The organism is Streptomyces sp. NBC_00075 (assembly GCF_045041225.1).
Lineage (GTDB): Bacteria > Actinomycetota > Actinomycetes > Streptomycetales > Streptomycetaceae > Streptomyces > Streptomyces adonidis.
Map to the genome: position 1 here is coordinate 5,633,287 of NZ_CP108243.1, position 56,022 is coordinate 5,689,308.

General features: G+C 69.9%; 55 protein-coding genes and 4 tRNA genes (2 of these 59 cut by a window edge). 26 read left to right on the top strand and 33 right to left on the bottom strand.

Features of this window, described 5'->3' with window-relative positions; all coding sequences use genetic code 11:
• From OG787_RS24430 to OG787_RS24445, 4 genes are all read left to right on the top strand, one after another.
• Window positions 1-472: the 3' portion of an ABC transporter permease gene (locus OG787_RS24430; RefSeq protein ID WP_405536368.1), read on the top strand. The gene continues 446 nt to the left of window position 1, outside the view; the window shows 472 of its 918 coding nt (coding positions 447-918); the start codon falls outside the window, past its left edge; the stop codon is at window positions 470-472.
• Window positions 469-1,380, top strand: a complete 912-nt coding sequence (locus OG787_RS24435; RefSeq protein WP_235476881.1) for an ABC transporter ATP-binding protein — start codon at window positions 469-471, stop codon at window positions 1,378-1,380. The genes OG787_RS24430 and OG787_RS24435 overlap by 4 nt, the downstream gene beginning before the upstream one ends.
• An 11-nt stretch (window positions 1,381-1,391) precedes the next feature.
• Window positions 1,392-2,111 (top strand): ABC transporter permease subunit, encoded by a 720-nt coding sequence (locus OG787_RS24440; RefSeq protein WP_405536369.1) that lies wholly within the window; start codon window positions 1,392-1,394, stop codon window positions 2,109-2,111.
• 90 nt (window positions 2,112-2,201) lie between these two features.
• Window positions 2,202-2,429 carry a hypothetical protein gene (locus OG787_RS24445; RefSeq protein ID WP_235476883.1) on the top strand — a complete coding sequence of 76 codons (228 nt, stop codon included), beginning with the start codon at window positions 2,202-2,204 and terminating at the stop codon, window positions 2,427-2,429.
• 330 nt (window positions 2,430-2,759) lie between these two features.
• On the opposite strand, the gene OG787_RS24450 is transcribed toward OG787_RS24445, so the two are convergent.
• From OG787_RS24450 to OG787_RS24490, 9 genes are all read right to left on the bottom strand, one after another.
• On the bottom strand, window positions 2,760-3,572 hold the full coding sequence (locus OG787_RS24450) for an HAD family hydrolase (protein WP_369029081.1): 813 nt from the start codon (window positions 3,570-3,572) through the stop codon (window positions 2,760-2,762).
• Window positions 3,569-4,846 carry a serine--tRNA ligase gene (serS, locus tag OG787_RS24455; RefSeq protein WP_369029080.1) on the bottom strand — a complete coding sequence of 426 codons (1,278 nt, stop codon included), beginning with the start codon at window positions 4,844-4,846 and terminating at the stop codon, window positions 3,569-3,571. The genes OG787_RS24450 and serS overlap by 4 nt, the downstream gene beginning before the upstream one ends.
• Before the next feature lie 537 nt (window positions 4,847-5,383).
• Window positions 5,384-6,316, bottom strand: a complete 933-nt coding sequence (gene pheA, locus OG787_RS24460) for a prephenate dehydratase (protein ID WP_405536370.1) — start codon at window positions 6,314-6,316, stop codon at window positions 5,384-5,386.
• Window positions 6,317-6,367: 51 nt separating this feature from the next.
• The gene (gene efeB / locus OG787_RS24465) at window positions 6,368-7,675 is read right to left on the bottom strand and encodes an iron uptake transporter deferrochelatase/peroxidase subunit (RefSeq protein WP_405536371.1); all 1,308 of its coding nucleotides are present in this window, start codon (window positions 7,673-7,675) and stop codon (window positions 6,368-6,370) included.
• An 8-nt stretch (window positions 7,676-7,683) separates the two neighbouring features.
• On the bottom strand, window positions 7,684-9,657 hold the full coding sequence (locus OG787_RS24470; protein ID WP_405536372.1) for a copper resistance CopC/CopD family protein: 1,974 nt from the start codon (window positions 9,655-9,657) through the stop codon (window positions 7,684-7,686).
• A gap of 19 nt (window positions 9,658-9,676) precedes the next feature.
• A complete protein-coding gene (locus OG787_RS24475; protein WP_405536373.1) occupies window positions 9,677-10,141 on the bottom strand; it encodes a copper chaperone PCu(A)C in 465 nt (154 codons plus the stop codon).
• Window positions 10,138-10,794, bottom strand: coding sequence for an SCO family protein (locus tag OG787_RS24480; RefSeq protein ID WP_405536374.1), 657 nt, complete (start codon window positions 10,792-10,794; stop codon window positions 10,138-10,140). The genes OG787_RS24475 and OG787_RS24480 overlap by 4 nt, the downstream gene beginning before the upstream one ends.
• A gap of 90 nt (window positions 10,795-10,884) precedes the next feature.
• On the bottom strand, window positions 10,885-11,628 hold the full coding sequence (locus OG787_RS24485; protein ID WP_405536375.1) for a YcnI family protein: 744 nt from the start codon (window positions 11,626-11,628) through the stop codon (window positions 10,885-10,887).
• A gap of 197 nt (window positions 11,629-11,825) precedes the next feature.
• The gene (locus OG787_RS24490; protein ID WP_405536376.1) at window positions 11,826-12,683 is read right to left on the bottom strand and encodes a hypothetical protein; all 858 of its coding nucleotides are present in this window, start codon (window positions 12,681-12,683) and stop codon (window positions 11,826-11,828) included.
• A 251-nt stretch (window positions 12,684-12,934) separates the two neighbouring features.
• Here OG787_RS24490 and OG787_RS24495 point away from each other — a divergent pair, with 251 nt between their 5' ends.
• From OG787_RS24495 to OG787_RS24505, 3 genes are all read left to right on the top strand, one after another.
• A complete protein-coding gene (locus tag OG787_RS24495; protein ID WP_369029072.1) occupies window positions 12,935-13,438 on the top strand; it encodes an ATP-binding protein in 504 nt (167 codons plus the stop codon).
• A gap of 90 nt (window positions 13,439-13,528) precedes the next feature.
• Window positions 13,529-14,470, top strand: a complete 942-nt coding sequence (locus OG787_RS24500; RefSeq protein WP_405536377.1) for an intradiol ring-cleavage dioxygenase — start codon at window positions 13,529-13,531, stop codon at window positions 14,468-14,470.
• A gap of 9 nt (window positions 14,471-14,479) precedes the next feature.
• The gene (locus tag OG787_RS24505; protein ID WP_369029070.1) at window positions 14,480-15,298 is read left to right on the top strand and encodes a triphosphoribosyl-dephospho-CoA synthase; all 819 of its coding nucleotides are present in this window, start codon (window positions 14,480-14,482) and stop codon (window positions 15,296-15,298) included.
• Window positions 15,299-15,372: 74 nt separating this feature from the next.
• Here the strand turns inward: OG787_RS24505 and OG787_RS24510 are convergent, their stop codons facing one another.
• Together OG787_RS24510 and OG787_RS24515 are read right to left on the bottom strand one after the other, a co-directional pair.
• Window positions 15,373-16,836 carry an aminopeptidase P family protein gene (locus OG787_RS24510; RefSeq protein WP_405536378.1) on the bottom strand — a complete coding sequence of 488 codons (1,464 nt, stop codon included), beginning with the start codon at window positions 16,834-16,836 and terminating at the stop codon, window positions 15,373-15,375.
• Between the two features lie 81 nt (window positions 16,837-16,917).
• A complete protein-coding gene (locus tag OG787_RS24515; protein WP_369029265.1) occupies window positions 16,918-18,450 on the bottom strand; it encodes a PP2C family protein-serine/threonine phosphatase in 1,533 nt (510 codons plus the stop codon).
• 494 nt (window positions 18,451-18,944) lie between these two features.
• Between OG787_RS24515 and OG787_RS24520 the strand changes: the two genes are divergently transcribed.
• Together OG787_RS24520 and OG787_RS24525 are read left to right on the top strand one after the other, a co-directional pair.
• On the top strand, window positions 18,945-19,619 hold the full coding sequence (locus OG787_RS24520) for a bifunctional DNA primase/polymerase (protein ID WP_369029068.1): 675 nt from the start codon (window positions 18,945-18,947) through the stop codon (window positions 19,617-19,619).
• 56 nt (window positions 19,620-19,675) lie between these two features.
• A complete protein-coding gene (locus OG787_RS24525) occupies window positions 19,676-20,239 on the top strand; it encodes a hypothetical protein (protein WP_405536379.1) in 564 nt (187 codons plus the stop codon).
• 209 nt (window positions 20,240-20,448) lie between these two features.
• Here the strand turns inward: OG787_RS24525 and OG787_RS24530 are convergent, their stop codons facing one another.
• The 3 genes from OG787_RS24530 to OG787_RS24540 all read right to left on the bottom strand — a co-directional run bounded on the left by OG787_RS24530 (window position 20,449) and on the right by OG787_RS24540 (window position 23,216).
• On the bottom strand, window positions 20,449-21,414 hold the full coding sequence (locus OG787_RS24530) for a DUF5926 family protein (protein WP_405536380.1): 966 nt from the start codon (window positions 21,412-21,414) through the stop codon (window positions 20,449-20,451).
• A gap of 156 nt (window positions 21,415-21,570) precedes the next feature.
• Window positions 21,571-22,209 carry an ATP-binding protein gene (locus tag OG787_RS24535; protein WP_369029065.1) on the bottom strand — a complete coding sequence of 213 codons (639 nt, stop codon included), beginning with the start codon at window positions 22,207-22,209 and terminating at the stop codon, window positions 21,571-21,573.
• 197 nt (window positions 22,210-22,406) lie between these two features.
• On the bottom strand, window positions 22,407-23,216 hold the full coding sequence (locus OG787_RS24540) for a glycerophosphodiester phosphodiesterase (protein WP_405536381.1): 810 nt from the start codon (window positions 23,214-23,216) through the stop codon (window positions 22,407-22,409).
• A gap of 308 nt (window positions 23,217-23,524) precedes the next feature.
• Here OG787_RS24540 and OG787_RS24545 point away from each other — a divergent pair, with 308 nt between their 5' ends.
• On the top strand, window positions 23,525-25,012 hold the full coding sequence (locus OG787_RS24545) for a S1C family serine protease (protein ID WP_369029063.1): 1,488 nt from the start codon (window positions 23,525-23,527) through the stop codon (window positions 25,010-25,012).
• Between the two features lie 65 nt (window positions 25,013-25,077).
• Window positions 25,078-25,164, top strand: a tRNA-Ser gene (locus OG787_RS24550).
• Between the two features lie 143 nt (window positions 25,165-25,307).
• Here the strand turns inward: OG787_RS24550 and OG787_RS24555 are convergent.
• The 15 genes from OG787_RS24555 to OG787_RS24625 form a co-directional block, all read right to left on the bottom strand.
• Window positions 25,308-26,717 (bottom strand): tyrosine-type recombinase/integrase, encoded by a 1,410-nt coding sequence (locus OG787_RS24555; protein WP_405536382.1) that lies wholly within the window; start codon window positions 26,715-26,717, stop codon window positions 25,308-25,310.
• Window positions 26,718-26,779: 62 nt separating this feature from the next.
• Entirely contained in the window at window positions 26,780-26,971 is a 192-nt protein-coding gene (locus OG787_RS24560; protein WP_405536383.1) for a helix-turn-helix transcriptional regulator, read from the bottom strand.
• A gap of 299 nt (window positions 26,972-27,270) precedes the next feature.
• Entirely contained in the window at window positions 27,271-28,818 is a 1,548-nt protein-coding gene (locus tag OG787_RS24565; RefSeq protein ID WP_405536384.1) for a YfjI family protein, read from the bottom strand.
• Entirely contained in the window at window positions 28,815-29,810 is a 996-nt protein-coding gene (locus OG787_RS24570) for a DNA primase (RefSeq protein ID WP_405536385.1), read from the bottom strand. The genes OG787_RS24565 and OG787_RS24570 overlap by 4 nt, the downstream gene beginning before the upstream one ends.
• Window positions 29,807-30,103, bottom strand: coding sequence for a hypothetical protein (locus tag OG787_RS24575; protein WP_405536386.1), 297 nt, complete (start codon window positions 30,101-30,103; stop codon window positions 29,807-29,809). The genes OG787_RS24570 and OG787_RS24575 overlap by 4 nt, the downstream gene beginning before the upstream one ends.
• Window positions 30,104-30,189: 86 nt before the next feature.
• Window positions 30,190-30,501, bottom strand: a complete 312-nt coding sequence (locus OG787_RS24580) for a hypothetical protein (protein ID WP_405536387.1) — start codon at window positions 30,499-30,501, stop codon at window positions 30,190-30,192.
• Between the two features lie 167 nt (window positions 30,502-30,668).
• Window positions 30,669-32,714 (bottom strand): plasmid transfer protein TraB, encoded by a 2,046-nt coding sequence (gene traB / locus OG787_RS24585; protein ID WP_405536388.1) that lies wholly within the window; start codon window positions 32,712-32,714, stop codon window positions 30,669-30,671.
• A 12-nt stretch (window positions 32,715-32,726) separates the two neighbouring features.
• A complete protein-coding gene (traA, locus tag OG787_RS24590) occupies window positions 32,727-33,323 on the bottom strand; it encodes a plasmid transfer protein TraA (RefSeq protein WP_405536389.1) in 597 nt (198 codons plus the stop codon).
• A 17-nt stretch (window positions 33,324-33,340) separates the two neighbouring features.
• A complete protein-coding gene (locus OG787_RS24595) occupies window positions 33,341-33,733 on the bottom strand; it encodes a hypothetical protein (protein WP_405536390.1) in 393 nt (130 codons plus the stop codon).
• A gap of 146 nt (window positions 33,734-33,879) precedes the next feature.
• A complete protein-coding gene (locus tag OG787_RS24600; RefSeq protein WP_405536391.1) occupies window positions 33,880-34,122 on the bottom strand; it encodes a hypothetical protein in 243 nt (80 codons plus the stop codon).
• Window positions 34,123-34,147: 25 nt separating this feature from the next.
• Complete coding sequence (locus tag OG787_RS24605; protein WP_405536392.1) at window positions 34,148-34,528, bottom strand: RRQRL motif-containing zinc-binding protein; 381 nt, start codon at window positions 34,526-34,528, stop codon at window positions 34,148-34,150.
• Window positions 34,528-35,580 (bottom strand): DUF2637 domain-containing protein, encoded by a 1,053-nt coding sequence (locus OG787_RS24610; protein ID WP_405536393.1) that lies wholly within the window; start codon window positions 35,578-35,580, stop codon window positions 34,528-34,530. Before OG787_RS24610 ends, OG787_RS24605 begins: the two co-directional genes overlap by 1 nt.
• Window positions 35,573-35,917, bottom strand: coding sequence for a hypothetical protein (locus tag OG787_RS24615; RefSeq protein ID WP_405536394.1), 345 nt, complete (start codon window positions 35,915-35,917; stop codon window positions 35,573-35,575). The genes OG787_RS24610 and OG787_RS24615 overlap by 8 nt, the downstream gene beginning before the upstream one ends.
• Window positions 35,914-36,225, bottom strand: coding sequence for a hypothetical protein (locus OG787_RS24620; RefSeq protein ID WP_405536395.1), 312 nt, complete (start codon window positions 36,223-36,225; stop codon window positions 35,914-35,916). Before OG787_RS24620 ends, OG787_RS24615 begins: the two co-directional genes overlap by 4 nt.
• Before the next feature lie 657 nt (window positions 36,226-36,882).
• Window positions 36,883-37,596, bottom strand: a complete 714-nt coding sequence (locus tag OG787_RS24625; protein WP_405536396.1) for a GntR family transcriptional regulator — start codon at window positions 37,594-37,596, stop codon at window positions 36,883-36,885.
• Between the two features lie 59 nt (window positions 37,597-37,655).
• Between OG787_RS24625 and OG787_RS24630 the strand changes: the two genes are divergently transcribed.
• From OG787_RS24630 to OG787_RS24655, 6 genes are all read left to right on the top strand, one after another.
• Entirely contained in the window at window positions 37,656-38,474 is an 819-nt protein-coding gene (locus OG787_RS24630; RefSeq protein WP_405536397.1) for a class I SAM-dependent methyltransferase, read from the top strand.
• Between the two features lie 652 nt (window positions 38,475-39,126).
• The gene (locus tag OG787_RS24635) at window positions 39,127-39,348 is read left to right on the top strand and encodes a hypothetical protein (RefSeq protein WP_405536398.1); all 222 of its coding nucleotides are present in this window, start codon (window positions 39,127-39,129) and stop codon (window positions 39,346-39,348) included.
• A 133-nt stretch (window positions 39,349-39,481) separates the two neighbouring features.
• Window positions 39,482-39,571: transfer RNA gene (locus tag OG787_RS24640), tRNA-Ser, on the top strand.
• A gap of 217 nt (window positions 39,572-39,788) precedes the next feature.
• On the top strand, window positions 39,789-40,100 hold the full coding sequence (locus OG787_RS24645) for a hypothetical protein (protein ID WP_405536399.1): 312 nt from the start codon (window positions 39,789-39,791) through the stop codon (window positions 40,098-40,100).
• A 15-nt stretch (window positions 40,101-40,115) separates the two neighbouring features.
• Window positions 40,116-40,679 (top strand): hypothetical protein, encoded by a 564-nt coding sequence (locus OG787_RS24650; protein ID WP_405536400.1) that lies wholly within the window; start codon window positions 40,116-40,118, stop codon window positions 40,677-40,679.
• A gap of 8 nt (window positions 40,680-40,687) precedes the next feature.
• Complete coding sequence (locus OG787_RS24655) at window positions 40,688-41,572, top strand: hypothetical protein (RefSeq protein ID WP_405536401.1); 885 nt, start codon at window positions 40,688-40,690, stop codon at window positions 41,570-41,572.
• 82 nt (window positions 41,573-41,654) lie between these two features.
• On the opposite strand, the gene OG787_RS24660 is transcribed toward OG787_RS24655, so the two are convergent.
• A complete protein-coding gene (locus OG787_RS24660; protein ID WP_405536402.1) occupies window positions 41,655-42,521 on the bottom strand; it encodes a bifunctional DNA primase/polymerase in 867 nt (288 codons plus the stop codon).
• Window positions 42,522-42,934: 413 nt separating this feature from the next.
• On the opposite strand from OG787_RS24660, the gene OG787_RS24665 reads away from it, so the two are divergent.
• From OG787_RS24665 to OG787_RS24690, 6 genes are all read left to right on the top strand, one after another.
• Entirely contained in the window at window positions 42,935-43,240 is a 306-nt protein-coding gene (locus OG787_RS24665; RefSeq protein ID WP_235476904.1) for a hypothetical protein, read from the top strand.
• 184 nt (window positions 43,241-43,424) lie between these two features.
• A complete protein-coding gene (locus tag OG787_RS24670) occupies window positions 43,425-44,396 on the top strand; it encodes a bifunctional MaoC family dehydratase N-terminal/OB-fold nucleic acid binding domain-containing protein (RefSeq protein ID WP_405536403.1) in 972 nt (323 codons plus the stop codon).
• A complete protein-coding gene (locus tag OG787_RS24675; RefSeq protein WP_405536404.1) occupies window positions 44,393-44,791 on the top strand; it encodes an acyl dehydratase in 399 nt (132 codons plus the stop codon). Before OG787_RS24670 ends, OG787_RS24675 begins: the two co-directional genes overlap by 4 nt.
• Window positions 44,788-45,954: a lipid-transfer protein gene (locus tag OG787_RS24680; RefSeq protein WP_405536405.1), complete on the top strand. Its 1,167-nt coding sequence runs from the start codon at window positions 44,788-44,790 to the stop codon at window positions 45,952-45,954. The genes OG787_RS24675 and OG787_RS24680 overlap by 4 nt, the downstream gene beginning before the upstream one ends.
• 225 nt (window positions 45,955-46,179) lie before the next feature.
• A complete protein-coding gene (locus OG787_RS24685; RefSeq protein WP_369029055.1) occupies window positions 46,180-46,752 on the top strand; it encodes a SigE family RNA polymerase sigma factor in 573 nt (190 codons plus the stop codon).
• A 166-nt stretch (window positions 46,753-46,918) separates the two neighbouring features.
• Window positions 46,919-48,595 carry a long-chain fatty acid--CoA ligase gene (locus OG787_RS24690; protein WP_405536406.1) on the top strand — a complete coding sequence of 559 codons (1,677 nt, stop codon included), beginning with the start codon at window positions 46,919-46,921 and terminating at the stop codon, window positions 48,593-48,595.
• A gap of 70 nt (window positions 48,596-48,665) precedes the next feature.
• On the opposite strand, the gene OG787_RS24695 is transcribed toward OG787_RS24690, so the two are convergent.
• Window positions 48,666-53,249 carry a PAS domain-containing protein gene (locus tag OG787_RS24695; protein ID WP_405536407.1) on the bottom strand — a complete coding sequence of 1,528 codons (4,584 nt, stop codon included), beginning with the start codon at window positions 53,247-53,249 and terminating at the stop codon, window positions 48,666-48,668.
• 257 nt (window positions 53,250-53,506) lie between these two features.
• Window positions 53,507-53,998: an SSI family serine proteinase inhibitor gene (locus OG787_RS24700; RefSeq protein WP_405536408.1), complete on the bottom strand. Its 492-nt coding sequence runs from the start codon at window positions 53,996-53,998 to the stop codon at window positions 53,507-53,509.
• A 194-nt stretch (window positions 53,999-54,192) separates the two neighbouring features.
• Here OG787_RS24700 and OG787_RS24705 point away from each other — a divergent pair.
• From OG787_RS24705 to OG787_RS24715, 3 genes are all read left to right on the top strand, one after another.
• Window positions 54,193-54,283 (top strand) — tRNA-Ser (locus OG787_RS24705).
• A 196-nt stretch (window positions 54,284-54,479) separates the two neighbouring features.
• Window positions 54,480-54,552 (top strand) — tRNA-Arg (locus tag OG787_RS24710).
• 329 nt (window positions 54,553-54,881) lie between these two features.
• Window positions 54,882-55,703: a hypothetical protein gene (locus OG787_RS24715; RefSeq protein WP_405536409.1), complete on the top strand. Its 822-nt coding sequence runs from the start codon at window positions 54,882-54,884 to the stop codon at window positions 55,701-55,703.
• Window positions 55,704-55,766: 63 nt separating this feature from the next.
• Here OG787_RS24715 and xerC read toward each other — a convergent pair whose 3' ends face one another.
• On the bottom strand, window positions 55,767-56,022 hold the final stretch of the coding sequence (xerC, locus tag OG787_RS24720) for a tyrosine recombinase XerC (protein WP_405536410.1). The gene runs 971 nt beyond the window's last position; 256 of the gene's 1,227 nt are visible here — the last part of the coding sequence; its start codon lies beyond the right edge, outside the window — the gene reads right to left on this strand; the stop codon is at window positions 55,767-55,769.

Here is a 56,022-nt window from a genome sequence, read left to right on the forward strand (position 1 = left end):
CCTGTTCCTCATCACCGCGGTGCCGCTGGTCGTGCTCTACGTGGGCGCCCTGCTGGCCAAGCTCGACTTCACCGACCAGACCAAGGGATTCCTCCAGGGGCTCGTCTCCGTGGCACTGCTCTCGCTGCTCTTCGCCGGTATCGGCCTCGTCATCTCGGCCGTCACCCCGCGCCGCGGCTTCGGCATCGCGGCCGTCATCGCCGTACTGACCATCTCCTACGGGGCGGTCTCCACGCTCCAGGCCATCGCCGACGCACAGGGCAGCAGCGGTGCCGTCCCCTGGATCGGCCTCTTCTCGCCCATCACGCTCATCGACGGGGTGCAGACGGCCTTCCTGGGCGCGACGTCCGCCTACCCCGGAGGGGTAGGCCCCAGCACCGGCGAAGGTGTGATCTTCCTCCTCGCCGTCCTGGGCCTGATCGCCGGCTGCTACGGCCTTCTGATGCGCCGCTACCGAAAGGTCGGACTGTGACCACGCTCAACATCGACCACGTCTCGCGCTGGTTCGGCAACGTGGTGGCGGTCAACGACATCACCATGACGATCGGCCCCGGCGTCACCGGCCTCCTCGGCCCCAACGGCGCCGGAAAGTCCACCCTCATCAACATGATGGGCGGCTTCCTGGCCCCCTCCACCGGCACCGTCACCCTCGACGGACAGCCCGTGTGGCGCAACGAGCAGATCTACAAGCACATCGGCATCGTCCCCGAGCGTGAGGCGATGTACGACTTCCTCACCGGCCGCGAGTTCGTCGTCGCCAACGCCGAACTGCACGGCCTCGGTGCCAAGGCGGCCCAAAGGGCGCTCGCCACGGTCGAGATGGAGTACGCGCAGGACCGCAAGATCTCCACGTACTCCAAGGGCATGCGCCAGCGCGTGAAGATGGCCAGCGCGCTCGTCCACGACCCCTCGCTGCTCCTGCTCGACGAGCCCTTCAACGGCATGGACCCGCGTCAGCGCATGCAGCTCATGGATCTGCTGCGCCGCATGGGCGCCGAGGGCCGCACGGTCCTGTTCTCCTCGCACATCCTCGAAGAGGTCGAGCAACTGGCGGCCCACATCGAGGTCGTCGTGGCCGGACGGCACGCGGCCAGCGGCGACTTCCGCCGTATCCGCCGCCTCATGACCGACCGACCGCACCGCTACCTCGTACGCTCCAGCGACGACCGCGCCCTCGCTGCCGCGCTGATCGCCGACCCGTCGACCTCCGGCATCGAGGTGGACCTCGCGGAGGGCGCCCTGCGCATCCAGGCCGTCGACTTCGGCCGCTTCACCGCCCTGCTGCCCCGCGTCGCCCGGGACCACGGCATCCGGCTGCTCACGGTCTCGCCGTCCGACGAGTCCCTCGAATCCGTGTTCTCGTATCTCGTCGCCGCGTAGGAGGCCGACTCATGTACGACCCCACAGTCGCCCGGCTCACCTACCGGGCCCTGCTCGGCCGCCGCCGGGCCCTCATCCTCGGCGCGCTGCCCCTGCTGTTGATCATCATCGCCGTCGCCGTACGCGGCCTCGTCGGCGCCGACGACCAGACCGCGGCGGACGTCCTGGGCGGGCTCGCGCTCGCCACGATGGTGCCGATCATCGGCGTCATCGCGGGCACCGGCGCGATCGGCCCGGAGATCGACGACGGCTCCGTCATCTACCTGCTCGCCAAGCCGCTCAAGCGGCCCACGATCATCTACACCAAGCTGATCGTCGCCATCGGCGTCACCATGGCGTTCTCGGCTGTGCCCACCTTCATCGCCGGCCTGATCCTCAACGGCAACGGCCAGCAGGTCGCCGTCGCCTACACGGTCGCCGCGCTCGTCGCCTCCATCGCCTACGCGGCGCTCTTCCTGCTGCTCGGCACGGTCTCCCGGCACGCCGTGGTCTTCGGCCTCGTCTACGCCCTCGTCTGGGAGGCCCTGTTCGGCTCGCTGGTGCCCGGGGCGCGCACGCTGAGCGTCCAGCAGTGGGCGCTGGCCGTCGGCCACAAGGTCACCGACGGCGACCTGGTCACCTCGGACGTCGGCCTGACCACGGCGACGGTCCTGCTGATCGTGGTCACCGTCCTCGCCACCTGGTACGCCGGCCAGAAGCTGCGCACCCTCACGCCGACCGGCGACGAGTAGAACGGCCCCGGGCGCGCGTCGGTCTTGACAGAGACTTCACGCGTGTCCGGGCACACTGGACAAACGGGAAGCAGGGCGAGGAGGACGGGGATGGCAGGGAAGACAGCACGGGGTGGGTCCGGGGACGACTGGGACGCGCTGGTTCTCGACGAGGACTTCATACGCTCCGCCGACACCGCCGAACCGTCCGCCCGCGCCCGGATGCTGGCCGCCCGGTGGCGGAAAGAGGCGCCCGAACCGCAGCCCTGGCGGTCGGACGAACCCCCGGCCGGCTGGTTCTTCAGCAAGTCCCGTCGCCGCAGGTGGCGCCGGAAGTAGAGCGGAAGTAGAGCGGCCCGCCCGTCCCGGAACCGTTCACCAGTTTTATTCGGTGGCGTCCGACTCGCCGTACGGGCACAGTAGTTCTGTCCAGTACGCCGGATCTGTCCGAGTCGGAGATCTGGTGTCTGGAGATGGGTACTGGGAGCGGAGCCGCGCGACGCCGATGCACGGCGGTCGCTGCGGCTTCCTTCAGGGCAGCCCGCGGCGGGCTCCGGAGCGTCACTATCTCCGCGCGGGCCCGTTCAACAGGGGGCGCTGCCCGGGGCGGCCACTTCGAGCGCGCGAATCACTCGCGCGGGCCGCCCTCCCAGCCCCCCCGATACCCACTTACGCCAGCAACCGCTCCAGCACCACCGCGATGCCGTCCTCGTCGTTCGACGACGTCACCTCGTCCGCCACCGCCCGCAGTTGGCCGTGGGCGTTCGCCATCGCCACCCCGTGTGCCGCCCAGGCGAACATCGGGATGTCGTTGGGCATGTCACCGAAGGCGATCGTGTCCGCGGACCTCAGGCCGAGCCGACGGGCCGCCAGGGACAGCCCCTTCGCCTTGGACAGGCCCAGGGGGAGGAGTTCGACTATGTCCTCGCCCGCCATGGTGACCGTGACGAAACCGCCCGCCGTCCGGGTCGCGACCTCGGTCAACTGGTCGGCGGACAGGGTCGGATGCTGGATGTAGATCTTGCTCAGCGGCTCGGCCCACAGCTCCGACGGGTCCGTCAGCGGAACGAAGGGCAGCGCGCCCACGCCCGAGTAGCCCGCCCCGACCAGCACGTCTCCGTCGAGGCCAGCCCGGCTCGCCGCCAGGAACAGCGGCCCGGTCTCCGCCTCGATCTTCGCCAGCGCGAGCGAGGCCAGCTGCCGGTCCAGGGTGATCGACGTCAGCAGACGGTGCGCCCCGGCGTCGTACACCTGCGAACCCTGGCCGCAGACCGCGAGTCCCTCGTAGCCCAGTTCGTCGAGGATGTGCCGCGTCCAGCGCACCCCGCGGCCGGTGACGACGATGTGCGCGCCGCCCCGCGCGGCGACCGCGGCGAGTGCCTCACGGGTGCGCGCCGAGACCGAACCATCGGAGCGCAGGAGCGTTCCGTCGAGGTCGGTCGCGACGAGCGGATAAGGGAACGAGCCTGCGGCGGCGGTCACTTGGCGACCGGCTCCAGCAGCTCCCGACCACCCAGATACGGGCGCAGCACCTCGGGCACACGCACCGAGCCGTCGGCCAACTGGTGGTTCTCCAGGATCGCCACGATCGTGCGCGGTACGGCGCACAGCGTGCCGTTGAGCGTCGCGAGCGGCTGGACCTTCTTGCCGTCACGCATCCGCACGGACAGGCGCCGGGCCTGGAAGCCGTCGCAGTTGGAGGCCGAGGTCAGCTCGCGGTACTTGCCCTGGGTCGGGATCCACGCCTCGCAGTCGAACTTGCGCGAGGCGGAGGCGCCCAGGTCGCCCGAGGCCACGTCGATGACCTGGAAGGGCAGTTCGAGGCCGGTCAGCCACTGCTTCTCCCAGTCCAGGAGCCGCTGGTGCTCGTTCTCCGCGTCCGCCGGGTCGACGTACGAGAACATCTCGACCTTGTCGAACTGGTGCACGCGGAAGATGCCTCGCGTGTCCTTGCCGTACGTGCCGGCCTCACGGCGGAAGCACGGCGAGAAGCCGGCGTAGCGCAGCGGGAGCTTGTCGGCGTCGAGGATCTCGTCCATGTGGTACGCGGCGAGGGGGACCTCGGAGGTGCCGACCAGGTAGTAGTCGTCCTTCTCCAGGTGGTACACGTTCTCCGCGGCCTGGCCGAGGAAGCCGGTGCCCTCCATCGCGCGCGGGCGGACCAGCGCCGGGGTCAGCATCGGGACGAAACCGGCCTCGGTGGCCTGGGCGATCGCCGCGTTGACCAGGGCCAGCTCCAGGAGTGCGCCGACGCCGGTGAGGTAGTAGAAGCGCGAGCCGGACACTTTGGCGCCGCGCTCGACGTCGATGGCGCCCAGCGCCTCGCCCAGCTCCAGGTGGTCCTTGGGCTCGAAGCCCTCGGCGCCGAAGTCGCGGATCGTGCCGTGCGTCTCCAGGACGACGAAGTCCTCCTCGCCGCCGACCGGGACGTCCGGGTGGACCAGGTTGCCGAGCTGGAGGAGAAGCTGCTTGGTCTCCTCGTCGGCCTCGTGCTGCTCGGCGTCGGCCGCCTTGACGCCGGCGGCGAGCTGCCCGGCCTTCGCCAGCAGCTCGGCCTTCTCGTCGCCGGAGGCCCTGGGGATCAGCTTGCCGAGCGCCTTCTGCTCGGAACGCAGCTCGTCGAAGCGGACGCCGGACGCCCTGCGCCGCTCGTCGGCGGACAGGAGAGCGTCGACGAGCGCGACGTCCTCTCCACGGGCGCGCTGCGAAGCGCGCACACGGTCGGGGTCCTCACGAAGCAGGCGAAGGTCAATCACGGTCCAAGGCTACCGGTGCCGGGTTGGCGCTCACGACTCGGTATTTCCATACACCCCTTGTATTGCTGTTTGCCCGAAATGTCGATCACGTCAAGGGGAATGGGAACTGACCCCGGAAGGGTTTGGTGAGGTCGCGCCGGTTGACTCGAATCCCTTGTGGAGAACGGGACTTGGGGTGTGCTGGGGCACGGTAATCCACACCCCCGAAAAGTTATCCACAGGCTGTGCGAAAGATCTGTGGATGACGGAAGTGATCGTTTCCGAAGGTGTCCGCCAGATGACCAATTCCCGAAGCAAACCACCCTCACGCCCACTTTCGGGTGGAAATGCGTAACCCCGGGGAGTTACGCCAGGGAAACGAGTGGACGAAGGGTGGCATGCCGGGCTGTGGACGAGTCGACGGTCTGTAGGGCGATTTGTCGACAGACTGGCACTCCGTTGTCGACTTGTCCCCAGGTCGAGAAGCTGGCCTGTGGATAACTTCTGTGGATAACGGAAATCGGCTGGTAGGACTGGCCCCAGCACCGGCAGGGCCGGTTAGAAGCGGCCGTCCTGGCAGCGGGCCACCCAGTCGGCGGCCGTCACGAACTCCTCGTCGGACGTCCCCGGCAGCGGCGCGCGGACGTCCTCGACCCCGATGTCCGCACGCGGGTACGAACCCAGGTACCGCACCTTGAGACAGATCCGCCTGAGTCCCATGAGCGCCTCGGCGACCTTCCGGTCGGAAATGTGGCCCTCGGCGTCAATCGCGAAGCAGTAGTTGCCGATGCCCTGCCCGGTCGGCCGGGACTGGAGCAGCATCAGGTTGACGCCCCGTACGGCGAACTCGTCCAGCAGATCGCGCAGTCCACCGGGGTGGTCGTCGCGCTGCCAGATGACGACGGACGTCTTGTCCGCGCCGGTCGGGGCGGCGGGCCGGGCGGGCCTGCCGACCAGGACGAACCGGGTCTGCGCGTTCTCCGCGTCGTGGATGCCGGTCTCCAGTGCCTCCAGGCCGTACCGGGCGGCGGCGAACTCGCCCGCGAAGGCGGCGTCGTAACGGCCCTCCTGCACCAGCCGGGCGCCGTCCGCGTTCGAGGCGGACGACTCCCAGACGACGTCCGGGAGGTTGATCTTCATCCAGTTGCGGATCTGCGACTGCGCCGCCGGATGGGCGGTGACCGTCTTGATCTCCGACAGCTTGGTGCCCGGCCTGACCAGCAGCGCGAAGGTGATCGACAGCAGGACCTCGCGGTAGATCATCAGCGGGGCGCCTGCGACCAGCTCGTCGAGCGTGGTGGTGATCCCGCCCTCGACGGAGTTCTCGATCGGCACGAACGCGGCCTCGACCTCACCGCTGCGCACCGCGTCGAGCGTGGCCGGCACGGACACCATCGGGATCAGCTCCCGGGTGGCCGCCTCGGGAAGCGTGCGCAGGGCAACCTCGGTGAAGGTGCCCTCGGGGCCGAGATACGCGTAGCTGGCTGGCATGCCCTCACCCTAATGGGCCCTTGCCAACCCGACGCACGCTTCCTTTCCCTGTCACCCCTCCAGCAGCCGCTGCCCCACGTACTCCCCCTCGCCCGCCCCGCCCGGCACCGCGAACAGCGCGCTCGACTCGTGCCGGATGTACTTGGAGAGCGCGTCGCCCCGGTCGAGCTTGCGCTGGACGGTGACGAAGCCGCGCAGCGGGTCGGCCTGCCAGCAGACGAAGAGGAGCCCCGCGTCGGGCGTACCGTCCGCGCCGATCCCGTCGTGGAAGGACCACGGGCGCCGCAGCATGGCCGCGCCCCCGTTCTCGTCGGGGCGGGTGATCCGGGCGTGGGCGTTGATGGGGACGACGAGATTGCCCTGGGCGTCGACCTTCTCCAGGTCCATCGCGGTCGTCTCCGTCCCGCCGCTGAGCGGCGCCCCGTTCGACTTCTTCCGCCCGACGACGTCCTCCTGCTGCTTGAGCGACAGCTGCTCCCAGTCGTCGAGCAGCATGCGGATCCGGCGTACGACGGCATAGGAGCCGTTCGCCATCCAGGACGGTTCGCCGGTGGCGGGGATGAAGATGCGCTTGTCGAAGTCGGCCTCGGACGGCTTGGGGTTGCGGGTGCCGTCGATCTGGCCCATCAGGTTGCGGGCGGTCATGGGCTGCGCGGTGGCGCCCGGCGACCGGTTGAAGCCGTTCATCTGCCAGCGGACGCGGGCCGCGCTGCCCGCGTCCTTCTGGATCGCGCGCAGGGCGTGGAAGGCGACCAGGGCGTCGTTGGCGCCGATCTGCACCCACAGATCGCCGTTGCTGCGGGCCTTGTCGAGGTGGTCGGAGGAGAACTCGGGCAGTGGGTCCAGCGCGACCGGGCGCTGCTTCTCCAGGCCGGTGCGGGCGAAGAAGCCGTACCCGAAGCCGAAGGTGACCGTCAGGGACGAGGGGCCGGCGTCGCGGGCGACGTCCGTGTCGTCGTGCGCGGCGGCCTCGCCCGCCATGAGCCGCTGGGCGGTGTCGGACCAGCGGCGCAGCAGTGCGGCGGCCTCGGTGCGGCCCGTGCCCGCCGCCAGGTCGAAGGCGACGAGGTGGCCGCGCGCCTGGAGGCTCTCGGTGATGCCCGGCTGATGTTTCACGTGAAACTTTGCCATGTCCGTGCCCACAGAAGTGAGCGGGAGGGACTGGCCGGAGGAGTCGGATCCGGAGTCGGCGGAGGAGCCGACGGCATAGCCGGTGGCCCCGCCCGCCGCCCCGAGCACGAGCCCGGTGGCACCGGCGGTACCGAGCAGCCGCCGGCGCGAGATGCCGGGCTCCCCGTTCCCGTCGGTGCTTCCGGGAACGCTTCCCTGGTCGTTTTCCTTGGTGGACTGGTCAGACATGGTGCGGGTCAGCCGATCTGCGCGTTCTTGGTGACGGTCACTTGGTCGATGTCGGAGGTCCGTACCGTCACGGCGATCTTCCAGGTGCCGGCCATGGGGATCTGGACCTCGTTCGCCGTCCAGTGGCCGGTGGTGACGCGGTCCGGGTTCACGGGCAGCGGTCCGATGTTCTGGGCGGTGAGCGTGAAGGCGACCTTCACCTCGGGCACGTCGAACGCCCGGCCGTTGGGCCGCTCCACGTACACATGCATGACGTTGCCGCCGACACGGGCGGGGTTGAGGTCGAGCCGGACGAGGCCCTTGCCGTCCTGGCCGCCGGTGTCGAAGGTCATGTCGAGGGTCAGCGCACCGGTCCCGACCGAGGAGTCCGACGTGGAGGACGACGACGAGGACGCCGCCGCGGCGGACTTGGCCTCCTCCTCCGTACGGCCCGGTTCGGTGGACGTCAGCACGGTGGTGACGGCGAGCAGGACGACGGCGATGCCCGCCTCGGCGAGCACCGAGCGGCGCAGCCCCGTGCGCAGCGGGTCGGCGTCGCGCAGCCGCTTCACGCGCGCGGTGTCGACGGCCGCCTGCTGCCGGGCGAGCTGGGTGGCGCGCTTGGCGTCCCCGCCCTTGACGGCTCCGGCGGCGACGGGTTCCTTCTCGGCGTCGGCGGTCTCGTCCTCCGTACGCTCCGCCGTCACGGCGTCGGCGGTCTCCGGCAGCTGGGTGGTCCAGCGGCGCGAGATGTAGGCGATGCCGACGAGGACGATCACCAGGCCGATCTTGACGAGCAGCAGCTGGCCGTACGAGGTGCCGGTGAGCGCCGACCAGGAGCCGACCTGGCGCCAGGACTGGTAGATGCCGGTCGCGACCAGCGCCAGCACGCTGCCGAAGGCGAGGCGGGAGAAGCGGCGTACGGCCGAGCCCTCGATCGGGGCGTCGGCGGGTGCCCGGAACAGCGCGACCAGGAGGGCGGAGAGCCCGCCGAGCCAGAGGGCGACGGCGACGAGGTGGACCACGTCGACGGGCATCGCGATGCCGGCCTGGAGCCCGGTCGAGGCGTGTTCGGCGAGCGCCCAGGTGGCGGCGAGGCCGATCGCCACGACACCGCCGCCGATGGCGAGCCCGAAGGTGAGATCCCGCTTCGCGGTGGCGTCGTACGCGGCGTCCTCGTCGTCCTCCGCGGCCTCGTCGGAGTCCTCCTCGGGCCGGGCGTACGCCCCGAAGAGGACCGCGATGAAGAGCGCGCCGGCCGCGAGCAGCAGCAGCCGGGAGACGAGCGCGGCGCCCGTCTTGGTCTGGAGGACGTCACCGAGGAGGCCCAGGTCGAAGATGTCGCCGACCTTGCCGGAGCCGGTGTACGAGCCGCGCATCAGCAGCAGCGCGAGCGTGGCCGCGGTCATCGCGAGCCATCCGGCGGCCACGAGCCGCTGGAGCGCCCGTACGCCGGCTCCGCGCTGCCAGCAGGCGAGGACGAAGGCGGCGCCGCCGACCATGACGATGAAGCCCGCGTACGAGACGTACCGGCCGAAGCCGTAGAGGGCGCCGACGACTCCGCCGCCCGCCGACTCGTCGGAGACCTTGACGGAGGTGACGGAGGGGGCGCCGATGGAGAAGGTGTAGGCGCCGGCGACGGGGTGGCTGTCCGCCGAGACGACCTGGTAGGCGACGGTGAACGTGCCGTCGGGCAGCCCGGAGTGGAGCGGGACGCCGTACGTCGTGCCGCTGATCTCGGCCGCCTTGGCGGTGTCGACGCGCTTGCCCTTGGGGTCGAGCACGCGGATCGAGCCGTCGGACAGCGCGACCTTCTCGGAGAAGGTCAGCGTCACCTGGTCCGGGGCCTTGTCGACCACGATTCCCTGGGAAGGAGAGCTGCCGGTCAGTGCCGCGTGTGCGGAGGCGGGCGCGGCGCCGGCCAGCCCGGCGAGCAGCGCGCCGGCGATCGCGAGGAACAGCAGCACCAGGGGCCGTACGCGGGGGGCGATGGTCTGTGTCACGGTGATCCCTCCCTCGGTCTCAGTGTCCGGTCTTGGGGTTGTACGTCGCGGACTTCACCGGCATCTCGACGGTGATCGGCGAGGTTTTGGCAAAGTGCAGCTGGACGGCGACCTTCTCGCCCTCCAGCGGCTTGCGCTTGAGCTGCTCGAACATCAGATGGTCGCCGCCGCTCTGGAGGACGAGTTCGCCGTGGGCCGGGATGTCGAGGCTCTTGGCCTCCTCCATGGTCTGCCCGACGGTCTTGTGCACCGTGACCTCGCCGGCGACCTCGCTGGTGACGCGGGTGAGTACGTCACCGGCGGCGCCCTTGTTGGTGATGACGAGGAATCCGGCGGCCATGGTGTCCGAGACGGGCTGGGGCATGTAGGCGGAGCCTACGGACAGTCCGGCGCCGTCGTCGGACCCGGAGTCCGAACTTCCGCACGCGGTGAGGGCGAGCGCCCCCGCGAGCACCGCGGCTGTCACCAGGGGGAGGCGCCTCACGGGTTCTGCCCCTTGATGATCTTCGGGAGGTCCTTGGTGTAGTCGTCGACGGTGGCGTCCTCGCCGTAGAGGACATAGCCGCCGTCGGTCTTCGGGGAGAAGGCGATGACCTGGGTGCCGTGCATCGAGATCGTCTTGCCGTTCTTGTCCTTCGACGTCGGCTCGATGGAGATGCCGAGGGTGCGGGCGCCGGCCTGGATGGTGGCGAAGTCGCCGGTCAGACCGACCACCTGGGGGTCGATGCCCTTGAGCCACTTGCCGAGCGCGGCCGGGGTGTCGCGCTTCGGGTCGGTGGTGACGAAGACGATGCGGAGCTTGTCCTGGTCGGCCTTGGACAGCTGCTTCTTGGCGACGGCGATGTTGCTCATCGTCAGCGGGCAGACGTCGGGGCAGTTGGTGTAGCCGAAGTAGATGAGGGTGGGCCGGCCCTTGGTCTCCGCGCGGAAGTCGTACGACTTGCCCTGGGTGTCGGTGAGGACGAGGTCGGGCTTCTCGAACGGCTGGTCGAGGATCGTGGCCGTCTTGTCCGAGCCGGCCTCGACGGAGACATCGGCGACGGACTGGTTGTCGGAGTCGTCGCCGCTGCCGCAGGCGGAGAGGGTCAGGGTGGCCGCGACGAGCAGGGCGGACGCGGCGAACAGTTTCTTGCGCATAAGGAGAGTTCCCGAAGGTGGTGTCGGCGAGCCACCGGGGGCGTGCGGGACAACCGCACGCCCCCGGCGCGCACCGGAGGTGAGCGAGGGTCAGACGGTGGTGCGGCGACGGCCGGCCAGCACGCCGAACGCCACGCCCGCGACACCGACGACGATGCCCACGACGCCCAGCACGCGCGCGGTGGTGTCGCTGCTGTCGGCGGGCTCGGCGGCGGTGGTCGTGGTCTTCGCGGCGGGCTCCGCGGAGGCGGCGGCCTCGGTCTCCTCCGTGGACGAGGAGCCACCGTGGTGGCTCTCGGTGGCGGCGGACAGGGCCAGCACCGGCGCGGGGTTGTCGGGCTCCTCGGCGCCGTCCTCCTGGACCTCGATCCAGCGGACGACCTCCTTGTTGGAGTACGTCTGGAGCGCCTTGAAGACGAGTTCGTCGGTGTCCTCGGGCAGTTGGCCGATGGAGAGCGGGAACTTCTGGAAGAAGCCGGGCTCGATGCCCTTGCCCGAGGCGGTCCAGGTGACCTTGGAGACGGCCTCGGAGATCTTCTCGCCGTGCAGCTCGACGGGGGTGGCCAGCTTGGACGTGGTGACCTTGGCGGTCCAGCCGGGGACCGGCTCCGGCATCACAGAGGCGAGCGGGTGGTCGGTCGGGAAGCTGACCTCCAGCTTGGTCGTCGAGGCGTTGTCGCGCTCGTTCGGCACCTTGAAGTTGACGGTCGCGTAGCCGCCCTTGGCGGCGGTGCCCTCGGCGGACACGCTGACGTGCGCGAAAGCGGGGCCGGACAGGACGAGGACGGTGGCGCCGGCGAGGGCACCGGCGGCGGCGATACGGGAAACCTTCATGTCGGAAGGCGCTCCACTTCGGTGAGTCCGAGGGCCCGGGGAGGTCCGGGAGGCCTCGGAGAGGGTTCGCGGAGGAAGAGGGACGCGCGTGCGGAACGGTGCACACGCGCGTGTGCCGCACGACGGCGGCCTCCTCGAACCCCCGGACCCTCGGATCCGAAGACCCTGGGGACCCGACGGGGAGCGGTCGCGTCGTGTCAGGCGGCGAGCACGAGAGCGTCGGCCGGCGGCCCGCGCCGGATCACCGTGTGCTGGAGCGCGGTCGCGGGCGGCCTCAGGGGTACGAGGGTGCACGCGCGCGGGACCCGCGGTGCCGTACCGGGCGTACCCGGAAGGCCCGCCCGGAGTGCGCGCGCCAGCGCGAGCGCCCCGCGCAGGGAACGTACGAGCGCCCCCTCGGCCACGCCGTGCGCCGACAGCCGCATCAGCCGCAGCAGCGCCAGGTCCCCGTGCCGCAGCACCCACCCGGTGGCGACGGCCGCGAGCAGATGACCGATCAGCATGGGCAGCGACGGCAGTACGGAGGAGCTGAGGGACCCGGCGGAGGCGAGGGCGCCCGCGGAGTGGCTCATGGACCCCATGTCGGAGCCGGAGCCCATCCCGGTACCGCCCGCCCCTGTGCCGCTGGTGCTGATCCGCGCGTCGGAGAGGATCCGCTGGGCCTGGGCCGGACTGATCGCCGCGAGCGGCGCACCGCACAGCAGCCGGGCGGCGCGGGCGACCAGGGCGGTGTCCGTCGCGGCGGCCGTCGAAGCCGAGGCGGCCGCCGACGTGGCGGTGTGCTGCCCGAGCCCGAACAGGGTGTGCAGGACCGTCTGCCCGACGGCCAGCAGGGCGACGATGCCCGGCAGCGAACGGGTCCGTCCGGCGAGGGGTGCCGCGCACGCCAGGACCCCGAGGAAACCGGCGCCCAGGGTCCACAGCGGAACGGAGGCACAGGAGGCGAGGGTGTGCCCGGCACCGGCCAGCACGACACAGACCGCGGCGAACACCGCGGCCCTCAGCATCCGGAGTGCGCTTCCGGAGGGCGCTGTGCGCCGGCGGCGGGCAGTCATGGCGGGGTCATCATCGCACTGGCCCCACGGCGCCCATACGGCAGGTCCACAAGGTGGTGTACGGCCGGGTTACACCCCGTACGGCCGGGTACAAGCGGAAGACAACTTCTGCTAATCAACGCCCCGCATACACCGATTGCAGCCCGCAGCGCATCCCCCGTATGGGCGGCATCACGTCAACTGCGTGCTTACACACCGGCACTCGCGGCAATACGTACAAGTATGTCGAGCCGCGGCCTGGAGGCTGGAGCATGAGCATCTGGTGGTCACTCCATCTGCGCCGCGAGGCTGCGAGCGTTCCGCTCGCCAGACGCCTCCTGCTGGGCACGATGGAGACGGCGGGCGTCGACCCGGACATCTCCTACGACCTCTCCCTCGCGCTGAGCGAGGCCTGTGCGAACGCCGTCGAGCATGCCGGTGACACCGCGCACGGCGACTCCCGCGGGGCCTATCGCGTCACCGCGTACCTCGACGGCGAGAAGTGCCGCATCGAGGTCGCCGACTCGGGACCCGGGTTCCCGGCGAGCCCGATGAACACGGCGAGCACGGCCGGCCCGGCGCTCGCGGAGGCCCCACGCCGCCCGGTACCCGTCGCCGCCGTCCCGTACGACGCGGAGCACGGCCGGGGCCTGTCGCTGATCGAGGAACTCGCCGACCACGTCACCATCGGCAACAAGCCGGGCCGGGGCGGCGCGGTGGTCAGTTTCGACAAGATGCTCAAGTGGCGGAAGGACGCACCGCTGATGGCGGTGTGACATCTGGTCACTTCAGGTTTCTCACGCTTCACAGGCAGCTCTCAGCCCGCACCCACGTTCCTGACGGACGGTGTCCCTAATTTCCTGATCATGACGGGAAACCACAAGGACACAACGATCAGCCGGCGCCGCGCTCTCGCGGTGACCGGAGGCACGGTCGCCGCAGGCGGGCTCGCGGTCGCGGGCTACCAGTCGGCCTTCGCGGACGAGGCGACCACCACGACGACGGCCGACGCCACCGCGTCCGCCACGGTGAGCGAGAGCACCGGCACCTGCGTCCTCATGTCCAGCGTGACGGAGGGGCCGTACTACCTCGACAACGCCCTGGTCAGAAAAGACATCACCGAAGGCAAATCCGGCGTCCCGCTGACGCTGCGCATCACCGTCCAGGACACCACCGAGTCCTGCGCCCCGGTGGCCGGCGCGGCCGTGGAGATCTGGCACTGCGACGCCTGGGGCTACTACTCCGGGTACACCACCGCCAACCCCGGCGGCTCGGCCCCCGCCGAGAGCGAGGACGGCTCCACCGCCGACGACAACACCTATCTGCGCGGCTACCAGGTCGCCAACGCCAACGGGGTCGTCAAGTTCGAGACGATCTTCCCCGGCTGGTACACCCCGCGCACCTGCCACATCCACGTCAAGGTGCACACCGGCGGCGCGAAGGAGGACGGCACCTACGAGGGCGGCAAGGTCAACTACACCGGCCAGTTCTTCTTCCCCGACGACGCGGCCGAGGCGATCTTCGCCCTGGAGCCCTACTCCCAGCACACCGGCAGCTACACCACCCTCGACAACGACATGGTGTACGACGGCGGCGGCACCTCCAGCGGTCTGCTCACCCTGAAGCCGGTCCACAAGAAGGACGTCTCCAAGGGCTACAAGGGCTTCATCACCCTGGGCATCGACCCGGACGCCGAGAACACCGGCGCGGGCAGCGGCGGCGGTGGTGGCGGTACGCCCCCGAGCGGCGAGCCCCCGACGGACGCCCCGACCGAAAGTGCCTCACCGTCCGCCACGGCCTCCTCGTAAGGTACGGACATGAGCAGCCGTGAGGACGAGGCGCTGGCGCTGGCCGCCGTGGACGCGCTGACCGGGCAGCTGGCCCTGGCTCCCAAACCGGGCCTGCCCGACCCGCGCGATCTCGACGCCCGCGTGACGCGCAAGGACCAACTTGCCCTGCGCTGGTCGGCCAAGGCGCTCGCGCCCGGCCTCGCGGCCATGGCCGCCGCTGCCCGCCGTACCGGCGAACCGACACCCGCGCTCCGTACGGAGCTGGGCGCGATCGGCCGGTCCACCGAGCACTCGGTGGCACTGGCGGGCGGCGGCCACCGGGGCGCCCTGTGGGCGCTCGGCCTGCTGGTCGCGGCGGCGGCCATGGACCCCAGGGCCAAGGCACGCGATGTCGCGGCGGCGGCCAAGCGGATCGCCTCCCACCCCGACAAGCGCGCCCCGCGCAGACCCTCCCGGGGTTCCTCGGTGTCGGCGAAGTACGGCGCGGCCGGCGCCCGCGGCGAGGCGAGGGCCGGATTCCCGCACGTGCGCCGGGCGTTGGACGCCCTGGCCACCGCCCGCTCCAACGGCGCGACGGAGCCGGAGGCCCGCCTGGACGCCCTCCTGACGGTCATGTCAACGCTCCAGGACACCGAACTCCTGTACACGGCAGGCCCCCACGGCCTACGCCACGTCCAGGCAGGCGCCCGCGAAATCCTGGAAGCGGGCGGCACATCGACAGAGGCCGGCGCCAAGGCCCTGACAGCCTTCGACACCGACCTCCACACCCGAGGCTGGAGCCCAAGAGGCAGCGCGGGCCTGTTCGCAGGCGCTCTCTTCCTGGACTCCCTCCCGGTAACCCCCTAAGGGGCGCGGGGCTGTGACATTTGCGGCTCTGCCGCGTGGGCGCGACAAGCCCCCACCGGCCGGGCAGCCAAAACTCAACCCTTGAGCCGAGCCATCCAAGCCTCAACTTCATCCGACCGACGAGGAAGCCCAGCCGAAAGGTTCCGATTCCCACCCTCGGTCACCAGGATGTCGTCCTCGATCCGCACCCCAATACCCCGATACTCCACAGGCACGGTCAGATCATCAGCCTGGAAATACAACCCGGGCTCAACGGTCAACACCATCCCCGGCTCAAGAACCCCGTCCACATACGACTCGACCCGCGCCGCCGCACAGTCGTGAACGTCCATCCCGAGCATGTGCCCCGTGCCGTGTAGCGTCCACCGCCGCTGCAACCCCAACTCCAGCACCCGCTCCACAGGCCCCTCGACAAGCCCCCACTCCACGATCCGCTCGGCCAGCACCCGCTGAGCCGCATCGTGGAAGTCCCGGTACTTCCCGCCGGGCTGCACCGCCGCGATCCCGGCCTCCTGCGCGTCGTACACCGCGTCATAGATCTTCTTCTGGATCTCGGTGTACGTGCCGTTGATCGGCAGCGTCCGCGTGACATCGGCCGTGTAGTACGTGTGCGTCTCGACGCCCGCGTCCAGCAGCAGCAGCTCACCGGAGCGCACGGCCCCGTCGTTGCGCACCCAGTGCAGCGTGCAGGCGTGCGGCCCGGCCGCGCAGATGGAGCCGTAGCCGACGTCGTTGCCCTCGACCCGCGCGCGCAGGAAGAAGGTGCCCTCGATATACCGCTCGGAGGTCGCCTCGGCCTTGTCCAGAACGCGGACGACGTCCTCGAACCCGCGCACGGTCGAGTCGACGGCCTTCTGGAGCTCACCGATCTCGAACTCGTCCTTGACCAGCCGGGCCTCGGACAGGAAGACCCGCAGCTCCTCGTCGCGCTCGGCGGTGACCTTGTCGGTCAGCGCGGCCTCGATGCCCGCGTCGAACCCGCGTACGACCCGCACCGGACCGGTCGCCTCACGCAGGGCGTCCGCCAGCTCGCGCACGTCCGAGGCCGGAATGCCGTACACCTGTTCGGACTCGGTGAGTGAGTGCCGGCGGCCGACCCACAGCTCGCCCTGCCCCGAGAGCCAGAACTCGCCGTTCTCGCGGTCGGAGCGCGGCAGCAGATAGATCGTCGCCTTGTGACCGCCGTCGACCGGCTCCAGCACGAGGACGCCGTCCTCGGTCTGGTTGCCGGTCAGATACGCGTACTCGACCGACGCCCGGAACGGGTACTCCGTGTCGTTCGAACGCGTCTTCAGATTGCCCGCGGGGATCACCAGCCGATCGCCCGGGAAGCGCGCGGAGAGCGCGGCACGGCGGGCGGCGGTCTCCGCGGCCTGCGCGATGGGCGCGAGGCCCGTCAGCTCGGTGTCGGCCCAGCCGGACTTCATGCTCTCGGCCAGCTCGTCGGAGACGCCCGGGTACAGGCCGTTCTTCCGCTGCTTGATGGGCTCGTCTTCGGCAGTCTCCGGGGTCTCCGGAAGCTCCTCCGCCACGGTCATCCTCCTAGATACGGCACTGGACCCCGTCCATCGTACGGTCGTACGGGACAGGGCCCAGAGGTACGAGAAGCGACCGGCTGCTCACTCGAACCGTGCCGCCAGCAGTACGACGTCCTCCTGACCGTCCGACGCGTCCACCTCGTCCGGCAGCATGCTCCGCAGGACGTGGTCCGCGACCGCGCCAGGATCTTCGCGCAGCCCCTTGGGGACGCTCGCCGCCGCGGCGTGCAGCCGCGAGAAGGCCCGGTCCACGGGCTCGCCCGTACGGTGCAGCAGCCCGTCGGTGTAGAGCAGCACCGTCTCGCCGGGTTCCGTCCGGAACTCCACGCTGGGCGCCTCCCAGCAGGCGAGCATCCCGAGCGGCGCCGACACGGTGGTCTCCACGAACTCCGTGCGCCGCTCGCCGATCACCAGGGGCGGACAGTGCCCGGCACCGGCCAGCGTGATCTTGCGCAGCGCGGGCTCGCAGTACGCGAACAGGGCGGTGGCGCAGCGGGCGGGCTCGGTGAGCCGCAGCAGCAGCTCCAGGTCGGAGAGGACCGCCACCGGGTCCTCGCCCTCCATCACGGCGTACGCGCGCAGGGAGGCCCGCAGCCGGCCCATCGCGGCGATCGCGCTGGGCCCCGAGCCGGTCACCGCGCCCACGGCCAGGCCGAGGGCCGCGTCCGGGAGCGGCAGCGCGTCGTACCAGTCGCCGCCGCCGCGCGGGCCGGTGCGGTGCCGGGCGGCGAGCTGGACGCCGGCCACCCGGGGCAGCCGGGCGGGCAGCAGCTCCTCGGAGATCGTCGTCACGCACGCGCGCGTGCGCTCCACCTCGACCAGTCGCGCCAGGTGCTCGGTCGCGTACCGCGCGTACAGGCCGACGAGATGGCGCTGGCGTTCGACCGGCTCGGCGGGTTCGTCGTACAGCCAGACGGCCGCGCCGAGGCGGCCCGCGGACTCGGTGGACAGGGGGAGCGCGTAGCTCGCCGCGTAGCCGAGACGGGCGGCCACCTCGCGGTGGCGGGGGTCGAGACCGTCCTCGGCGAGAAGGTCGGGGTGTGTGATTTCGCTCTCGCCGCCGGGCAGCCCCGCGGCCGTGTCGAGGAGCTGTCCGTACGGCATCGCGCCGCGCGGGATCGTCTCGATGTGTCCGAGGTCGGCGCGGGCGAGTCCCAGGCCGATGGTGGTGTCGGGGCCGAGTCCGTCACCGGGTTCCAGGACGACGAGACCGCGCCGGGCGCCCACGAGGGCGGCTCCGGCGCGCAGCAGTTCCTGGAGGGCGTCGGCGAGTGCTGCCGTGCGCGCCAGCCGCTCGGTGAGTTCGTGCAGGGTTGTGAGGTCCGACACCCACCCGGCGAGGCGGTCCTGGAGGAGGATTCCGGGGTCGTTCTGGCAGGTCAGCGCGGGTGTGTCGGCAGGGGTTGCCGGGGCTACGGGCGCGGGCGCGACAGTGTGTGCGGGCGAGGGAACCGTTGAATCGATTCCAGCCACTTTCGGGAGGTGAGGGGCGTTCATGGCGTCCGGCCTTCCGACCGGCGCGTATTGCTCAATAGCATCGCAAACCCCCATGTGATTCTGCGCCGCTAGCAGTGTCTCCACATGTACACGCACTCGTGAGGGGATGTCCAGCATTGTCCTGCCGGGATTCCTGGTGTCCATGGGTTTCCCGGGGTCCCCTTGCGAAAAAGCAAAGTTGGCTTAAAACTGACTCGGGTAGCGGGTTATTGCGGTCGACTGGCCTGGTTCGACGGAGCGTCACAGCGGTCTTGGTGGGTACGTACTCGGAGAAGGCCAGGGGTGGTTGTGGAACCGCCCGGAACCTGGCGACGGACCCGGGCGTCTTAACCACCGACGGCCGTGCCCCATCCTCCCTTGGCGGAGGCGGAGAGAAATACGCGGGACGGCAAAACGCCAGACTCCGCCACCCCGCGCCATGCCCATGCTTTTGGTGAACGCAGTATGGACGCGGACGTAGCCAACGATCGGCGCTCGGCGCACTAGGGGGCTTCCCCTTGCCTCTCCCCGGGGCGTGATGCGCCAAAAGGTACGCACAGTGAAGTGATCGACACATGGTGTGATGTGGCCCACGGTGTTGCCAGGCGTGCAACGGAAAGGAACGAGCGCTCATGCGCGAGATCCTCGGAAGGCTCGGAAGGCGACGCAGGCTCCTGTCCCGGCGTGACGGCGGGAAGCCTGAAGTACTCGGCGCGGCTCTGACGTTCGCGGCCGAATGGCAGTGGCCCGTACTCCCGGGCGTGGCACCGGACCCACAGGGGCGCGCACGCTGCGGCTGCCCCGATCCGGAGTGCACGGTCCCCGGTGCTCACCCGTTCGACCCCGGCCTGCTCGCGGCCACCACCGACGAGCGCATGGTGCGCTGGTGGTGGACGAACCGGCCGACGGCTCCCATCATCCTCGCCACCGGCGGCGCGGCCCCGTGCGCGGTGAGCCTGCCCGCCCCGGCCGCGGCTCGCGCGCTCCAGGCCCTGGACCGCATGGGCATGCGCCTGGGCCCGGTCGTCGCGGCGCCCACCCGCTGGTCGCTGCTCGTGAAGCCGTACACGATGGAACAGCTGGGCGAACTGCTGTACGCGAAGGACTTCGTGCCCGGTTCCCTCCGTTTCCACAGCGAGGGCGGCTACATCGCGCTGCCCCCGTCCGAGACCGGCCTGGGCCAGGTCCGCTGGGAGCGCGCACCGCTGCCCGGCTCGGCCTCGCCCTGGGTACCCGATGTCGAGGCCGTGGTGGACGCCGTGGTCGAGGCTCTCACTCGTACGGGTGTGAGCGCGCCCGAGTTGTAGGGGTGTCGGGCGCGCGGGCAACCGGGCGCCCGTTCCCTGTCGTTATCTTCGGCTTCATGAACCTCCGTCTGCTCGCGCTCTCGGGCGTCGTGGCGCTCACGGTCGCGCTTCCGCTGGCCGTGGCCTCCGCGGGGCCCGTGGGCGACGCGGACCGCGACGCCCTTCTCTTCCTGATGCCCGATGAGGGTCCTCAGGACGACCCCGGTGACGCCAAGGCGCGGGACGCCGCCGATCCCACCGATTCCCCGCTGCTTCTTGGCCTCGGGCTCGCCACGGCCGCCCGCTGCGGTCCCGAACTCACCACGCCCGACGGCATCGAGGCGCAGACCTGTGTCCTGTCGCAGGGGGAGGAGACCTGGGCGCGCACCTACTACCGCAACGCGACCGGCCATGAACTGACGTCAGTGCTGAGCCTCATGGGGCCCGCTGCCCGCACTGTGCAGGTGCGGTGCGCGGTGGGCGCGGAGGACGAGCCGGGGGTGTGCGAGACGCCCAGGGAGCGCACGACGGGCGAGCCGGGGGCGTACACAGCCGTTGCGGAGTTCGCGTCGGACGCGGGGAGTGCGGGTCCGCTGCTGCTGCGCGCGGGGAGCAACTCCGGGGCGCCGGACGGGAGTTGACGGACGCCCGAGTTCCGTACAGAGAACGGGCACAGAAAGACCCGGTTGCTGGCGACGGGGGATGCACCAGCAACCGGGCTACTGCAACGCTAACAAGAGATCGGCTGTTCGCAAATTCGATCTCGGCTATTCGGACACCGATTCTGCGATTCTCAGCGGGAGTTGTGACAGGAGTCACCTCAAGCGGAGTATGTGCCTCCGACTGCGTTTCAGCTGAGCGTCACCTGTCGGTTGGTCAGGCCGCCGCGGGCACGGCGCTCCTCCGGGGTGAGCGGGGCGTCCGCGGCCAGCGCGGTGGCGAGGCGGTCGGCGAACTCGGCGGCCGGCTTCTCGACGTCCTCCGCGGTGACGCCGGTCGGCAGGTCCCAGACCGGGACGGTGAGGCCGTGCGCGCGGAAGGAGCCCACGAGGCGGGTGCCCTCGCCCAGGCTGGACTGCCCGGCCGCGTGCAGCCGCGCGAGGGCGTCGAGCAGTTGCTCCTCGCCGTGCGGCATCACCCAGCGCAGGTGGTTCTTGTCGGGGGTCTCGCACCAGTACGCGGCGTCGACGCCCGTCAGCTTCACGGTCGGGATCGCGGCGTCGTTGGCCCGCTCCAGGGAGGCGGTGACGTCCGCCGTCGCGTTCTCGGCGTCCGGCACCCAGAACTCGAAGCCCGTGTGCACAACTGGCTCGAACGCGCCTTCGGGGTCGAGCAGATCCTGTAGCCGCGGACCGTCGGCCGGGGCGCGGCGGCCCTGGACGGGCGTACCGGGCGCGGCGGTGAGCGCGCGCTGGAGGGTGTCGGCGAGGTCGCGGCTGATGTCGCCGGACGACGTGTCGTTCTGGAGGCCGAGCAGGACCGAGCCGTCGTCGCGGCGCAGGGCGGGCCAGGCCATCGGCAGGACCGTGGCGAGCGTGACCGAGGGAACGCCCTCGGGCAGGCCGGACTTGAGGGTCAGATCCACGGTCGCGGCGGGGACCAGCTCGCGCAGGGCGACCCAGTCGCCCTCGCCGGGCAGGCCCTCGAAGGGCCGGTGCACCAGCTCGGTCACCGCGTGCGCGGCGGCCCGGCCGTGACAGGCCTTGTAGCGCCGGCCGCTGTTGCAGGGGCAGGGCTCGCGCGCACCGACAACAGGGATGTCGCCGTCGGAAAGCTGGGGCCGCGAGGCCTTCGTCTGGGGTCGCTTCTTGGCCATCGTGGGTGTCTCCCGGTTACGGCTCGTCTCGTACTGGCGCGAGCCTAGCCGCTCGTACGACGGCCGACGGGACCCTGTGGACAACGGCCGTCACCGGATCTGCCAGGTTCTGTCAGCGGATCCGCCAGGTTGTGCAAGGGGATGCGCCAGACCCTGTCAGTCCATGTCGTCGAACGCGTCCGCGAAGTCCAGGTCGGGTATCGCGGACATCGAGCGGGCCGTGATGCGGGTGGCGAAGTCCGTACGCCGATGGCCCGCGTCCGGGTCGTGGACGTCGTCGTTGACGACGACCCACACCGTGACCTCGCCCCGCGTGTCGTCCCGGACACCCCAGTCGTTGGCCAGCGCCGTGATGATGTTCAGCCCGCGACCGCCGTGTGCCGTGACCGACGGGGTCGCCGGAACCGGGCGGGTCGGGCCGCCGCCGTCCGTCACCTCGACGATGAGTCTGCCGCCGGAATCCACGCGCCACGCGGCCCGGACGTCGCCGTCCCCGGCCAGGGCCTCGCCCAGCGGCCGACCGTGTTTGCACGCATTGCTCAAGAGTTCGGACAGGATCAACACAGCGTCGTCGATGACCGATTCCGCCACACCGCCCGTACGCAACTGATCACGCATCCGGTGTCTTGCTTTCCCCACGCCCGCAGGGCCATGGGGAACGGCCATGCTCGACGACGTGGGCACCTCCTGTGCCACCACCAACGCCACCCCCGAGACCTCCTTTGCCCCACGCCACGGTGTGAATGCCCCTTTGGCCTGTACCGGAAACCGCCCCTTCCGCCTTCGGTGACGCACTCGCAATGATCGAATACGGATCGAACGCGCCGGTGCACTCCCTGTAACCGAGTGGCCGGATTTCGACGGTATGGCCGAAGGTGGAGGTTTCCGCACTCGGGACCACAGGTCAAGACCTCTGGCAGGAACCGGGGTCGGAGTCGGGTAAGAGCCGGCCCGCGGCCGGAGAGGTTCAGGAGTCGTGGGAGCGCTCCTGTTCAGCGGCCCAGTTGCCGCAGAACCGCGCCCGGGCGGTTGGTGATGATGGCGTCGATGCCGAGATCGACACAGAGGCTGACGTCCTCGGGCTCGTTCACGGTCCAGACGTGCACCTGGTGACCGGCGCGTTTCAGCCGCTCGACGTACGCCGGGTGACCGCGCGCGATCCGGATCGAGGGGCCCGCGATCCGGACACCGGCCGGCAGCCGTCCGTCGCGCAGCCGGGGCGAGAGGAACTGGTTCAGATAGACCGTCGGCAGCGTCGGCGAGGCGGCCCGGACGCGGTGCAGCGAACGCGCCGAGAAACTCATGACCCGTACCTGTGAATCGGCCGGGGACTCCGGGCTGTCCAGGCCGAACCGTTTGAGCAGGAACAGCAGCCGCTCCTCGACCTGGCCCGCCCACCGCGTGGGGTGCTTGGTCTCGATGGCCAGCTCCACCCGCCGCCCGGCGTCCGCGACGAGCGAGAGCAGCCGCTCCAGGGTGAGTACGGAGGTGTCCTCGCGGTCCTCAGGGCGGTGCTCCCAGTCGGGCGCCTCGTCGCGGTTCTTCCAGGAACCGAAGTCCAGGGCGGCGAGGTCGGCGAGTTCCAAGGCGGAGACCGCGCCGCGGCCATTGGACGTACGGTTGACGCGACGGTCGTGGACACAGACGAGATGTCCGTCCGCGGTCAGCCGTACATCGCACTCCAGGGCGTCGGCGCCGGCCTCGATGGCCTTCTTGTAGGCGGCCAGTGTGTGCTCGGGTGCCTCTTCGGAGGCTCCGCGGTGGGCGACGACCTGGATCGGGTGCTGTCGTGCGTGGGTCACCGCGTCATGGTGTCACCGTCGAAGGGCGGGCGTGACGTGGCGGTACCCAGTCCGCCCAACAGAAGGACACGCCGGTGTGATTTGTCAGATATAAAGGGTGGCCCCGGACCCACAGGCACCGCTTATGGTGCCCTGACGCCCTGTGGGAAAAGCTGACGGCATACAAAAGGACACGCACAGCTGAATCACGTACCGACCGCGTACCCGTGTGAAACGGGCACCCGCACGTATGGATCGGGTGGATCGAGTGGATCGGGCGTGACCGAGTGCGACCGAGAAGGACAGCCGTGGATCGAGGAGAAAGAGCTGTGAGCACCGAGAACGAGGGCACTGCGGTACCCCCGGCCCCGTCCGCACCTCCCGTGCCGGTGGAATCTCCTGCTGCCTCCCCGCAGGCCACCGCGCCCGAGGCCCCGACAACCCAGCTCCCGCCGGTGCCCCCGGGCGCCCCGGAGCCGGCACCGGCGCACGCGGACCAGGTACCGGCGTACGCGTCGGCGGGAGCGCCGGACGCACCCCAGGGCGCCGGTCTGGGCCCGGAGGCAGCCGCCTGGCCGCCGCCTCCCCCGCCGCCGGCGGTGCCGTCGTACATGGACGGCGGTTCGGGCGGCGACCCGGGCAACCCGAGTGCCCCCTGGGGCGCCACGTACGACCAGCAGCAGCCGAAGCCCAAGTCCGGGCGCGGCGGGCTGATCGCCGCGGTGCTGGTGGCCGCGCTGGTCGCGGGCGGCGCCGGTGGTGGCCTCGGCTACACGCTGGCCAAGGACAACGACGACTCCACCACGTCGACGACGGTCTCCGCCGCGCAGCAGACCGGCGGCGACCTCAAGCGCGACGCGGGCACGGTCGCGGGCGTGGCCGCCAAGGCGCTGCCGAGCACGGTCACCATCGAGGCCGAGAGCTCCAGCGGCGAGGGCGGCACCGGCACGGGCTTCGTCTTCGACACCCAGGGCCACATCGTCACCAACAACCACGTCGTCGCGGACGCGGTCGACGGCGGCAAGGTGACGGCCACCTTCCCCGACGGCAAGAAGTACGACGCCGAGGTCGTCGGCCACGCCCAGGGTTACGACGTGGCGGTCATCAAGCTCAAGAACGCCCCCTCCGACCTCCAGCCGCTCACCCTCGGCGACTCCGACAAGGTGGCCGTCGGCGACTCGACGATCGCGATCGGCGCCCCCTTCGGCCTCTCCAACACGGTGACCACGGGCATCATCAGCGCCAAGAACCGCCCGGTGGCCTCCAGCGACGGCAGCGCCAGCAGCAAGGCGTCGTACATGAGCGCCCTCCAGACGGACGCGTCGATCAACCCGGGAAACTCCGGCGGCCCTCTGCTTGACGCCGCCGGCAACGTCATCGGCATCAACTCGGCGATCCAGTCCTCCAGCAGCGGCGGTCTGAGCACCGGCCAGTCCGGCTCGATCGGCCTGGGCTTCGCCATCCCGATCAACCAGGCCAAGTACGTCGCCCAGCAGCTGATCAAGACCGGCAAGCCGGTCTACGCGAAGATCGGCGCCTCGGTCGCCCTGACCGAGGGCACGGGCGGCGCGCAGATCAGCCAGAAGACCGCGGACACCACCGACCCGGTGGAGTCGGGCGGCCCGGCGGCCGCGGCGGGCCTGAAGCCCGGCGACGTCATCACCAAGCTCGACGACCACGTGATCGACAGCGGCCCGACCCTGATCGGCGAGATCTGGACCCACAAGCCCGGCGACAAGGTCCAGATCACCTACGAACGGGACGGCAAGTCAAAGACGGTCGAACTGACCCTGGGCTCCCGCGAGGGCGACAGCTGACCACCACACGCACGCGGTGACCCGTTACTCTTGTCCCCGCGCCGAGCTGATCAGGCCCGGCGCGGGGAAGCGTGCCCGAGCGGCCTAAGGGAACGGTCTTGAAAACCGTCGTGGCAGCGATGTCACCGTGAGTTCGAATCTCACCGCTTCCGCGCAGGTCATAGATGTTGCTGGTCAGAAGGGGTGCCACCCTCCGAGGTGGCACCCCTTCTGTGTTCACCTTGTCTCACCCTGACTCGCCCGTATCCCACCTTTGACCAGCGCGTACGGGCCATGTGCGGGCCAGGAATCGGGCCTACTCGTCGTCGGCCAGACCCTTGGCGATCAGTTGGTTGGAGCGTCCCTGATCCCCCTTCAGGATCTTGGCGTAGAAGCGGTAGAGCACCGCGATGCTGTGGCCCGCCCGCGCCGCGACCTCTGCGGGGTCCACCCCTGATTTGATCCACAGCGAGACGCCGGCGTGCCGCAGTGAGTACGGCACGTCTGCGAGCGGCGACTCCGCCTCCTGCTCTGTGAGTACCTTGACGCGGGCAGCGCTCCACAGCTCGCAGTACTCCGTCGAACGCACGCGACTACCTCTCGCCGCTCGGAAGAGTCGACCGTCCGGCGCGGTGCCGTACGCGGCGATGTGGTCACGGAGCATCTTCACCAGGGCCGGCGGGATCGGCACGGATCGCGTCGCCCCACGGGCCCGACGCTTGAGCCCCCGCGACTCGTACGACGTGCCGTCATCCGTCCAGCCACCACCTACTTCGGGGCGGCTCTCCCCGAACAGCAACTCCCCCCACTGGTCGGCGGCTTCCTCGGTGTCCGGGGGCAGTGTGCAGTTCGAGCGCTTCAACGAGGCGATCTCCCCGGGGCGCATCGCGGCGTAGTAGAGGCAACCGAAGAACGCTGCCATGTGCTCGCCACGGGGTCCGGCGGTGCGTACAGCGTCGATGAGCGCACGAGCCTGCGCGGGTCCGGGGACGTACCGGAAGTCGATCTCGTCGTCAGTCTCTGGGGGCGACCAGTCCACGCGTTGGAGGGGGTTGGCGGACAGTAGCCCCTTCTCCTCCACGGTGTACCTCAGGAAGTTGCTCAGGACCATGAGCTTGCGCCGCAGGGTGTTCTCAGCCGCCTTGCGGCCGTCCATCCGTCGTGAGAGTACGTCCAGGGCGGGACGGAGCAACTCCGGGTTCTCCAGGGCGCTCACCTGCATGGAGTGCTCCGAGAGCCACGACAGAGCGGCTCGGATGTCCTCCGGGGGTTCCTCGGCAACATGGCGAGCGACCAGCTCACCATCAGGGCCCGATACCGCGCGGAACGTCCACTGGTAGAGGGCCGCCCGCAGCGTCTTGGCCTTCGGGGCACCCCGGCGCGTTGTGACGAGAGCGGGGACCACGACCGCGAGCGATTCGGCGATGCTGGCCCGGTGCTTGGCGGCGGCGCGCGGCCACTTCATGAGCGCGTACGCGGTGGCGTGCTCGTACCAGGTGGGCGAGTTGAGAGCCGCCAACTCGCGTGCCGGCAGGCCAGTTTCCTGGTCGAACTGGTCGCGTTCCCGCAGCGCGGTCATGAGTTCGGAAAGTCGGCCCTCGGCCTGCGTCTTGAGCTTGAAACTCTTGGAGTGGGAGCGGCCACCGACAAACCACCTCACCTCAAAGGGCTTCGGGCGTCCGGATCGCTTGCGGATGGACCAGAAATCTACGTCGTACGTGAGCATGGGGCTCCCACGGAGAAGGGCCCGCCGACTGGCGGGCCCTTGGTTGATTTGCGGGGGTTGGTTCAGGCTGCGGCGCGTTGTCCGCAGTGCTCCCACCAGGCGTCGAGGTCTGTGCGATTGACGCGGAGTTGGCCGTTGGGGAGCTTGTGGATGCGGGGGGCTTGGCCGCGGGCGCGCATGCGGTAGAAGGCTGCGCGGCTCATCTTGATCTCTGCGAGGACTTCAGCGAGCTTGAGCTTCTCGGGGCGGGCCACGGTGGGGACTCCTTCTCAGATCCTGCGGGAACCGGGAATCCGCTGACAGAACTGACAGAACCTCGGCGTTGGGTATCTGACCTGCGGTTTTGATGAGTCCGTGATCTTTGACAGAATCGAGTTAAAACCTGACAGAACCTCGGTGGGCGGGGTTCTGTCACAGAGCCCCGCAACCGGAGGGCGGGAGGTTCTGTCGAGTTTTAACTGAGTTCTGTCAAAACCGTGATCATGGTCGTTCGTGCAGGTCGGCGGCGTACGCGGGGGGTTCTGTCAGTTCTGTCAGCGCTCAGAGGGTTGTGTCAGACACCCCGTGCGATGCGGGGGTGGGTCTCGTAGCGCGGGGAGGGCGGCCGGCCACCGCGTCCAGTGCGCGGGGGCGGGGGAACCTGGCGAATCCACCCGTGCTCTTCGAGCAGGGCGAGGACGGGGTCCAGGTCGCCGATGGCGGGGAAGTCGGCCCGCCGCAGCATGCGGAACAGCTCCCGCTTGGTGAACTGCGCGAGGCTGGCTGTGACGAGCTGCGCGAGGACGTCCAGGGCGGCGTCATGGGCGGGATCGGCACTCATGGTGTCGAACACGTCCAGGGCGTGCGCGGTGAAGTAGTCGCCCAAGGTGGTGGCGGCGGCCATGGTGGCGGCGTCGATGGGCTTGTGCCAGCCGTCCTCGGGGTGCGCGGCCAGATGCAGCAGTCCGGCGATGCGGGCCACGGCTCCGTCCCGCTTGGACGCCCATTTGACGATCGGTGCGTAGCTTCCGTCCGGACCGAGCCGGGACTCGGTGACCTTCTGGAAGGCGAGCAGCACCGCGTCCGCCTCGGGGGTGAGTTGAAGCAGGGCGGGATCGGTCCAGCCGACCAGGGCCAGCGTGAGACCGCCGAGCCGCTGGGCATAGGCGGCGGCCACCTGCTCGTCCAGCAGATCGGGCGAGAGGTTGCGGCGTCCGACCAGAGAGAGGGGCTTGGAGTACAGGAACCGGGCGAGCAGGCCGCGGCCGTCCGCGCCGTCGATGCGGGAGAGCGCATCCAACACTTCCGGCTGCACAGCGAGGCCGATGGTGACCGCGGGAACGTCGATGTGCTGAGCTTCGCGGCCCTGACGGTTGACGCGGATCATGTCCCCTGCGTGGCCCTTGAGGAACATGCCCATATTGGGCTTGCCGCTGTAGCGGCCGGCGATGATGTCGAACAGTTCGCCCTCGGCACTCAGGCAGGAGATCCGCCCGCCCTGCTCGTAGAGCAGGGTGCCGATGTTCTCCGGGGTCACGTCGTCCGCCACGAGCTGCGGCACGGCCGGAACGCTCATCTCGTCGACGGCCTGCGCGAGTTGGACGGCTTCCGCGGTGAGTGCGGCCCGCTGGTCGGGCTCGGCTCCCGCAGCCCTGCCCGCTGCCTTGTCCGCCGCCGATTTGGCCAGACGGATGGTGGTCTCCGCCTCTGCCCGGACGGGTCCGGACAGCTCGATGAGCGCCTTCTCCGCAGCGAGCAGGGGGCGCACCATGAGGTCGAACACGGCGCTCTTGCGGTTGCCGGGGTCCAGCGCCACGGCGGTGTAGAGGTTGACGGGCTCGCGCCAGTGGCCGCGCACGCACACCTTGACGCGTCCGCCGGCGGCGGTGGCGATGACCGCGAGGGCGAGGCATCCGGCGAGATCGGCGGGGGTCTGGGTCTCCTCCGCCACGCCGCGCACCATGTTGGCCAGCCACGGGGGCAGGGCGTCGACGGGGAACGGCGGGAGCGGGGGGCGGGCCTTGAGGGGAACCGGTTCGTCCCAGACGGGTCCGGCGATGTCCTCGGCAGTCAGGTCGTCGAACCCTTCCCACAGGTCCGGCGACACGTTGTTGGCGGTCATGCGGGCATCCCTCCGTCTGTCGGGTGCGGGCCAGAACCAAGGGCTTTTCGGACGCCCTGACGGGCGACGTCTGTCGCGCCCATGGCCGTCCCGAGCGCGGCCGGTCGGGCGTGCTGCGGCGTGCGGGTGGGGATGCAGGCCATGCCGTTGGTGACGGCGCGTTCCGCGTACGTCCGGGGGACGCCTACGGAGGCGGCCGCAGCGATGATCTGCGCGCCGATGGAGTCCAGGCCGCAGGGTCCGGGGCACTGCGCGTGCTGCCTGGCCAGGAACTGGGCTACGCCGAATGCCTGCGAGCCGGCACCGGATTCGGTGCGGGAGAGCACCAGTGCCACACCACGGTCCAGGCCGGTGCGGATGTAGCGCTCGGTGTGGCGGCATCCGGTGGCCGCGCTCACGTCCCACACGGCCCGCTCAGGGACCGAAGAGACCACCCTCCCCGGGGCGGGGGTGGTCTCTTCTCCTTCGATCAGGGCACGGACGGCAGACGGCAAGCGCGTCATGGTCCCGGTACCGGGACCGAGCCAACGGGCGTACTGCCTACGGGATTTGATGTCCACGCCGTGACGCACCGAGTTGGCCGACGCCATGGCCCCGAGGTAGATCCAGTGCTCACCCCGGGTGGTGGTCACGGTGCGCGTGGGCGGCAGGGTCCCCCGCGCCCACGCGATGGCCTGCGCGTCGTCCAGGTCCACGACGGTCAGCCCCGCCCCGCCGGGGTGGTAGGCGACCGCTCGGGACTGACGCCACGCAGCGGCCCACGCGTGCGACGCGAGGACACTCGGGTTGGTCGTGGCGGCGGCCCACGCATGGCAGACGCCAGGGCACTGGCAGGGGCCCGCGCTCTTCATGTGAGGGCGCCCGCCACAGGCATTGCCAGCACAGGCACGGCAGTTCCCGAACGGCACCTTCCCCGCGCGCAGCGGCAGCGGCGGCACTCCGGCTGCTGCCAACTTCAGCGCGGTCCGCAGGTGGCTGGGAGCGGCGGTCATGCGCTGCCTTCCCTGCGGAGGGCGGCGAGGTGGGTGCGGCCGGCGTGGGTGAGGCGAACGGGGTCGGTCCGCCCGTTGCCCACGTTGACCAAGGCAGCGCTGTCGAGGGGGTAGAAGGTGCGGTCAGCGACGGTGTAGGCGGTGCCGGCCAAGCGCCACCTGCCGCAGGGCGCAGAGTCAAAGAGAACACCATCACCGGTGTCCCGCTGGCCGATCTCTCGGAGCAGCCGCAGCGCGGCCGGCTTCAGGACGGGCTGACTCGGTTGCGTGCGCTTGTCGGTGGGTTGGGTCATGCTGGGAGACCTCCACAGGTCTGTAGCGGGCAGGTGGATAAGGGCGGCCCCGGACTTTGGCGAGACGGGGGCCGCCCTTGGCGTGCCTAGGTGTTCTTGGCGCGAGCGAGCTTGAGGGTGATGCCGCCGATGCCGATGGGTCCGGTGGCGCCCGCGATGACGGTGACCGCGTGGGCGGCGGCGTCGAACAGGGTGCAGAGGGCGACGACCAGGCCCCAGGTTCCGAGGGCGGCAGCGCCGGCGATGGCGAACGGGATCAAGACGCGCCGCCACGGGATGGTGTGGTGGGTGTTGTCCTGGACGACGATCACGACGTGGGCGCCGGTGGCTTCGGCTCGGCGCCAGTCGTCGGCGGGGATGTGCGGGGCGATGATCCCCGGCGGATCACGGTGGTTCACGAACACTCCCTTCCATGAGTCTGGACCGGTCTACCGGTCCAGTCGAATCAAGTGGCGGGCCCGTGCGTGTGGGTGTCAGGCGAGGTGTCAGCGGGTGGTGTCAGGAGCGGGTGACACTGCGTCTGCCTAGGGGTTTGGGTGTCAGGGCGTCGTGACGGTGTCAGGCGTCACGCGGGTGTCAGGGCGGGGACGATCCGCCACCTGCCGGTGGTGTTGGTGGGCTCCAACCGGCCCTCCTCGTACGCGTCCTTGAGCCGTGCGGACACCCACGGGCGGGAGAGGCCGTGCCGGTCGCACCACTCCATGAAGTCCTTGGGACCGACGACCATCCGGCCCTCGTCCTCGAACTGCGTGAGGGCGTCCGCGAACAGCCGGCGGGCTTCCTCCGGCGACGGCTTGCGGCCGGTGTCCTGCCCGAACAGCGGGGTGTCGTCGCCCTCTTCGGGGTCGGGGAGTTCGGCGTCCGGGTCGATGTCGACGTCCTCCGGGTCGACCAGCAGCCCGTACTCCATGTCGTCGTCCCCCTCGTCGGCAGCGGCGTTGGCCGTCTGCTCGCCGGTGTCGTGCCGGTCGGTGTAGGCGCGGCCGGCGACACCGGCCGCGGCGCGGTCGGTGATGGGGTCGGGGGTGGCGCCGTTGCGCTGTGCCCAGGTGGCGAGCAGCTCCATGACGGGCACCGCCCGATGTCCGAACGCCCGGGTGCGGCCCGGGGAGGGGTAGCGGGACTCGTCGATACCGGGGCTGACGACGTAGCAGTAGCCAGGGCGTCGGTTGCCCCACGCCCCCGGGTGCGCGCCGGCGTCGATGACCGCTTCCGGCAGGGAGAACCCCTCGTCGCGCGGGTCGCAGCCGAGCGCGATCACGGACGGGAGGGATGCCCGCGTGCTGGTCGACATCTGGTCGTACGACGGACGCTGAAGCGACACGATCAGCGAGATCCCCGCGCTGCGGGCTTCCTGCGCGATTCCGGTGAAGACGTCGTCCCCGAGGGCGCGCAGGGTGTTGGCGGCCTCTTCCATCCAGGCGACCAGGAAGGGCATGCCCGCGCAGCCGCACGCCGTGCCGTCCTTGCGGCAGGAGTGCGCGGGGTCGTTCTGCGTCTGGACGCATTCCGGGGTCCACTGCCGGTAGTGGTGGGCTCCGAGCCAGCTTGTGCGGGCGGGGATAGCTGCCTTGAGGGCTTCCACCATGATCTCCGTCGGCGCCCCGCCCTCAACGGCCCAGTCGATGCCAGGCAGCAGGGGGCGGAAGTCCTGGAAGGACTTGGGGTCCGACAGCCACAGCACGACATCCCGGCGGGAGAGGATCTCGGTTTGGACGTTCAGGGCGGTGTCGCCCTTGCCGGACCCGGTTCCGCCCGCGATCAGTACGTGGGTGCCGTTGCGCTTGGCCTCCGGGTCGCCCGGGAGCCAGAGGTACATGGGGGCGCCGTCGTCGTAGCGTCCGATGACCAGCGGTTCCGCGATAGAGCCCCCCAGGTTCGACGGGCCCTCCCACTCCACCACCTCGGACAGCATGTCTTCGGGGACGATGACGAGTTCGCCGCGGCGTGCGGAGCCGGGGTCGGGGAGGTAGCGCACGGCCGATGTCGGCAGATCGAGGGCAGACGCGAGCCGGGACAGGCTCTTGGTGACGTCGTCGTTGGTCTGCTCGCCCGCTTCCAGACCGAGCGGCGCGGTGACCCGGTTGGGTTCCACCTTGGCCGTGCCGATCTGTGCGCGGGCCAGTCCGACCTTGGCCAGCAGGCCCTTGTCGGAGCTTTCGCCGGCGGGGTCGTCGTTGCGGCGCAGGACCATGCGCACGTTCCACGACAGGGCCAGCACCGGCCCGCCGATCAGATACAGATCGTCGATAGGCCCGGCGGTCGGCCCGGCGAGGCACGCGGCGGTCAGCCACGCGGAACCCGCAGCCACGGTGACAGCGGAGTGGAGACGGCGCTGCTGGCTGGTGGACTTGCCCATCCACCAGGTGGCGCCGGTCAGTATGACGGAGCCGAGGGTGAGGCCGACACCGGCGGCGGCGCTCTCGCCCCACCGCCAGTTCCCCAGGACACCGATCAGACCGGTGCCCGCGACGCCGATCCACGGGGGCAGGTGGGGCTTGGCCCGGTTGAGCAGGTACGCCCCAATGCTGCCGCCCGTCCCGTCGTTCGTGGTGGCGGGGACGGTGAGCGGGTAGGTCCGGCCATCCTGGTCGGTCCACTTGTGTGCCATCGGTCAACCTCCTTACTGCTGAGCCCAGTTGATGACGGGCTGCTGCGGCTTGCGGGCGCGGTGGCGGACGCGGTTGATCTCTTCCTCGTACTCCTGCTGGAAGGTCGCGTAGGTGGCGGCGGCGCTTTTCGCGGCGTCCCGCAGCGCGTCGGCGGACTTCTGCATCTTGCGGGCCACCTTCCGGGCACGGATGCGTGAGCCGAATGCGCGCCCCTCCGGGTCCGGCACCGCCGCCAGCACGCCCTTGAGGATCTCGGAACCCATGGCCACCTCTATCGAGAGGGCCACGGCCGCCGCACGCAGGGTGTTGCAATAGTTCCGCACCTGCGCCGGCGAGGTGAACTCCGGTGCCGGGAGCAGGGATTCGGCGTGGCCGCGATGACTGCCCGTGCGGGCCATGCCCTTGTTGTTGTTGACGGTGACGTTGATCGGCGGGACGAACGAGGAGCCCATCGCGCCGACGAACCCGCCGGCGGCGGCGCCTGCGTTGGCGAACTTGTTGGACTTGTTGGTGGTGCCGTCGTTGACGTTGACGCGCGGCCGGTTCGCGCTCTGTGCCTGCCGGTGCTGCCGGTTGGCCGCCCGGTTGGCCGATCCGTTGTCTGCCATGCGGTGTTCTCCTCAGGTCAGCGGGTGCGGCGGACGATGAGCCATGCGGCCTGCGCGGGCAGCAGCAGGAACAGCCACAGCAACTCCAGCGGACCCGCGAGCGGCCCGAACCCGGCGGCCAGGGCGGCCCACCCGAGCGCGAGGGTGGCGAGTGCGGCGGTGCCGATACGCCACGCGAGCGTGGTGCGGTGGGCGGGGTGGCGGCGCTGAACGAACGCCAGCCACGCGATCGGCGCGGCGACGGCGGGGGCGAGCACGAGAGCGGACCACCAGGCCAGCGCGTGCAGGAGCGCGGTCACCACGAATGTGGCGAGCGCGATACCGGTCGGCGCGAGCGAGACGCGGAAGCACCACAGCAGACGGCCCACAAACACGGCGAACTCGCGGGTCAGGGAGGGGCGTTCGGGCACGACGACCACGAACGGTTGAGCGGAACGGCGCCCGCGCTGACGCGGCAGACGCACAGTGTGAACACCGGCCGCTGTCTTCACGCGGCGGGTACGGGTACGGCTGGACACAGTAGAACTCCCAGGTGAGTGACGGAGGTTGGCGGGGTTCACGCGGTGGGGCGGGGCAGGGCGCGGCACTTCGTGGCGTGCTCCTGCGCCCACTCCAGGACGTCGGACGCGTAGCCGTAGCGGGTCGACTTGCTGCCGCAGGCGGTGCAGCGGGCGTTGGCGTGGATGTCGTCGGCGCTCACGTCGACCGTGACGTCCGCGTCACCCAGCAGCTCGCCGGCGTAGGTGAGGAGGCGGGCGGTGACGCCCTGCGGCCATGCGGTCGGAGCCTTGAGAGACACGAAGGTTCTCCTCGGACGAAGGGATTCAGGCGGCGCGCTGTTCTTCGGGATAGGCGCAGGTCACGCAGGTGCCGAGCGAGACGGGGATGACGTATCCGGCGTCCGTGCGGCACTGCGGACAGATCCGCCGGGCTCGGTTGGCGCACTCCAGTGCTCGCCACTTGGCCGGCGTCATCGGCCGGACGGGCTTGGCCTGGTCGAGGCGGTAGAGGTAGGCGACCAGCGGGCCGCGCCGGTAGCGCGGGCGCAGTACTTGTGCGGCAACTGGCTGACCGCCGGGGCGCAGGCCACGGGCCCGTAACTGGCGGCGGGTGGCGTAGCCGTCAGGGGCGGTGCGCCACGGGAAGGTGGGGATGCCGTGCCGGGCGCCGGTTGGGTCGAAGCACTTCGCGTACCCGATCGACATCACGCCACCGCCTCAACCGGCGAAGCCTGCGCAGCACTGTCCCGCACGCGCGCGGCCACCCATCCGACCGACCAGCCGGTGTCGTCGGCGAGCTGTCGCACGGTCCGCTCGCCCTCCTGGAAGGAGCGGATGTAGGCGCGAGCCTCGTGTTCGGGCATCTTCGTGAACACGTCCCCGGTGCTGTTCACGCCCGTGTTCACGGCGGCATCCATCGTGTTCACGCGCTCGCGGTCGACCTCGTCCGGGGAGGCCTGTAGGGCGGTGTTGTGAACGGCGCGCTCACGGCGTGAACGCTCGGATCGCTCCTGCTGTTCACGCTGTTCACGCTGTTCATGGCGCAGGGCGTCGGCGCGCTGCTGTTCCTCGCGCCGTATCCGGTCCTCGTGTTCGCGCTGCTCACGGCGCATGTCCGCCTCACGGTCAAGGCGTTCACGCTCCAGACGGGCAGCGTGCTCACGCTCGGCGGCCCGCTCAGCGTTCTCGCGTTCGGCCCGCTCGTGCTCCAGCCGTTCAGCGTGCTCACGAGCCTCGTGTTCACGCTGTTCACGGGTCTGCCGCTCGTGTTCACGCTCGGCCCGCGCCCGCTGTTCACGCTCTGCCCGTTCGGCGGCCCGTGAACGCTCGATGCGCTCCAGCGCGGTGCCGATGGCGCGCCGGTAGGCCAGTCCGGCTTCCGCCGTGACGATCAGCAACAGGGGCGCCACGGAGTGGACGGCCACCCCGACCAGGTCCCGCTTGAGGACGCTGTCGCCGATGTTGAGGAACAGCGTCATCAGACCGGTCATCCACCGCAGGACGGCCGGCCACCGCCCGGAGTCGCCCCCGAGCCGCGCCACGACCGCATCCAGCCGGACCACGATCACCACGGCCGCATCCACCACCAGCGGCAGGATCGGCGCCGTCCAGCCCCACTCGGTCGGCGTGACGCGCTCTACCAGCGGGGTCACGGTGAGCACGGAGAACAGCACCGCACCACCCGTGATCGCCCACGTGCCAGCGGCGAGCGTCCTCTCAGCAGACCGGATCTGCTCGGGGCTCAGGGACTCAAGCATCCCCGCCCCCGAGTTCGGCATCCTCCCGCGTGCCGCGGAGGGAATCGCCGTAGGCGATGAGCTTCAGCTCCGCGCCGGCGAACTCAGCCAACGCGTGCAGCGTCCAGGTCTGGCCACCGCTCTGCTCGCGGAACTCCACCGCGTCCGCGGCGATGCCGAGCGCGGCCCGCCACACCTCGAACGGCCCCAACCCCTGGTGGAGCGCCAGCTCCAGCCGACTCGGGTAGATCGTCGAAATCTCCAGCGTCGGGGCAGGCAGGTCCGGGAAGTCGACTGCGAGCGCACGCAGCGCCCGCAGCGGGACGGTGAGCCCGTCCAGCGTCAGGTTCTCCCTCATGCCGCCACCGCCGTACCCGCCACGGGGCGGCACACCGAACGGCGGACCGGCGTCCGGCGGGGGCGGCGGGCCACGGCCCGCGCGTCCTTCAACGGGCTCGTACGCAGCAACGTGGCCGCGTACGCCGCGGCCTGCGGGTCGTCCTCGCGCAGCTCCGCGAGGACCTCGCGCGCCACGTCCAGCCGGATGGCCCGATCCTCCGCGGACTCCTTGGCCGGACCGGCGAACAGCTCCAGGTCGATGCCGAACGCCAGTTCCGCGAACTCGGTCGCGGTAACGGCTTCATGACCAGCAACGATGCACTTCATGGGTCGTAGCTCCTTAGTCGGTAGAACGGCCCGAACAGCGGCCCCGGTGCTCGAACACCGGGGCCGCGCGCCGTTGTGGAACCAGCAGATTGCGGCTCCCTGCAACCTCGCCCGTACGGCATCGCTCACCGAGCGACCCGGACGGGCAGGGGAGGCAACCGACCGCAGCAGAGATCCACGCTGCGGAGGTGGAAACGGCTTCACCGGCCCGCCCTTGCGGGGCGGACCGGTCCCGAGCCGGTGAATCGGGCGCGTCATCGTCACTGCTCTGACGCCAGCAGGGCGGCGCGCACCGGGTGGCACTCAAGAGGTTGACCTCCAGTGGTGGAGGGATGATCCCCAGGGGTGTTCTCCAGAGACGGTGCGCAGGGAAGTGGCCGCCGGCGACCTTGACCCGGGTCGCTCGGGGACGGGGACTCTCGCCCCGTCGAATCGACACACTGTTCAGTTCTCAACGAACGAGCGCTTCCTTCGTACTCACCCCTGCGGGCTTTCCTCCGGGCACATCCATAGACTGGACCGGTGGACCGGTCCAGTCAAGTGATAAGGGTTCGACTTTGTCGACATTCCGAACATCAATGCTGGTCAGAGATCTGAAAGAGCATCAAAAAAGCTGGACCGGCGGACCGGTCCAGCTCTTTTATGGGTAACTCAGGCCTACATCGCATAGGTCTCCACCTGCTCGTAGTGCGGGGAGGGCGTGACCCCCTCTTCGCATACGAGCGGGCGCCCTTGTTGGTCGTACGCGGTGTGCAGGATGACGGCAACCGCCGTCGCCTCGGACAGCGCCAGATGGTGTGACTCGTGCTCGGTTGCGAGCCGCACCGTGGTCACGTCCACCCCCTCTGCCGGATAGCGGCCGGTCTGCCGGCGAACGTAACGAGTCGTTCCCTCGGCAATGGGAGCGGTGTCCGCAAGCCGAGGGGAGGCTTCCGCGACCTCCGGCGGGAACCACGCTTCCGCGTAACTGTGCGGGCTCCCGTCCGGGAGTCGGTGGATTCGAGTGCGTCGCAATGCGGCAACTCCCGAATCCATACGCAGTGCGGCGGCCACGCGCAGTGGGGGATCGGCCCAATCCGGCTCACCGACCCGCTCGAAGGGCATGCCTCCAGAGATGCGGGCGGAACCCGCCCGCCGGGCGCCCGCAGGTCGCGCGATGGGTGTGTTCGTCACAACGAACCCGGTTCCCTGCTTGGCCACGACAACGCCGTCGTTGCGCAGCACGTCCATTGCCTTGATGGCGGTCGCACGCGACACCGACCACTGTTCCGCGAGTTCACGTCCGGACGGCAGGGGCTCATCCGTGAACTCGCCAGCGGCGATCCGCACACGTAGCGACTCCGCGATCTCCTCGTACTTCAGTAGTGCCATGACTTCCCTTCCGACACTCCAAGGTGGACTGGTCCACCGGTACACACCATACTGCTGCTATGTCGAATCGCGAACTGGCTCCCTCTGTCCTGCGCTTTTACGGCGAGACCGTGAACGAAGGCAGCCGCCTGCGTCGCTCGGCGGACGGTCGTCTCGAACTGGCCCGGACTCAAGAACTTCTGCGTCGCTTCCTGCCGGCGGCCCCCGCGCGGGTGCTGGACGTGGGGGGCGGCACTGGAGTGCATGCAGAGTGGCTGGTGAAGGACGGATACGAGGTGTCCTTGGTGGACCCTGTTCCCCGCCACGTTGAACAGGCGTCCGCCGTCTGCCCAGCGTCCCTCGGAGACGCGCGCGAACTGGACGCGCCCGATGACAGCTACGACGTCGTGCAACTCCTCGGTCCGCTCTACCACCTGCCCGACGCTAGCGACCGCCGTACGGCGCTCTCGGAAGCCCGACGCGTCGTGAAACCGGGCGGGTTGGTGGCCGCAGCGGCGATCAACCGCTACGCCTCGCTCTTCGAGCACGTCACCTACGCGCATCTGCACACCGAGCGCATGCAGGATGCAATCTCGAAGATCCTCCGCACCGCCGTGCACGACGGTGCTCACTTCACCCTGGCGTACTTCCATCGCGCGGAAGAGCTTGCAGACGAGCTTCGGGAATCAGGGCTCACCGACGTGCAGGTGTTCGGCATCGAGGGTCCGGCATGGTCGCTCGTGAAAGCGGTCGAACAGCAGCCGGGCGACGGACCCACAGACGACCTCATCGCGTCCGCAATGACGGCCGCGCGGATGGCTGAGCCGTACCCGGAGCTACTCGCAGCCAGCTCTCATCTGCTCGCGGTCGGACGGGCCCCCGCCAGCGTCGCCGCATGACCCGAGAGACGAAGGGCCCGTCTCAAGAAAAGGTGGACGCCCCTCATTGCCCGGAAGCCCGAATTCTGAATGATGCATTCCGGGGTTGCGCATAGTGTTGTTCGGCAGTCTTCAATCATGGAAAAGCCTCGGATTATATACGCACCCACTGACAACGGGTGGGTTCGGCTGAGGGGCTCCAGGATTCAGAGGCGGAGCGCTTGTTACCCGGCGGTCACTTATGAGCGAAGCTCGCGATTATATACGCACCCACTGACAACACCGGTGGCCTTGCAATCGATCATGCCCGCGATCACGCCCGTGTGATCTCAATCACACTCCATGATAATCGTTTCCGCAGGTCAGGGCCCATGTCTGTTCATTTACCGGCTACCCCGCACGGGTTTATGAACACTCTCCACATAGTTATCCACAGGTTTCGGCGTGCGCCTGTGGATAACCTGCTTGGCGTATCGCTGATGTGCCGTCATGCTCTTTCCACGGCGCAGTCATTGATCCGAAATTGCTGTCGGTGCCGTGGGCTAGATTTGACCGCAACGCAAAGAGGCGCCCGCCTCTCGCCAAAGAAGTTCGGGCGCCTCTCCAACGAACACAAGGAGAACGTGTGACGTCCAGCTCGGCTCGCAGTGCAATCGCCCCCCTGGGAGGGGGCATGCTGTCTCGTACCCTCGCATACGGCACCGACAGCCGCAACATCAATTTGATCTTCCTCGCTACCTGTCTGGCTTGCGTGATCAACGGCGAGACGCTCACGGGAATTCTCACGCAGGCTACGTGGCTGGTGGTGACGGTGATCATTCTGGCGGTTGTTCTGGCCGTCGAGCGCCTGGCCGTCGAGCGGTCCGCGAGCAGGGGACGCCCTATCGTCTGCTAGATGATGGCGCCAGGCCGTTACGGCTGCCCTGTTGGCCTCTGCGGGGGTGCTCGCGGGCCATGTGCGGGCCAGCAGCCCGTGCAACCGCCCGCGCCCGGTACGCTGTACCCGCTCCGCCCCTGGTGGGCGGGCAGGAGGTGGGTTGCCCGAGCGGCCTAAGGGAACGGTCTTGAAAACCGTCGTGGCAGCGATGTCACCGTGAGTTCGAATCTCACCGCTTCCGCAGTGATCGAAGGGGTGCTCCTCATTGAGGGGCACCCCTTTCGTATGGGCCCGTCGGAAAAATCGTTCAAATATGCGAACGATCAATAGTAGTTCGAATTTATCCCATGAAAAGTTTATACATAATGATCGAATGTGATCATTATTAATTTGTGCCCCTTGTGTGTTCATAGCCCGCTATAGAGTCGAGTGACCAGTGGGATTTCGCAGGGGGACACATGGCCGAGTTCAAGATCCAGAAACAGACCGCCGAGATCATCAACCAGGGCGAGAACCTCTTCATCGGCCCCCAGCAGGCGAGCGCCGCCACCGCCCGCATCGACGCCCTGCTCGGCCAGATCGACACCGAGTGCTCCGAGGCCGACGAGTGGACGGAGCTGCGTGCCGAGGTGGAGAGCGCCCGTTCCGCTCTGCCCGAGCGTGAGGCGGCCGTCGGGGCGCTGGAGCGGGCCCGTGTGGTCGCCCTGGCTCTCCGGGCCGGCTCGATCGTCGCCGCCATCGCCACCGTCATCAGCTCTTTCACTCAGTGAAAGTGAAGAGGATCGATGGGCGGCAACAGAGATACGAACCAGAACCCGAACCACCACTCCACCTATGACATCGGTCGGCAGGAAGCCCGCACGATCAACAACGCGGACACGATCAACATCTCCTACCGGGATCCCGGCCCGGTCGAAAGCGCGGAGCAATTTCTTCGGCTCGGAGAAACGTCGCTTCACCAGGGTCTCTACGATTCCGCGGTCGCGCATCTGACGAAGTGCGTCGGCCTCGGTGTTTCCGACCCTTCGGCCGCCGCACACGCTCGTTTCCTGCTGGCCCTGGCCACTCTCCGAGGGAAGCGTCCGAGTCTCTGCACCGGCGCCGAACTCACATCCGTCGTCAGTCTGCTGAGCCCGCTGCTCGAACCGTCCGCACGCTTTCTCGTGGCCTTGGTCGAAGAGGACCGCACCAACGCGTGGATGGCGTCGTCGGAGGTCCCGGTCAGTCTGCGGCTGAGTGCGCGGCAGGTCGATCGGTCGCACGCGGATCTCATCCGGCGGCATGTACCCGCACCGCAGAGCCGTGTCTGGCAAGCACTCAATGAACGTGCAGGAGGAACCACCTCATGACCCTGACCATGGCAGAGACCGAAGCGACCGAGCGGAAGCGGAAAGTCGAGAAGTACTTCCATCCCACTCCGAAGCAGAGCCTCGATCAGATCGCCACAGCTCTGCTCGCGGTCGGCGGTATCGCGGTGCTGGTCGGGCTGATCGCCCTGAACAGCAACGCGTTCGTCGGGGGTGTGATGATGGCGGGCGGTATTTACGCCGCGATCAAGGGAGGCGGCAAGAAGAAGGAATACCGGGACGCGTACGAGAAGTCCGAACCGAAACTGTCCGACCGTGAGATGGACAGGCTTCTCGCCCAGGACCTGAAGGTCATCGAGGAACGTGCCATGCAGCGCCTCGGTATCACCTCGGAGCATCTTGAGATCGGTGCCCAGTCGTGGGACCCGGTGGCGGCTCTCCTCGGCACGAGCCCGTCCGAGCGTCCGGAGAAAAGGCCGCTGGTGCTGTACGGGCCGAATCTCAGCGGGTTCGGGATCGGCGACGACGGGGTGTGGCGGTTCCAGGAGTACGAGGTCCTGGTGGTCTGTCCCACCCTGCACCACCTCGCTCTCTTCCACTGTTCGCTGGACTTCCTGTCGGGCGGACTGTCCAAGGAGGACACGGAGGAGTACCAGTACAACCACGTGGTCGCCGTCTCGACCAGGACCACACCCGCTCCCGCCGACATCTCCCTGGAGCAGTTGAACACCCGTACGCCTGACGACGACTCGGTCCACTTCAGCAAGGTGCAGCGGCGTCGGCTGGAGGTCAGCGTGTCGAACGGCCAGTCCATGGGTGTCACCGTCGGCATCTCGGACGAGGAGGACAGCACGAAGCGGGCCAGGCTCCAGTCGAGCGGCATCGACGAGGTCATCGGGTCCATCCGGCGCGTCCTGCGCGATCGTTCCCGATGAGGGCGTGACGGATTCTTCGTTCAGTCAGTAGGTAGGGGTGCCTCTCGTGGAGAGGCACCCCTTTCTGTCGGCCTGCGCCATCTCACCCCCGCCACCCCGTCATCCGCCCCGCCGAGGCGACAGTCGCCAGGGCCTCCCGCTCCGTGAGCCCCGTCTGGACGGCCGCCTCCACCAGCGGCTCCACCAGAACATCCCCCAGCCCGTTCTCGTACGCCCGGCAAGCCGCCCAGAACAGACGGGTGTTGCGTTGGCCCTCGTGGGCCGCCAGGACGAACTGGACCAGGCCCTGGCCGTGTTCGGGTGGGGCGGGAGATGTGGAGCGGTGGGTGCGGGGTGGGGGCAGGAGGAGGCGGAGCAGAGACGGCGGGCAAGGCGCCGGGGTCAGGTGGGACGTGCCGGGGGCCGTGCTGTAGACGCCGTGGTCCGTGCGGGAGCCGGGGCCCACCAAGTAGCCGCCGGCTCCTCTGATGTCGATGCCGGGGGCCAGTCTGCTCGCCGAGTTGGGGATCACGGCGTCCGGGGGGCCGGTCAGCCAGAGGTGGCGGCCGCCGGACGGGGTCAGGACGACCACCGTCTCGGGGATCGTGAACAGGTGGCGCAGGGCCAGTTCGCGCAGGGCCGCCGAGGAGTCCGTGCCCGACTTGGTGTCGAGGTCGATGCCGATGAGGTGGTGCGGGGGCAGGCCGCAGGCGATGCCGTAGCCGGTGGCCCAGGGGGCGGCGGCGAAGAGTTCGCGGATGCGGGACGGGTCGGTCGTGGCGTCGTACACGCCGTGACCCATCGCGCCGCACTCGCCGTGGCAGGGGGGTGGGATCGGGGCGTCCCGGTGGGGGGAGCGCAGGGCCGGGAGTTTTGTTCGGGACAGCGGGATGACGGCCAGGCCGCGTTCGGCGGCTGACAGGGCGTGGGCGAGGGCCAGCGTCGTGGCCTGCCGGTCTGTGGTGGCCATGCTTCCATGTTCGTACACCTGTTCGAAAAAGGGAAGGGCGTGTGGGCCCGCAGGGGTCGGATCAGGCGAATGGCTGGAAATGTGCGGGAACGCTTCGTCCCTTGTGTCCCTTGGGTGTCACCGCCGGCGCCTGGCGTGAATCAGGGTTAATCGGCTGACCTGCGACTTTGGTGATGTGAAGAGGGTTTATCGACTTGTCATCACGCTTCAGGGGGAATAAACGGTTCCGGGGTGGTTCGCCGGGGATTCGGTGGGCAATCCTGATCTCGCGACGCAGTGCACAGCGGCGAGAAACACCGGGGCGGGTGGCCAACTGCCTTGGGGGTAGCGGTAGTTCGCGTAGTTCACGCATCACACGTACTTCGTACGGTCCGGCACTGGAGCCGGGGCGTACATGTTCTGGAGGAACAGACATGGCAAGCATCCGTACCGCCCGCGTCATCGCCGCCGTCTCGGCCCTGCCCCTCGCCGCCGCGCTCTTCAGCGGCGTCGCGACGGCGGACAACGGCGCCTTCGCGGACGACGGATCGAACTCGGCCGTCGCCAGCATCATCGGCAGCGGCGTGGGTGGCGACAACAACGGCAACTCGTCCACCTCGCAGCAGCAGGCGGTCGGCTCCGGCGCCTCGAACCAGAACAACACCGCGCAGGTGAACGGCTCCGGGTTCACGGCCATCGACCAGTCCAACGCCGTCGTCAACTTCACCAACCTCTGGTAGGCCCTCGGGCCGGCGGGGGTGTGGGTCCCCGGCGGTCCTGAACTCCCTTGTGGGGAGCGCTTCATGGGGTGGTAACACGTCTGCGCGGCGGCACGAACTTCGTGTCGCCGCGCAGACGTTTTCCCTGCCGGGTGCTGGGTCCGTCCCTTGACACCCTTCCGCATCTGACGGACAGTCAGAAACCGTGAGCCAGCCACCCAGCCACTCGTCCGGTCCCCAACTCGCCGCGCAGCTCGCCGCGTTCGAAGGGCGGCCCGCCGTCGCCGGTGGTGTCGGCAAGGATCCCGTCAACGAGCCGATGATCCGGCACTGGTGCGAGGCGCTGGGCGACAGCAGTCCGGCGTATGCCGGGCCGGACGCCGTCGCGCCGGCCACCATGCTCCAGGTGTGGACCATGGGCGGCCTCTCCGGGCATTCGAGCCGCTCGGAGGCGTACGAGGAACTGCTCGCCCTGCTCGACGACGCGGGCTGCACCTCCGTCGTCGCCACCGACTGCGAGCAGGAGTATCTGCGGCCCCTGCGGCCGGGGGACCGCGTCGCGTTCGATTCGGTCGTCGAGTCCGTCGTCGGGCCCAAGACCACCAAGCTCGGCACCGGGTACTTCGTCACGACCCGGATGGATGTACGAGTGGAAGGTGAGCCGGTGGGCACCCATCGGTTCCGGATCCTCAAGTACGCCCCCTCCCATGCCCCAGGCGCCTCGCGCGCCCCTGAGACGTCTACGGGGCGCGAACGCGCCGCCACCCGCCCCCGCCCCGTCGTCAACCGCGACAACGCCGGGTTCTGGGACGGGGTCGGCCGCCGTCAGCTCCTCATCCAGCGGTGCCTGGAGTGCCGTGCCCTCCGCTTCCCCTGGCTCCCCGGGTGCAACGCCTGCGGCAGCGGCGACTGGGACACCGTCGAGGCGTGCGGCGACGGCACCGTCTTCTCGTACGTCGTCATGCATCACCCGCCCTTTCCTGCCTTCGACCCGCCCTATGCCGTCGGGCTGATCGAGCTGGCGGAGGGGGTGCGGATCATCAGCAACGTGATCGGCGTGCCGTACGACAAGGTGCGGATCGGCATGCCGGTGCGGCTGGAGTTCGTGCGGTACGAGGACGGGCAGCCGGAGTTGCCCGTGTTCCGGGGCGATCTGCCGGGAGAGGTGGGCGGATGAAGGCCGGGGATGCACTGCCTCCGCTGGAGATCGAGATCACGCGCACGCTGATCGTCGCCGGGGCCATCGCGTCCCGCGACTTCCAGGACGTGCACCACGACGCCGAGTTGGCGCGGGTGAAGGGGTCCCCGGACATCTTCATGAACATCCTCACCACGAACGGGCTGGTGGGGCGGTATATAACCGACTTCTTCGGGCCCGCCGCCGTTCTGCGCAAGGTCGCCATCCGCCTCGGCGCCCCCAACCACCCCGGCGACACCATGGTGCTGACCGGCCGCATCGAGGAGGTCGACGGCGACTTGGCCGTCGTACGCGTGCTCGGGGCCAACGCGATCGGCCGGCACGTCTCCGGGACGGTGACCGTCCTCGTACCCCCCTCGGGAGGCACCCCGTGAGCCTGCACGCGCGCGACGACCTCGGCGGACGTACGGCGATCGTCGGCATCGGGGCCACCGAGTTCTCCAAGGACTCGGGGCGCAGCGAGCTGCGGCTGGCCGTGGAGGCGGTGCGGGCCGCGCTCGACGACGCCGGGCTGACCCCCGCCGACGTGGACGGCATGGTCACGTTCACGATGGACACCAGCCCGGAGATCACCGTCGCGCAGGCCGCCGGGATCGGGGAGCTGTCCTTCTTCTCCCGCGTCCACTACGGCGGGGGCGCCGCCTGTGCGACCGTGCAGCAGGCCGCGCTCGCCGTCGCGGCCGGGGTGGCCGAGGTCGTCGTCTGCTACCGCGCCTTCAACGAGCGGTCGGGGCGGCGGTTCGGGTCGGGGGTGCAGCGGCGGGAGCCGTCGGCCGAGGGGGTGGCGCTCGGCTGGTTGCTGCCGTTCGGGCTGCTCACGCCCGCCTCCTGGGTGGCGATGGCGGCACAGCGGTACCTGTACGCGTACGGGCTGTCGGCGGACGTGTTCGGGCAGGTCGCCGTGAGCGGGCGGAAGTACGCGGCGACAAATCCGGCCGCCTGGTTCCACGGCCGGCCCATCACCCTCGCCGACCACGCGGCCTCGCGCTGGATCGCCGAGCCGCTGCGGCTGCTGGACTGCTGCCAGGAGACGGACGGCGGCCAGGCGGTCGTCGTCACCTCCGTCGAACGGGCGCGCGATCTGCGGCACCCGTCGGTTGTCGTCGCTGCCGCCGCCCAGGGCGCCGGGCGTGCCCAGGAGCAGATGACCAGCTTCTACCGCGACGACCTCACCGGGCTCCCCGAGATGGGCGTGGTGGCGCGGCAGCTGTGGCGGACCGCGGGGGTGGGTCCGGCCGACATCGACGTCGGCATCATCTACGACCACTTCACTCCGTTCGTGCTGATGCAGCTGGAGGAGTTCGGCTTCTGCGCCCCCGGTGAGGCGGCCGATTTCGTCGCGGCCGAGGGGCTGCCCCTGAACACGCATGGGGGACAGCTCGGGGAGGCGTACCTGCACGGCATGAACGGCATCGCGGAGGCGGTACGGCAGCTACGCGGGACCTCCGTGAACCAAGTGCCGGGCGCGGAAAGAGCCCTGGTCACGGCGGGTACGGGGGTGCCGACCTCGGGGCTGGTCCTGGAGGCCGCGGGATGAGTCCGACCGTCTTGGCGACTGTCCCGCCCGCGGCTGTCACTACTACCGGAGGACCAGCCTCCGTACTACCGCCGTACGAGGCCTCAGGGTCGGACCCTCATAGGCCCGTACCCTGCCTCCACCTTCAGGAGGTGGAGGCAGCCCCCCTCCTACAACCTGAGGCGGACGCGGCTTCGGGACCTGCGGCCGATCCGCCCGAGTAGGGGGCGAACCTAGCGTAGAGCCATGACCACACCCGTCTGCACCAGCGCTTCGAACGCGGCTACGCTCGCGACGCAGACCCTGTCGTTCGCGTCGTACACCTCGTACCCGTCGTTCTCGTCGTACGTGAAAGCCCGCCGCCCGGTGCTGCTGCGCACCGCCCGGTCGCTCACCGCGAACCCGAGCGACGCGGAGGACCTCCTACAGACCGCGCTCACCAAGACCTACGTCGCGTGGGAGCGGATCGAGGACCACCGTGCGCTCGACGGCTATGTCCGCCGTGCGCTCCTCAACACGCGGACGTCGCAGTGGCGCAAGCGCAAGGTCGACGAGTTCGTCTGCGACGAGCTGCCGGAGCCCGAGGGGACGCCGGTCGGCGATCCGGCGGAGCACCAGGTGCTGCACGACGCGATGTGGCGCGCGATCATGAAGCTGCCGGCGCGGCAGCGGGCGATGGTGGTGCTGCGGTACTACGAGGACCTGAGCGAGGTCCAGACGGCCGAGGTGCTCGGGGTGTCGGTGGGCACGGTCAAGTCGGCCGTCTCACGGGCGCTGGGCAAGCTGCGCGAGGACCCTGAGCTGGTGCTCGCCCGATAACTCGCGAACTCGCGCCTGATGGTTCCCTCACGGGAACCTCTTGTGACTCCCGATAGTTCCCCCGACAGTTCCGAGGCACGGCGTGATCTGATCGATCACTCTCCCCTAGTGACGTACCGCTCGGTATGTGCGCAGAATCAGCACAACCTTTACCACCGAGTAGGCAATGAAGCCCCGGGAGGACGCCGTGCTGAGCACCATGCAGGACGTACCGCTGCTGATCTCAAGGATCCTGACCCATGGGTCGACGATCCACGGCGAGTCACAGGTCATCACCTGGACGGGCGAGGCGGAACCGCAGCGCCGCTCCTACGCCGAGATCGGGGCCCGGTCGGCACAGCTCGCACACGCCCTGCGCGACGACCTCGGAATCACCGGCGACGAGCGCGTCGCCACCCTGATGTGGAACAACTCCGAGCACGTCGAGGCCTACTTCGCGATCCCCTCCATGGGTGCGGTCCTGCACACCCTCAACCTGCGCCTGCCCCCCGAGCAGTTGGCCTGGATCGTCAACCACGCCGCCGACAAGGTGGTCATCGCCAACGGCTCGCTGCTGCCGCTGCTCGCCCCGCTGCTCCCGCACCTCAAGACGGTCGAGCACGTCGTGATCTCCGGCCCCGGCGACCGTTCCGCACTCGCCGGATCGCACGCCCAGGTGCACGAGTACGAGGAGCTCATCGCCGGCAAGCCGACCAGTTACGACTGGCCCGAGCTGGACGAACGCACGGGCGCCGCCATGTGTTACACCTCCGGGACGACGGGCGACCCCAAGGGCGTGGTGTTCTCGCACCGCTCCATCTACCTGCACTCCATGCAGGTCAACATGGCCCAGTCCATGGGCCTGACCGACCAGGACACATCCCTGGTGGTTGTGCCCCAATTTCATGTAAACGCTTGGGGTTTGCCCCATGCGACCTTCATGACCGGCGTCAACCTGCTGATGCCGGACCGGTTCCTCCAGCCCGCCCCGCTCGCCGAGATGATCGAGAAGGTACGGCCGACGCACGCCGCCGCCGTCCCCACCATCTGGCAGGGCCTGCTCGGGGAACTGACCGCGAACCCCCGGGACGTCTCGTCCCTCACCCAGGTCACCATCGGCGGCTCCGCCTGCCCGCCCGCCCTCATGGCCGCCTTCGACAAGCTGGGCATGCGCGTCTGCCACGCCTGGGGCATGACGGAGACCTCCCCGCTCGGCACGATCGCCCGGCCGCCGGCCCACGCGGTGGGCACGGACGCCGAGTTCGCCTACCGCCTCACGCAGGGCCGGTTCCCGGCGAGCGTCGAGGCCCGGCTCTCCGGCCCCGGCGGCGAGCGGCTCCCCTGGGACGGCGAGTCGGCCGGCGAGCTGGAGGTGCGCGGCCCGTGGATCGCGGGCTCCTACTACAACGGCACCGACGCCGAACCCCTGCGCCCCGCCGACAAGTTCAGCGAGGACGGCTGGCTCAAGACGGGCGACGTGGGCACCATCAGCCCCGACGGCTATCTGACGCTCACCGACCGCGCCAAGGACGTCATCAAGTCCGGCGGCGAGTGGATCTCGTCCGTCGACCTGGAGAACGCCCTCATGGCCCACCCGGACGTCATGGAGGCGGCCGTCGTCGCCGTCCCCGACGACAAGTGGGGCGAACGCCCGCTGGCCACGGTCGTGCTGTCGGAGGGCTCCACCGCCGACTTCGAGTCCCTGCGCGCCTTCCTCGCCGACGAGGGCAAGATCGCCAAGTGGCAGCTCCCGGAGCGCTGGACGATCATCGGGTCGGTCCCGAAGACGAGCGTCGGCAAGTTCGACAAGAAGGTGCTGCGCAAGCAGTACGCGCAGGGCGAGTTGGACGTCACCAAGCTCTGACAACCGACTTGGGTCGACTTGGGGCGATGTTTCACGTGAAACATCGCCCCAAGTATGTGAGTGGTATGTGCTAGTTGGTGCCGATACGGGCGAGCAGATCGACGATCCGGCCCTGCACCTCGGTGCTCGTGGACCGTTCGGCGAGGAACAGCACCGTCTCACCCGAGGCGAGCCTCGGCAGGTCGGCCTGGTCGACGGCGGCCGTGTAGACGACCAGCGGGGTGCGGTTCAACTGCCCGTTCGCTCGCAGCCAGTCGACGATCCCGGCCCTGCGGCGCCGCACCTGAAGCAGGTCCATGACCACCAGGTTCGGCCGCAGCTGCGAGGCCAGCGTGACCGCGTCCGCATCGCTCGCGGCCCGCGCGACCTGCATCCCGCGCCGCTCCAGCGTCGCCGTCAGCGCGAGCGCGATCTCCGCGTGCTCCTCGATCAGCAACACCCGAGGCGGATGCTGCTCACTGTCACGCGGGGCGAGCGCCTTCAGGAGTACGGCCGGGTCGGCGCCGTACGCCGCCTCGCGTGTCGCCTGCCCGAGTCCCGCCGTGACCAGCACCGGAACCTCGGCGGCCACGGCGGCCTGGCGCAGCGACTGGAGGGCGGTCCGGGTGATCGGCCCGGTCAGCGGATCGACGAACAGCGCCGCCGGGAAGGCCGCGATCTGCGCGTTGACCTCCTCGCGCGAGTGCACGATGACGGGCCGGTACCCACGGTCGCTGAGCGCCTGCTGCGTGGTGACGTCCGGCGCGGGCCACACCAGCAGCCGGCGCGGGTTGTCCAGCGGCTCCGGCGGCAGCTCGTCGTCCATCGGGCGGGGCTGCGGCTGGTCGGAGACCTCGACGGCTCCGCCGGGCCCGTCGAGCGGCTCGGGCCCCTCGGCGGCGTTCTCGTCCGGTGCCCCTATGGCGTACGAGCGCCCGGCCCCGTCGGTGAACCCGGGCAGCCGTGGATTGCCCGGGGCGAGCTGCGTCTGCCCGGCGAGCGAGGGCTGGGTGGGCGACGGCACCTGGGCGGCCGGTACTTGCCCGGCGAGGGACGCCTGGCCGGCCAGGGAGGGCTGGGCCGGAGCCGGTGCGGCGGGGGCGGCCTGTGCGGCCGGAGGTGTGGCCGGGGTGGACTGGTTGCTCTGCGGGTGCTGCCGGGCCGTCGTCTCCGGCTGGCCGGCGGCGGGCTCGGGGCGGGTACCGAGCTTGCGGCGGCGACCGGAGCCGTTCGAGCCGTTGGTGCCGTGCGGGGGCGTGGCGGGCTGCGGCTGGCCGGGCGTTTGCAGCTGCGCCGCCGCCCGGCTGAACGCGACCCCCTGCCCGAGCGTCCGCACACTGAACGCCCGCCCCTGCGTCGAGTTCGGGTCGACCGGCGCGGCGGCGGCCTCGGCGGGCAGCGCCTGCCCGGGCGGCCGGGGCTGCACGGCACGCTCCGGAGGAAGCGGGGCGGCTGCCGCCTGAGGCGCGGGAGCAGGAGCGGCGGCCGTGTTCGGCGGTACGGCGGTGCCGGCGTCCGGGGTTTCGTCGTCGGCCGCGGGCCAGGGCTGGGGCTGCGGCTGGCCGGCGGGGGCGACGGCCTGGGCCGGGATCGCCTGACCGGGGGCCTGCCCCTGGGCGAGGGCGGGCTGGGGCGCCGTACCCTGCGCCGGGACCTGCTGGGCAACGGCCTGGGCGGCCTGCTGCGGGGCCTGTTGGGGAACCTGCTGGCCCTGGACGCCCTGCGCGGGGACGGGCTGACCGGGAAGGGGTTGGTTGGGGAGGGGCTGGCTCGGGGCGGCTTGTGCGACCGGCTGCTGGCCGAGGGCAGGCTGGCCGGGGAGCGCCTGCGCGGGGAGTCCTTGCGCGGGAAGCCCCTGTGCGGGCACCGCCTGTCCTGACACGGCCTGCGCGACCTCTGCGGCGGGGACGGCCTGCCCCGGCACGGGCTGCCCGGGCATCTGCTGTCCAGGGAAGGGCGGCTGGCCGGGCATGGACTGCCCCTGGCCCGGTACGCCGCCCTGCTCCGGGCCGACGGCGGCGGCCTGGGCGGCCGTTGCCGGTACGGGAGCCGGTACGGGCGTCCCCTGCCCGGGAATCCCGCCCGGCGGTACGGTCCCCGGCTGGTCCGGGGTCGGGCGGGCCCGGCGGCGGCCGGTCGGGGTGGACGTCGGGTGCGGCTGGGGCGGGGTGTGGTCGTCGTCGGGGTCGTGGGTGAGCCCGTCATGACGGCCACCGTCGTCGAAGCGGTCGCCGACCGGCCCGGCGGGCGCCTCGGGTGCGGCCTGGTCCGTCCGGTCGGCCTCGGCCGGGGGCAGGGCGAACACCGGACGGGGGCCCGCCTCCTGGGCGGCACCGCGCTCAGCGGCCGCCGCCAGGGCCCGGCGCCGACGCCCGGTGGGCTGCCCGCCCGCGCTCTCGTCGGTGCCCTGCGCGGGAGCGGCGGGCAGGGCGGGCGGCAACGCGTGCTGCTCGCCCCCGGCCCGCCGAGCCGGAGCGCCCGGTACGCCCTGCGGCGGCACCGTCCCGCCCAGGCCGGTGCCCACGGCAGCGGTGCCCGCGCCGTGCTCGCCCGCCATGACGACGGCGCCCTCGGAGACACTGTCCTGCTCACTCACGCCCGCGCCCTCGACAGGGCTGGGCCGGCCACGCCGACGCCCGGTCCCGCCGTCCCCGTCGCCCGAGGGCTGGGCCTGGGCAGCGGGACCCGAGGACGCGGCGGCGGCCTCCTCGGCCGCACGCCTCCGGCGCCGCCCGGTGGGCGCGACCGCCTCGTTCCCGGAGACGGCGGAGACCCCGGAGACCCCGGAGACCCCGGAGACCCCTGAGTCACCGGACTCGGCGTCGGCCTCCCCTTCGGGCGCGCTCTCCGGACCGTCACCCTCAAGGAAGGCGTCCACGGAGGACCGCCGGGCCCGCCGCCGCCCGCTGACACCACTGTTGTTGTTCCCGTTGCTGCTGTCGCCCTCGGCCTGCCCGGGCACGGCGAGTTCGGCGCCGACGCCCGGATCCGCGGCCTCGGCCACCACCGCGCCCGCCCCACCCCCGAGAGGCACCTCAAGGACGTACGCACTGCCGCTCATACCCGGCACCTCGTGCGTCTGGAGCACCCCGCCGTGGGCGCGCACGATCCCGCGCACGATCGGCTCGTGCACCGGGTCTCCCCCGGTGTACGGCCCGCGCACCTCGATCCGTACGACCTCACCGCGCTGCGCGGCAGCGACAACAACGGTGTTGTCCATGTACCCGCCCGCCGAGGCGGGCGAGTTGCCGGTCGCGTCGACGCCGGCGACGTCCGCGACGAGATGCGCGAGGGCCGTGGCGAGGCGCTGCGGGTCGACCTCGGCCTCGATGGGCGGCGCGTGCACGGCGAACTGGACGCGTCCCGGCCCGATCAGTTCGACGGCACCGTCGACACCGGCGGCGACGACCGCGTCGAGCATCACCTTCGTACGGGTGACGGAGTCGGTGCCCGTGTCGAGGCGCTGGTAGGAGAGGACGTTGTCGACCAATGTCGTGATGCGCGAGTAACCGGCCGACAGATGGTGCAGCACCTGGTTGGCCTCGGGCCACAGCTGACCGGCGTCGTCGGCGGCGAGGGCGGCCAGTTCGCGGCGCAGTTCGTCGAGGGGCCCGCGCAGCGAACGCCCGAGCAGCACGAGCAGCTGCTCCTGGCGTCCGGCCAGCGCCTCGTACCGGTCTTTCTCGCGCTCCGCGAGCGCCGCGTACCGGTCCTCGCCTGCGGCGAGTTCCTCCTCGTGCTCCTCGCGCAGCTGCTCGATCTCGGTGACGTGCTGCTGGCGCAGGGCGGTGAGTTCGGAGGCGTGCTCCTCGGCGGCCCGCTCCAGTTCCTCCGCGTGCAGCTTGTCGGCGGCGTCCTTCTCCTCGGCGAGGGAGTCGTACGGACGCCGGTCGGTGAAGGTCATCACGGCGCCGACGAGCTGGTCGCCGTCCCGGACGGGCGCGGTCGTCAGGTCGACGGCGACCTTGTCCCCGCTCTTGGACCACAGCACCTGCCCGCGCACCCGGTGCTTGCGTCCGGACCGCAGGGTGTCGGCGAGGGGAGACTCGCCGTACGGGAAGGGCTCGCCGTCGGCGCGCGAGTGCAGGATCAGGGTGTGCAGCTCGCGCCCGCCGAGGTCGCTGGCCCGGTAACCGAGTATCTGAGCGGCGGCCGGATTGACGAGGACGACCCGCCCCTCGGTGTCGGTCCCGACAACGCCCTCCGCCGCCGCGCGCAGGATCATCTCGGTCTGACGTTGCGAACGCGCGAGTTCGGCCTCGGTGTCGACGGTGCCGGACAGATCGCGTACGACGAGCATGAGCAGCTCGTCATTGGCGTAGCCGTAGCTGTCGTACGCCTGCTGGCCGTTCTCGAGATTCGCACTGGTGACCTCGACGGGGAACTCGCTCCCGTCCGTCCGCCGGGCGATCATCCGGGTCGGCTTGGTCTGGCCGTGCGGGTCCATGGAATCGGGGCGTCGCATGGTGCCGGGGATCAGCCGTGAGTCGAACTGCGGCAGCAGATCGAGCAGCCCGCGCCCGACGAGGGCGGTGCCCGGTGCCTCGAAGGCCGCGAGGGCGATCGTATTGGCGTTGACGACGGTCCCATTGGCGTTGACCAGCACCAACGCATCGGGCAGCGCGTCGAGTATGGCTGCGAGGCGAGCAGCGCCTCGGGATGGCCTGCTGCTCACGAGACGCTTCCTCCCTGTTACCGCACCTTGCCGACCGCGGGCGCCATCTTGCCAACCGGCCCGCAACGTGTCACGCGAGGGAGTCTAAGGGCAGTGGTTGCGCTCGCGACGCCGGATGAGAGGGAGGTCGCACGACGAAGTGACAGAGACCCGGTGACGGTGCACTTCACACCACTTATGCGGTACGGAGTGCCTGTGACTGCGGTGTGAGGGCGCGCGGTGGGCTCCGCCGAGCCCCGGGCGGGTTGTCGAATGCCCTATCGAAGATCGGGGAGCAGCGGTACGAGCCGGTCCCAGCGGGCGGTCTGGCATCCGTTGCTGCGGTCGAACGTGGCGTCGACGGGACGCCCGGCCCAGGTCCCGGTCACATGGGCGGTCGCCGGCCCGCCGTACATCATCGTGCAGATGCTGTCGGGGGGTACGGGGGCGAACGGATCCTTTCCCCACCTCGCGCCCCGGTCGAGCGACCCGCAGGCCCCCTCGACGTCGGGGTGACTCCCGCCCCCGGGATGACACTCCAACTCGAACCGCCCGTCAGCGCGTCCGCCGGTGGCGCGGACGGTGACGGTGAGGTGGTCGGCGGCGCGCGCCGCTGTGGGGATGTGGGGTGCGAAGGGGGGGAGCGGGCGGGTCTGGGGTGCGGCGTCGGCGTGTGCGGCGGTGGGCGAGGCGGAGAAGGAGGCGGCGGCGAGGGAGACGCCGGCGGTGGTGGCGAAGAGGACGCGGTGGAGCGGGATGACCTTGAACATGACCTGACTAACGCGTGACGCGGGAGGATGTTGCGCGGGTCGTGTCGGTGCGCCGCCGGGCAGCGGGTGGGGCACGCACAACGGCTTTGCCCTGCGCCCCGCCTGCCTAGTACCGTGGGAGGCGATTGGTGACACCGCGCTCGTCTGTGTCATCATCTGCACGCACCACTCGCGCTCGCGCGGGAGGTTGTGCTGGAGGCGTCGCCTAGTCCGGTCTATGGCGCCGCACTGCTAATGCGGTTTGGGACTTACATCCCATCGAGGGTTCAAATCCCTCCGCCTCCGCACCTGATCCCGAAGCCCTGGTCACGACTGACCGGGGCTTCGGCGGTTCCCGGGCCCGTTCCGGGCCGTTTTCGCAGGTCAGGCAGGGTGCGGCTAACGGATTTCACCTCACGCCGCCAGTCATGTAATGTTGTTCCCGCAACGCCGACCGGGCCGAAAAGCCCGCAAGGAAGAGCAAACACAACAGAACACACAAGCACTCGTAGCTTAACGGATAGAGCATCTGACTACGGATCAGAAGGTTGCAGGTTCGAATCCTGCCGAGTGCACAGCAGACCAGAGGCCCCGTGGAGGAATCCACGGGGCCTCTGGTTTTTGTCTTGACGGCAGTGATTGACGGCAACCGCGTCGGTGGGCGTATCAGGTAGCGGTGGGGCATGCGCTCAGACGGACGTCATTCGTCCCATCTGTTGCCATCAACTCCCCTGTTCCGATACAACCCGATACGCGTGGATCATCATCCACTGACCGCTCTGAAGACGACGGGCTCGCGCAGTCGTCTGGGCGGGAACACCGCCCGATGGACAGCGGTCCTGCGCCCTGGGCGGGTCTCCCGATGAACGTGTGTGCGCAACCAGGGGGTATCACTGTTTTGGCTATGAATAAGCGTGAAAAGGTATGTTTCAGTGCTGTGGCCGTCTTGGCTGCGGTGCTGCTCCTTCTTCTGCTGCTGGGATCATGTGATGACTGCGATGACGGCACGCCGACAACGGCGCCGAAGGTGACGGTCACGGCCACGGTCACGGCCACTCCGAGCCCGGCTGGAAGCCAGATCGGGAAGAGCGTCGACGGAGCCCTAGAGCGAATGAAGCAGACCGGGCTGAGCGTTGTCGTGCACGATGCCAGTGACCAGGACGAGACTCCGGGCGCCGACTGGACGGTGTGCTTCGAGAAGGCGACCTTGACCAAGGTCGACTTCGCCGCAGTGCCGCACGGGGCGCCCTGCCCGAAGAAGGATGGTCAGCGCGTTCCTTGGCCCAAGATGCCGAAGGTGATTGGCGTCACGTACGCCGAGGCAGTGGAGAGGCTTGAGGGCGACGCTGGCCGGGTTGAGATCGAGGCTGCTTACGCGGATGAGGCCGCTTACGACGCGGACAACGAATCCGGTAGCTACGCGAATTGGAAGGTGTGCTTCCAGAGCGTCAAGGCTGGGGCGTCCCTGGAAGACAAGCCACACGTCACCCTTCATGCCGTAGAGAACGGCGACGGGTGCCCGTCATCGAAGGGGCTTTACAAGGAACCCACGAACGATCCGCTCTATGTTGCGCCCGATGTTGCCCCAGATGCTGGCTTGTCTGAAGACGACAACAGCAGCAGCGGAGGGAGCGATAGCGGCGAGGATGACTATTACCCGGGGGACCAGGGCGGGTGCCCGCCGGGTGGCTGTTACAACCCGTGTCCCCCCGGCGGCTGCCGGTAGGTCTCAAGGGCCCGCACCAATTCTGCTTCGGCGCGGGCCCCACAGGCGGAGTGAGAACTTCGGTTACCTCAGGACGTCCCCGACGCGATCGAAGGCCGATCGTTGTGAGTCGAGCCGTACGAAGGTGTAGATGTCCATGGTCACGCGGATCGAGCTGTGGCCGAGCACTTCCATGATCATGCGGGCGTCCGCGCCCTGTTCGTGGAGGAGTGACGCGCAGGTGTGGCGCAGGTCGTGCAGGCGGACCTTGCGGACGCCGGCGCGGACGCTCAGCGCTTCGAAGGAGCGGTTCATGTTGCGCGGCTCGATCGGTGTCCCG

Bases quoted from the DNA above. Each gene is read 5' to 3' on its own strand.
- OG787_RS24440 (WP_405536369.1), top strand. From the start codon at position 1,392: ATGTACGACCCCACAGTCGCCCGGCTCACCTACCGGGCCCTGCTCGGC.
- OG787_RS24445 (WP_235476883.1), top strand. From the start codon at position 2,202: ATGGCAGGGAAGACAGCACGGGGTGGGTCCGGGGACGACTGGGACGCG.
- pheA (WP_405536370.1), bottom strand. From the start codon at position 6,316: ATGCCAGCCAGCTACGCGTATCTCGGCCCCGAGGGCACCTTCACCGAG.
- efeB (WP_405536371.1), bottom strand. From the start codon at position 7,675: ATGTCTGACCAGTCCACCAAGGAAAACGACCAGGGAAGCGTTCCCGGA.
- OG787_RS24480 (WP_405536374.1), bottom strand. From the start codon at position 10,794: ATGCGCAAGAAACTGTTCGCCGCGTCCGCCCTGCTCGTCGCGGCCACC.
- OG787_RS24485 (WP_405536375.1), bottom strand. From the start codon at position 11,628: ATGAAGGTTTCCCGTATCGCCGCCGCCGGTGCCCTCGCCGGCGCCACC.
- OG787_RS24490 (WP_405536376.1), bottom strand. From the start codon at position 12,683: ATGACTGCCCGCCGCCGGCGCACAGCGCCCTCCGGAAGCGCACTCCGG.
- OG787_RS24495 (WP_369029072.1), top strand. From the start codon at position 12,935: ATGAGCATCTGGTGGTCACTCCATCTGCGCCGCGAGGCTGCGAGCGTT.
- OG787_RS24500 (WP_405536377.1), top strand. From the start codon at position 13,529: ATGACGGGAAACCACAAGGACACAACGATCAGCCGGCGCCGCGCTCTC.
- OG787_RS24505 (WP_369029070.1), top strand. From the start codon at position 14,480: ATGAGCAGCCGTGAGGACGAGGCGCTGGCGCTGGCCGCCGTGGACGCG.
- OG787_RS24510 (WP_405536378.1), bottom strand. From the start codon at position 16,836: ATGACCGTGGCGGAGGAGCTTCCGGAGACCCCGGAGACTGCCGAAGAC.
- OG787_RS24515 (WP_369029265.1), bottom strand. From the start codon at position 18,450: ATGCTGGACATCCCCTCACGAGTGCGTGTACATGTGGAGACACTGCTA.
- OG787_RS24520 (WP_369029068.1), top strand. From the start codon at position 18,945: ATGCGCGAGATCCTCGGAAGGCTCGGAAGGCGACGCAGGCTCCTGTCC.
- OG787_RS24525 (WP_405536379.1), top strand. From the start codon at position 19,676: ATGAACCTCCGTCTGCTCGCGCTCTCGGGCGTCGTGGCGCTCACGGTC.
- OG787_RS24530 (WP_405536380.1), bottom strand. From the start codon at position 21,414: ATGGCCAAGAAGCGACCCCAGACGAAGGCCTCGCGGCCCCAGCTTTCC.
- OG787_RS24555 (WP_405536382.1), bottom strand. From the start codon at position 26,717: ATGCTCACGTACGACGTAGATTTCTGGTCCATCCGCAAGCGATCCGGA.
- OG787_RS24565 (WP_405536384.1), bottom strand. From the start codon at position 28,818: ATGACCGCCAACAACGTGTCGCCGGACCTGTGGGAAGGGTTCGACGAC.
- OG787_RS24570 (WP_405536385.1), bottom strand. From the start codon at position 29,810: ATGACCGCCGCTCCCAGCCACCTGCGGACCGCGCTGAAGTTGGCAGCA.
- OG787_RS24575 (WP_405536386.1), bottom strand. From the start codon at position 30,103: ATGACCCAACCCACCGACAAGCGCACGCAACCGAGTCAGCCCGTCCTG.
- traB (WP_405536388.1), bottom strand. From the start codon at position 32,714: ATGGCACACAAGTGGACCGACCAGGATGGCCGGACCTACCCGCTCACC.
- traA (WP_405536389.1), bottom strand. From the start codon at position 33,323: ATGGCAGACAACGGATCGGCCAACCGGGCGGCCAACCGGCAGCACCGG.
- OG787_RS24605 (WP_405536392.1), bottom strand. From the start codon at position 34,528: ATGTCGATCGGGTACGCGAAGTGCTTCGACCCAACCGGCGCCCGGCAC.
- OG787_RS24610 (WP_405536393.1), bottom strand. From the start codon at position 35,580: ATGCTTGAGTCCCTGAGCCCCGAGCAGATCCGGTCTGCTGAGAGGACG.
- OG787_RS24615 (WP_405536394.1), bottom strand. From the start codon at position 35,917: ATGAGGGAGAACCTGACGCTGGACGGGCTCACCGTCCCGCTGCGGGCG.
- OG787_RS24620 (WP_405536395.1), bottom strand. From the start codon at position 36,225: ATGAAGTGCATCGTTGCTGGTCATGAAGCCGTTACCGCGACCGAGTTC.
- OG787_RS24625 (WP_405536396.1), bottom strand. From the start codon at position 37,596: ATGGCACTACTGAAGTACGAGGAGATCGCGGAGTCGCTACGTGTGCGG.
- OG787_RS24630 (WP_405536397.1), top strand. From the start codon at position 37,656: ATGTCGAATCGCGAACTGGCTCCCTCTGTCCTGCGCTTTTACGGCGAG.
- OG787_RS24635 (WP_405536398.1), top strand. From the start codon at position 39,127: ATGCTGTCTCGTACCCTCGCATACGGCACCGACAGCCGCAACATCAAT.
- OG787_RS24645 (WP_405536399.1), top strand. From the start codon at position 39,789: ATGGCCGAGTTCAAGATCCAGAAACAGACCGCCGAGATCATCAACCAG.
- OG787_RS24650 (WP_405536400.1), top strand. From the start codon at position 40,116: ATGGGCGGCAACAGAGATACGAACCAGAACCCGAACCACCACTCCACC.
- OG787_RS24655 (WP_405536401.1), top strand. From the start codon at position 40,688: ATGGCAGAGACCGAAGCGACCGAGCGGAAGCGGAAAGTCGAGAAGTAC.
- OG787_RS24660 (WP_405536402.1), bottom strand. From the start codon at position 42,521: ATGGCCACCACAGACCGGCAGGCCACGACGCTGGCCCTCGCCCACGCC.
- OG787_RS24665 (WP_235476904.1), top strand. From the start codon at position 42,935: ATGGCAAGCATCCGTACCGCCCGCGTCATCGCCGCCGTCTCGGCCCTG.
- OG787_RS24675 (WP_405536404.1), top strand. From the start codon at position 44,393: ATGAAGGCCGGGGATGCACTGCCTCCGCTGGAGATCGAGATCACGCGC.
- OG787_RS24685 (WP_369029055.1), top strand. From the start codon at position 46,180: ATGACCACACCCGTCTGCACCAGCGCTTCGAACGCGGCTACGCTCGCG.
- OG787_RS24690 (WP_405536406.1), top strand. From the start codon at position 46,919: ATGAAGCCCCGGGAGGACGCCGTGCTGAGCACCATGCAGGACGTACCG.
- OG787_RS24700 (WP_405536408.1), bottom strand. From the start codon at position 53,998: ATGTTCAAGGTCATCCCGCTCCACCGCGTCCTCTTCGCCACCACCGCC.
- OG787_RS24715 (WP_405536409.1), top strand. From the start codon at position 54,882: ATGAATAAGCGTGAAAAGGTATGTTTCAGTGCTGTGGCCGTCTTGGCT.